This window comes from Marinitenerispora sediminis (assembly GCF_003336425.1).
In the GTDB taxonomy this organism is placed as follows: domain Bacteria; phylum Actinomycetota; class Actinomycetes; order Streptosporangiales; family Streptosporangiaceae; genus Marinitenerispora; species Marinitenerispora sediminis.
In genome coordinates, this window is record NZ_QEIO01000020.1 from 1 (window position 1) to 52065 (window position 52065).

Annotated in this window: 42 protein-coding genes and 1 pseudogene; 26 read left to right on the plus strand and 17 right to left on the minus strand. The window is 74.3% G+C overall.

Annotated features, from left to right (window positions below; translation table 11 throughout):
- Positions 1-214, plus strand: a 214-nt coding sequence (locus DEF28_RS27450) for a hypothetical protein (RefSeq protein ID WP_199493150.1), incomplete at its 5' end; no start/stop codon positions are given.
- A 122-nt stretch (positions 215-336) separates the two neighbouring features.
- Positions 337-3336, plus strand: coding sequence for a helix-turn-helix transcriptional regulator (locus tag DEF28_RS28955; protein WP_220269994.1), 3000 nt, complete (start codon positions 337-339; stop codon positions 3334-3336).
- 27 nt (positions 3337-3363) lie between these two features.
- On the opposite strand, the pseudogene DEF28_RS29165 reads toward DEF28_RS28955, so the two are convergent.
- The 4 genes and pseudogenes from DEF28_RS29165 to DEF28_RS06035 all read right to left on the minus strand — a co-directional run bounded on the left by DEF28_RS29165 (position 3364) and on the right by DEF28_RS06035 (position 8979).
- Positions 3364-4210: pseudogene (locus DEF28_RS29165) on the minus strand (IS982 family transposase).
- Between the two features lie 1046 nt (positions 4211-5256).
- Positions 5257-5559, minus strand: a complete 303-nt coding sequence (locus DEF28_RS06025; RefSeq protein WP_114398947.1) for a hypothetical protein — start codon at positions 5557-5559, stop codon at positions 5257-5259.
- Positions 5560-6695: 1136 nt separating this feature from the next.
- Positions 6696-7049 (minus strand): hypothetical protein, encoded by a 354-nt coding sequence (locus DEF28_RS06030; protein WP_114398948.1) that lies wholly within the window; start codon positions 7047-7049, stop codon positions 6696-6698.
- A 184-nt stretch (positions 7050-7233) separates the two neighbouring features.
- Complete coding sequence (locus DEF28_RS06035) at positions 7234-8979, minus strand: NAD+ synthase (protein WP_181874359.1); 1746 nt, start codon at positions 8977-8979, stop codon at positions 7234-7236.
- 200 nt (positions 8980-9179) lie between these two features.
- Here DEF28_RS06035 and glnA point away from each other — a divergent pair, with 200 nt between their 5' ends.
- Positions 9180-10541 carry a type I glutamate--ammonia ligase gene (glnA, locus tag DEF28_RS06040; RefSeq protein WP_181874360.1) on the plus strand — a complete coding sequence of 454 codons (1362 nt, stop codon included), beginning with the start codon at positions 9180-9182 and terminating at the stop codon, positions 10539-10541.
- Positions 10542-10622: 81 nt separating this feature from the next.
- Here the strand turns inward: glnA and DEF28_RS06045 are convergent, their stop codons facing one another.
- Entirely contained in the window at positions 10623-10919 is a 297-nt protein-coding gene (locus tag DEF28_RS06045) for a hypothetical protein (RefSeq protein ID WP_233515124.1), read from the minus strand.
- Positions 10920-11221: 302 nt separating this feature from the next.
- Between DEF28_RS06045 and DEF28_RS06050 the strand changes: the two genes are divergently transcribed.
- Positions 11222-11704 carry a hypothetical protein gene (locus DEF28_RS06050; RefSeq protein ID WP_147280168.1) on the plus strand — a complete coding sequence of 161 codons (483 nt, stop codon included), beginning with the start codon at positions 11222-11224 and terminating at the stop codon, positions 11702-11704.
- 205 nt (positions 11705-11909) lie between these two features.
- The gene (locus DEF28_RS06055; protein WP_114398952.1) at positions 11910-12401 is read left to right on the plus strand and encodes a hypothetical protein; all 492 of its coding nucleotides are present in this window, start codon (positions 11910-11912) and stop codon (positions 12399-12401) included.
- A gap of 85 nt (positions 12402-12486) precedes the next feature.
- Here the strand turns inward: DEF28_RS06055 and DEF28_RS06060 are convergent, their stop codons facing one another.
- Positions 12487-12864, minus strand: coding sequence for a hypothetical protein (locus DEF28_RS06060; RefSeq protein WP_114398953.1), 378 nt, complete (start codon positions 12862-12864; stop codon positions 12487-12489).
- Between the two features lie 159 nt (positions 12865-13023).
- Here DEF28_RS06060 and DEF28_RS06065 point away from each other — a divergent pair, with 159 nt between their 5' ends.
- A complete protein-coding gene (locus tag DEF28_RS06065) occupies positions 13024-13560 on the plus strand; it encodes a TetR/AcrR family transcriptional regulator (protein ID WP_114398954.1) in 537 nt (178 codons plus the stop codon).
- 89 nt (positions 13561-13649) lie between these two features.
- Here DEF28_RS06065 and DEF28_RS06070 read toward each other — a convergent pair whose 3' ends face one another.
- Positions 13650-15284 (minus strand): MFS transporter, encoded by a 1635-nt coding sequence (locus DEF28_RS06070; protein ID WP_114398955.1) that lies wholly within the window; start codon positions 15282-15284, stop codon positions 13650-13652.
- Between the two features lie 284 nt (positions 15285-15568).
- Between DEF28_RS06070 and panB the strand changes: the two genes are divergently transcribed.
- Both panB and DEF28_RS06080 read left to right on the plus strand, forming a co-directional pair.
- A complete protein-coding gene (gene panB, locus DEF28_RS06075; protein WP_114398956.1) occupies positions 15569-16411 on the plus strand; it encodes a 3-methyl-2-oxobutanoate hydroxymethyltransferase in 843 nt (280 codons plus the stop codon).
- A gap of 136 nt (positions 16412-16547) precedes the next feature.
- A complete protein-coding gene (locus DEF28_RS06080) occupies positions 16548-17585 on the plus strand; it encodes an LLM class F420-dependent oxidoreductase (RefSeq protein ID WP_114398957.1) in 1038 nt (345 codons plus the stop codon).
- 925 nt (positions 17586-18510) lie between these two features.
- Here the strand turns inward: DEF28_RS06080 and npdG are convergent.
- A complete protein-coding gene (gene npdG / locus DEF28_RS06090) occupies positions 18511-19197 on the minus strand; it encodes an NADPH-dependent F420 reductase (protein WP_114398959.1) in 687 nt (228 codons plus the stop codon).
- 194 nt (positions 19198-19391) lie between these two features.
- Here npdG and DEF28_RS06095 point away from each other — a divergent pair, with 194 nt between their 5' ends.
- On the plus strand, positions 19392-19985 hold the full coding sequence (locus DEF28_RS06095) for a hypothetical protein (protein ID WP_181874271.1): 594 nt from the start codon (positions 19392-19394) through the stop codon (positions 19983-19985).
- A gap of 41 nt (positions 19986-20026) precedes the next feature.
- Here the strand turns inward: DEF28_RS06095 and DEF28_RS06100 are convergent, their stop codons facing one another.
- Positions 20027-20224, minus strand: a complete 198-nt coding sequence (locus tag DEF28_RS06100; protein ID WP_114397415.1) for a hypothetical protein — start codon at positions 20222-20224, stop codon at positions 20027-20029.
- 142 nt (positions 20225-20366) lie between these two features.
- Between DEF28_RS06100 and map the strand changes: the two genes are divergently transcribed.
- The 6 genes from map to DEF28_RS06125 all read left to right on the plus strand — a co-directional run bounded on the left by map (position 20367) and on the right by DEF28_RS06125 (position 27176).
- Complete coding sequence (map, locus tag DEF28_RS06105; protein WP_114397416.1) at positions 20367-21218, plus strand: type I methionyl aminopeptidase; 852 nt, start codon at positions 20367-20369, stop codon at positions 21216-21218.
- A 112-nt stretch (positions 21219-21330) separates the two neighbouring features.
- On the plus strand, positions 21331-22164 hold the full coding sequence (locus tag DEF28_RS06110) for a M55 family metallopeptidase (protein ID WP_114397417.1): 834 nt from the start codon (positions 21331-21333) through the stop codon (positions 22162-22164).
- Positions 22157-23533 (plus strand): M20/M25/M40 family metallo-hydrolase, encoded by a 1377-nt coding sequence (locus DEF28_RS06115; RefSeq protein WP_114397418.1) that lies wholly within the window; start codon positions 22157-22159, stop codon positions 23531-23533. The genes DEF28_RS06110 and DEF28_RS06115 overlap by 8 nt, the downstream gene beginning before the upstream one ends.
- 100 nt (positions 23534-23633) lie before the next feature.
- Positions 23634-25694, plus strand: a complete 2061-nt coding sequence (locus tag DEF28_RS28345; RefSeq protein WP_233515125.1) for a S9 family peptidase — start codon at positions 23634-23636, stop codon at positions 25692-25694.
- Positions 25691-26641 (plus strand): S66 peptidase family protein, encoded by a 951-nt coding sequence (locus DEF28_RS06120; protein WP_233515126.1) that lies wholly within the window; start codon positions 25691-25693, stop codon positions 26639-26641. Before DEF28_RS28345 ends, DEF28_RS06120 begins: the two co-directional genes overlap by 4 nt.
- A 187-nt stretch (positions 26642-26828) precedes the next feature.
- Positions 26829-27176, plus strand: coding sequence for a peptidoglycan-binding protein (locus DEF28_RS06125; RefSeq protein WP_114397419.1), 348 nt, complete (start codon positions 26829-26831; stop codon positions 27174-27176).
- A 372-nt stretch (positions 27177-27548) separates the two neighbouring features.
- On the opposite strand, the gene DEF28_RS06130 is transcribed toward DEF28_RS06125, so the two are convergent.
- Positions 27549-29315 (minus strand): ABC transporter ATP-binding protein, encoded by a 1767-nt coding sequence (locus DEF28_RS06130; protein WP_114397420.1) that lies wholly within the window; start codon positions 29313-29315, stop codon positions 27549-27551.
- A 1051-nt stretch (positions 29316-30366) separates the two neighbouring features.
- Positions 30367-32148, minus strand: a complete 1782-nt coding sequence (locus tag DEF28_RS06140; protein ID WP_220270005.1) for an ABC transporter ATP-binding protein — start codon at positions 32146-32148, stop codon at positions 30367-30369.
- Between the two features lie 397 nt (positions 32149-32545).
- Here DEF28_RS06140 and DEF28_RS06145 point away from each other — a divergent pair, with 397 nt between their 5' ends.
- Positions 32546-33682 carry a methyltransferase domain-containing protein gene (locus tag DEF28_RS06145; RefSeq protein WP_114397422.1) on the plus strand — a complete coding sequence of 379 codons (1137 nt, stop codon included), beginning with the start codon at positions 32546-32548 and terminating at the stop codon, positions 33680-33682.
- Positions 33683-33703: 21 nt separating this feature from the next.
- Here the strand turns inward: DEF28_RS06145 and DEF28_RS06150 are convergent, their stop codons facing one another.
- The 5 genes from DEF28_RS06150 to DEF28_RS06170 all read right to left on the minus strand — a co-directional run bounded on the left by DEF28_RS06150 (position 33704) and on the right by DEF28_RS06170 (position 39724).
- On the minus strand, positions 33704-34771 hold the full coding sequence (locus DEF28_RS06150) for an oligopeptide/dipeptide ABC transporter ATP-binding protein (protein WP_114397423.1): 1068 nt from the start codon (positions 34769-34771) through the stop codon (positions 33704-33706).
- Complete coding sequence (locus DEF28_RS06155; RefSeq protein WP_114397424.1) at positions 34768-35820, minus strand: ABC transporter ATP-binding protein; 1053 nt, start codon at positions 35818-35820, stop codon at positions 34768-34770. Before DEF28_RS06155 ends, DEF28_RS06150 begins: the two co-directional genes overlap by 4 nt.
- On the minus strand, positions 35817-36785 hold the full coding sequence (locus tag DEF28_RS06160) for an ABC transporter permease (RefSeq protein ID WP_114397425.1): 969 nt from the start codon (positions 36783-36785) through the stop codon (positions 35817-35819). The genes DEF28_RS06155 and DEF28_RS06160 overlap by 4 nt, the downstream gene beginning before the upstream one ends.
- Positions 36782-37699, minus strand: a complete 918-nt coding sequence (locus tag DEF28_RS06165) for an ABC transporter permease (RefSeq protein ID WP_114397439.1) — start codon at positions 37697-37699, stop codon at positions 36782-36784. The genes DEF28_RS06160 and DEF28_RS06165 overlap by 4 nt, the downstream gene beginning before the upstream one ends.
- A gap of 195 nt (positions 37700-37894) precedes the next feature.
- Positions 37895-39724, minus strand: coding sequence for an ABC transporter substrate-binding protein (locus DEF28_RS06170; RefSeq protein ID WP_114397426.1), 1830 nt, complete (start codon positions 39722-39724; stop codon positions 37895-37897).
- Between the two features lie 239 nt (positions 39725-39963).
- Between DEF28_RS06170 and DEF28_RS06175 the strand changes: the two genes are divergently transcribed.
- Positions 39964-40677 carry a metal-dependent hydrolase gene (locus DEF28_RS06175; protein ID WP_114397427.1) on the plus strand — a complete coding sequence of 238 codons (714 nt, stop codon included), beginning with the start codon at positions 39964-39966 and terminating at the stop codon, positions 40675-40677.
- Positions 40678-40754: 77 nt separating this feature from the next.
- Here the strand turns inward: DEF28_RS06175 and DEF28_RS06180 are convergent, their stop codons facing one another.
- The gene (locus DEF28_RS06180; protein ID WP_114397428.1) at positions 40755-42278 is read right to left on the minus strand and encodes a PucR family transcriptional regulator; all 1524 of its coding nucleotides are present in this window, start codon (positions 42276-42278) and stop codon (positions 40755-40757) included.
- A gap of 93 nt (positions 42279-42371) precedes the next feature.
- On the opposite strand from DEF28_RS06180, the gene DEF28_RS06185 reads away from it, so the two are divergent.
- The 9 genes from DEF28_RS06185 (at position 42372) to DEF28_RS06225 (ending at position 51863) form a co-directional block, all read left to right on the plus strand.
- On the plus strand, positions 42372-43460 hold the full coding sequence (locus tag DEF28_RS06185; protein ID WP_114397429.1) for a DUF917 domain-containing protein: 1089 nt from the start codon (positions 42372-42374) through the stop codon (positions 43458-43460).
- A complete protein-coding gene (locus DEF28_RS06190) occupies positions 43457-45028 on the plus strand; it encodes a hydantoinase/oxoprolinase N-terminal domain-containing protein (protein WP_114397430.1) in 1572 nt (523 codons plus the stop codon). Before DEF28_RS06185 ends, DEF28_RS06190 begins: the two co-directional genes overlap by 4 nt.
- Positions 45029-45203: 175 nt before the next feature.
- Positions 45204-46811: an ABC transporter substrate-binding protein gene (locus DEF28_RS06195; protein ID WP_114397431.1), complete on the plus strand. Its 1608-nt coding sequence runs from the start codon at positions 45204-45206 to the stop codon at positions 46809-46811.
- A 103-nt stretch (positions 46812-46914) separates the two neighbouring features.
- A complete protein-coding gene (locus DEF28_RS06200) occupies positions 46915-47931 on the plus strand; it encodes an ABC transporter permease (RefSeq protein ID WP_114397432.1) in 1017 nt (338 codons plus the stop codon).
- A complete protein-coding gene (locus DEF28_RS06205) occupies positions 47928-48833 on the plus strand; it encodes an ABC transporter permease (RefSeq protein ID WP_233515127.1) in 906 nt (301 codons plus the stop codon). The genes DEF28_RS06200 and DEF28_RS06205 overlap by 4 nt, the downstream gene beginning before the upstream one ends.
- Before the next feature lie 97 nt (positions 48834-48930).
- On the plus strand, positions 48931-49722 hold the full coding sequence (locus DEF28_RS06210; RefSeq protein WP_114397433.1) for an ABC transporter ATP-binding protein: 792 nt from the start codon (positions 48931-48933) through the stop codon (positions 49720-49722).
- Positions 49715-50470 (plus strand): ABC transporter ATP-binding protein, encoded by a 756-nt coding sequence (locus tag DEF28_RS06215; protein ID WP_199493152.1) that lies wholly within the window; start codon positions 49715-49717, stop codon positions 50468-50470. The genes DEF28_RS06210 and DEF28_RS06215 overlap by 8 nt, the downstream gene beginning before the upstream one ends.
- 97 nt (positions 50471-50567) lie before the next feature.
- Positions 50568-51227, plus strand: a complete 660-nt coding sequence (locus DEF28_RS06220; RefSeq protein WP_114397435.1) for an O-methyltransferase — start codon at positions 50568-50570, stop codon at positions 51225-51227.
- Between the two features lie 339 nt (positions 51228-51566).
- Positions 51567-51863: a hypothetical protein gene (locus DEF28_RS06225; protein WP_114397436.1), complete on the plus strand. Its 297-nt coding sequence runs from the start codon at positions 51567-51569 to the stop codon at positions 51861-51863.
- Positions 51864-52065: the final 202 nt, after the last annotated feature.

Consider the following 52065-nt stretch of genomic DNA (forward strand, 5'->3'; position numbering starts at 1 on the left):
CGGCGCCGTGGCGCGCGAGCGGATCGCCGACCGTGAGCGCGAGATCCGGCGGCGGAGTGCCGCCCGGGCGCGCCGCGACGAGCGGGGGCGGGCCAGCGGCTCCGGCGGCGACGCCGGTGGTGGCACCCCGGCCGCCACCGCGGTGACTCCGGCCGCTCCGGCCGACGCGCCGCCGACGGACGGCCGGGAGCTCGCGGCGGCGGGGCGGCGCTGACCGCCCCCGCCCGCGGGGCGCACGGTATGCGGCCCGGGCCTGGTTGGTCCCACGGCGGCGCCCACCGGGCGGCCCGAAAAATTGATTCCGGCATACCGTCCCAGAACGGCATACTGGAGGTCATGAGTTCGCACGGCACCAGTCCGGTTCTCGTCGGGCGGGCGGCGGAACTGCGCACCCTGCTCGACCACGCGCACGCCGCGCGGACCGGCGGGGCGGGCACCATCCTCATCGGCGGCGACGCCGGAGTCGGCAAGTCCCGCCTGCTGCGCGAGTTCGCCGAGCAGGTGCCCGGCGGACCGGTCGTCGCGGGCGGGTGCCTGGAACTGGGCGTCGACGGCCTGCCGTTCGCCCCCTTCGTCACCGTGCTGCGCCACCTGCTGCACGAACTCGGCCAGGAGCGTTTCGCGAGCCTGGTGACCGGCGGCGGGAAGGAGCTCGCCCGCCTGCTGCCCGAGCTGGGCGAGCAGCCCGGCGAGCACCGCGAGGCACGCAACCGCCTCTTCGAGGAGGTGCTGCGGGTGCTGGCCGGCGCCGCCGAACCCGCCGGGCTCACCGTCGTCCTGGAGGACCTGCACTGGGCCGACGCCGCCACCCGCGACCTGCTGGTGTTCCTGGTGCGCAACCTCGACACCGCGCACGTGCAGATCGTCGCCAGCTACCGCTCCGACGACCTGCACCGGTCGCATCCGCTGCGCCGGCTGATCCCCGAGCTGGAACGGCTGCCCACGGTCGGCCACCTGACCCTGCGGCCGCTCTCCCCCGAGGAGGTCGCCCAGCAGGCCGCGGCGATCCGCCGGAGGGAGCTGGCGCCGGAGCAGGCGGCGGCGCTGTACGAGCGCACCGCCGGCAACCCGCTCTTCGTGGAGTCGTTCCTCGACTCCTGCGACCTCGGCGACATCCTGGACTCACCGGTCCCCAGCCAGCCGCGCGAACTGCTGCTGGCCGGCGTCGACCGGCTCCCCGAACGAGCGCGCAGCGTCGTCCGGATCGCGTCCGTGGGCGCGGTCAGCGGCGACCACGTCGGCCATGCGCTGCTCGCGCACGTCGCCGGGCTCGGTTTCGACGAGCTCGACGAGGCGCTCGGCGCGGCTGTCAACGCCAACGTCCTGCGGGTGGACGGCGAGGGCTACCGGTTCCGCCACTCGCTGCTGCGCGAGGCGGTGCACCAGGAGCTGCTGCCCGGCGCGCACGCCCGGCTGCACCTGCGGTTCGCCGAGGCGCTGGAGGTCCGGCCCGATCTGGTGCCGGCCGACCGCCTGGCCGCCGTGCAGGCGCACCACTTCCACGCCGCGCACGAGCTGCCGCGCGCGCTGAGCGCCGCCTGGTGGGCGGCGGTGCGGGCCGGCGAGGCGCTGGCCTTCGCCGAGCAGCTGCGCATGCTGGAGCGCGTCATCGAGCTGTGGGACCGGGTCCCGGAGCCGGGCGCGCTGGTGGACGCCGACCTCGTGGAGGTACTGCGGCACGCCGTGATGGCGGCGTTCGAGAGCGGGGAGTTCCGGCGCGGCCGGGAACTGGCCGATCTCGCGCTCTCCCTGCTTCCCGACACCGACGACGCCGGGACCCGCACCCGCCGTGCCGTCCTCCTGCGCAGCCGGGGCCGCATCCGCATCCAGCTCGGCGACGACGCCGCCATGGAGGACCTGCTCGCGGCGCTCGACCTGCACCCGCCGGAGCACCACGGCTACGGGTGGCTGCTGGCGATCATCGCGCGCGAGCTGATGCTGCGCGGCGGCACGCTGCCCACCGACCGGCTCGCCGCCGGCATGCTCGCCCTCGACAGCACGCACTGCAGGCTCACCGCGGCCGAGCTCGCCACGGAGGCCCTGGCGCGGTCCACCGAGCACGGTGACTTCTGCGCCGTGTCCGACGCCGTCATCACCCTGGGCACCGTGCAGGGCGAGACCGGTGACGTGGAGGCGGGCATCCGGAGCATGCGGCGCGGCATCGCGCTGGCCGTCGAGATCCACGAGCCCGAACTGGAGCTGCGCGGTATCGGCAACCTGTCCTCGCTGCTGCGCGACTTCGGCCGGCACCACGAGGCGCTGGAGCTGACCGGGCACGGCTTGGAGCGGGCGCGCGAACTCAGCATGCTGCGCTCCAAGGGGGCGTTCGTCGCGCTGAACCGCGCCGAGATCATGTTCGAGCTCGGGGATCTGCACGAGGCGGCGGTGCTCATCGACGCCGCGCTGAGCTGGTCGCCGGCGCCGCTGCACGCCTCGCTGCTGAAGGTGCTGCGCGGCCGGGTGGCGCTGGCCCGCGGGGACCAGGCCGCCGTCGCCGCGTCGCTCGCGGACCTGCGCACCGACCGGGTCCTCGTCACCGGCCGGGTGCAGTCAGTGATGTCGCTGGCCATGCTGACCATGGAGGCCGCACTGGCCGAGGGCGAGGCGCTGCGGGCGCTGGACATCGCACTGCGGACCTTCGAGCGCGTGGACGTGCGGGCCGGCGCCTGCTACCGCTGGGAGTTCAGCAGCCTGGCCGCGCGGGCACTGGCCGCGAGCCGCGACGCCGTGGCCGGGCTGCCCGAGCACGCCGAACAGGCGGCCGGACTGCGGCGCAGGCTGTTGGACGTCCACGAGACGATCACCGCCCACGGACCGGCCCGCGCGGCGCACCACGACATGGTGCTGGCGTGGATCGCGGTGTTCGACGGCGCGGCCCCCGAGGTGCTCCGGGACGCGTGGGAGCGGGCGGTGGCCTCCGGCTCGTCGACGGAGTACCGGCTGGCGCACGCCGAAGCGCTGCTGCAGGCCGCCGACGCGGCCGCCTGCTGCGGCGACCGCGTACTGGCCCGCGAGCGGCTCCGGTCGGCCGCCGACATCGCCAAGGAGTTCGGCGCCGCCCTGCTGGAGCTCCGCGTGACCGACCTCGCCCGGCGCCTGGGCCTGTCGCTGGACGCGTCGGCGTCGGCTCCCCCGTCCGCACCGGCCGGCCTGACCGCGCGGGAGACTGAGGTGCTGCGGCTGCTGGCCCGGGGTTACACCAACGCCCAGATCGCCACCGAGCTGTTCATTTCGGCGAAGACCGCGAGCGTGCACGTGTCGCGCATCCTCGCCAAACTCGACCTCCCCAACCGCGGCCAGGCCGCCGCCCGCGCCCGCGACCTGGGGCTGGGCTAGATCGTTGATGGGAGCTTGGTGTCCTGGTCAGTGGTCATAAGCGGTCAGTGACCGCTTGACCGGGGCGCCGATCAGCCAGTTGTGCAGATGGCGGCGTTGAGGGCGAGGACGCGCTGACACACTGCGCCCACTGCCCCTCGGTGGTGCGTGCGGCGTGGCGCTTTCAGGCCGAGCTGGTTCTTCAGGGTCCAGATGACCGCCTCGATGCGCTGGCGCAGCCATCCGGGGAACACACCGGTGTCGGGCTCATCAGCGCGGGCGGGACGGATGAGCACATGGCCCAGGCCCGCCATGGCCGCCTCGATCCCGGCCCCGGCGAAGCGTTTGTCGCCCACGACGGGGCAGGGCCCCGGTGCGATGGGCACCGCGGTGAGCAGGTGCACCGCCTGCTTGCGTTCGTCCCGCTCCCTGGGGTTGGCCAGGGAGAACGCGGTGACGGCTCCGTCTGCGGTGATGATGGGCAGGAGCTTGGCGCCCCGGTAGAAGGCGTGGTGGAAGGCGTCACGCCTCTAGCCAGCGATCTCGCCCAGGCCCGAGCGGTCCACCGTGGCGCGCGAAGCCCCGCAGGGCAGCGGGGTGCCGTCCATCAGCCGGTGTTTCTCCTGGTAGGTGGGGGTGGCGCGGGCCAGCCGCCGGGCCACCGCGAAGAGCACCGGGGCTAGGGCGCGCAGGTGCCGGTTGTACTTCGATTGGCCGGGCAGGCGCGGGAAGAGGTGCCCGGTCCGGGAGGGTGCCGCGTGCATCCAGTGGTGCTCAGAGTCGAGCGCAGCAGGAGCACTTGGGCTACCGCGACGCGGACGAGTTCGGCGTCGGGGACGGCGAACCACCGCCCGACCAGGTTCGGCCGGGAAGCGCTGGCCTGGGTGAACCGCATGCGCGACCGGGGACGGGCCAGCAGCCGCCGCTCGATCGCGGGCGTCTTGTGCGTGGCGCGGTCGCCGCGGACCAGGTGCACGGTCCGCGATGCCGCCGGCCTGCACCTGAATCCCTCCGACGATGCCCGCGGTGCCGGGCCACCAGACCCGCGACCGCGTTCGGGCTGGTACGGCCCCCGTGTTCGCGGTCCTGGACGCGGCGTCGGGGCAAGGCGGCCTCCTCCCGCCTCCGCAGGCACCGCGCCGCCGAGCTCCGGAAGTTCCTGGTCCGGGCCGACGGGGAAGCACCTCGTGGGCTTGACGTTCCGTCTCGTGCTGGACGGCTACGGAACGCGCGAGGCGCCGGCCATCAGGGACTGCCTGGATGCTGGCCCCCCGTTTCCCGCTGCGTTCCATCCCCACCCACTCCGGTCGGATGGACGTGGCGGAGCGGTTCCTTTCCCGATCACCCGCCGGATGGTCCGGCGGGGTACCTCTCTCTACGTCCGGCAAAGCACGTGAGCTTGCCCTGCGGTCATGGATCGACCACTGGAATGAGCATCCCCGGCCGTTCGCAGGGGCGAAGACCGCCGAAGAGATCCCCGAGACCGCCACCGCGTATCCGCGTCGAATCGACGGCCGGAGCACGAGGGCGTGCCAGGTGGCAGCGGATCCGGCCTGGCCGGGCCCCTGGCCGACAGCCGTCGCGGTCAGACCGGTGAGCCGGCCGACGCACGTGGCCGGTGGCAGCGCTCCTCACCGCCGGCCACGCCGGCGACTGGGCCGTGCCCGGGCAGGCCGCACCGACTGAACCACGCTCATCCCCGAGCTGCGCGGCCGGCGCATCGGCCGGGCCGCAGGGGCCGACTCGCCCGAGAGGGCCGGTCGGCCGGACGGGGTGGTAGCGCCCGGCGCGGGGCGGGGCGGCCGGTAGGCCGCGGCGGCCGAGCGGCCTGGCCGGCACCGGCGACGTGCGGCGGTGGTGTGCGGGCCGATGCGGGACCGCCTCCCGGGTTACCGGGAGCGGCGGACCCGCGTCGGTCCTCGATGCGGTTGTGGCGCGGGGTCAGTCGGTCTCCTGCCCGGTGGCGTAGCGACGGGCCTCGCGCCGCCCGGCGTAGCGTTCCCTGCGGTTGGCGGCCCTGACCATCGCCTGCCACTCCCGGATGTGGGAGCGCACGCGGCACCCCGAGCAGCAGGTGTGGCCGAACACCACCATGCCGGGGTACCAGCGGCAGCGGGTGCCGCTGTCCTCGCGCGTCGGATGCGGCGGCAGGTCGCAGGGGCCGAAGCGGTGGTCGTGGACCGGCCGGTGGCCGTGCTCCGCGAGGCGCACCCACAGCGGCTTCGTCTTGTCCGTGCGGGACATCTCGTTCCTTCCGGAACCCGCCGCCCGAGCTCCCGGACCTTCCGGGCGGGCGGCTAGGGCAACCGCCGCACGGCGCCACCTCCCTTCCGTCGTCCTCGCACCAGCCGCGCGCCATCCCGCCGGACCGGCACCGCCGCGTGCCGTGCTCCGGTGGACGCCCCACGGCGACCACGCCTTCCGCGGTCCCCGGATGGACGGCCACTCAGGGGCCCGGTCCACGGGAGCGGAAAGCCTTCCAGGCTATCGGCGGGCCCGGCCGTGGGCAAGGCGATCCCGGCAGAGGCCGGCTGCCGCGCCCCGAGGGGAAGGAGCTCCCGCCGGACACCGGGGCGGCGTCCTGGAACGGGACGGCGGCGCTCCCGCTCGTACCGACCACGGCGCTCCGGGCCTTCACGGACCCGGGCCCCGACCAGCTGTCGCGGTGCGGCGCCCGGCCGCCGCACCGCGACGGCCACCTCCCCGAGGTGGCGGCCGCCACCACCGTGAACGGGGGTTCTCCGTGCCGGGGCCCGGGGAACCGGGGCAGCGTGCACCGGGGGCACCGGGCGTCGCCTGCCCGGTGACCGCCGCGGCTCGCCGCGGGGCAGGCGCGAGTTCCGCCCGCTGCCGCGTGGCGGCGGACGTCAGCAGACGTTTGCCGCGGTGGTGCGCGATGTCCGGCAGCTGCTCGGAACCTGCGGTCCGCCGCGGCGAGACGAGGTTGCTGTCAGGCGCCAGGGCGAGGCACCAGGCCGAGGCACCAGCATGCCCGCGCCGGGAGCGCCGAGGGCCGGCTACCCGGTGATGGACAGCCCCTCGCCCCCGACCCGGGTCCCGGCGGCCGGGGTAGCCCTCGCGGCGCAGCAGCCGCGCGTACCGGGGAGCGGCGGGCGGCGGGGACGCCCCGCACACCGAGTCGCCGGCGACGGTCTCCCCGCAGCCGTCCGCCGAGGTCCCGGAGGGCTCGAAGCCGGCCGCCTGCTCGGGGCTGAGCAGGTCGCGGGTGGCGGCCGGAGAGGCCGGTCTCCACGGCCGGGAAGGACGAGCATCCCGCGACCGCGAACCCCAGGACCACGGCCGACCAGCGCCACCTCCGGGGCGGCCGTGCCACCGCCGCCACCTCCGCCACGGCGGGAGCCGGCGCCCGCCGGCGCCGCTCAGCGGAACTCGTGGACCACCTCGATGCGGCCGACGATGTGCGCGTTGAACAGGTCGAGCTCCTCAGCCGGGACCCACAGCTCCAGGATGGTCCGGCCGCCGGCCTGCCGTACCGGGTAGCGCTCCAGGAACGCCGACTCGACCTCGAAGCGGGTGACGAAGCCGGCGCCGTCGTGCCTGACGTTCCAGTCGCGCGCGATCCGCACCGCGTAGTCCTCGTTGAGCACCGGGTAGAAGATCGGCTGCTCGGGAAGCCGCGGCGGCCACGCCCGCCAGTCCAGCGCGCGGACCAGGTCCAGTTCCGCGGGGCCGGTCGGCCGCCACAGGGTCGTCGTCGCGTGCTGGCTGGTCATGGGATTCGCTCTCCGGTCCGGGCGGCCGCGGGCGGGGGAACCCTACCGGCGCGGCCCTCGGGCGGCCAAGCCGTTTCCTCCCCGGCCGCCGGACCGTGCCCGGTCGGGCCGCCGGGGAGGGGCCCGGACCGGGTCCCCGCCCGGACCGGGTCCCGGCCCGGGCGCCGCCGCCCGCGGCGTCCGGTCAGCTCCAGCGGCTGGTGATGGGCAGCCGCCGGTCGCGGCCGAAGTTGCGCTTACTGATCTTGGGGCCGGGCGGGTACTGGCGCCGCTTGTACTCGGCGCGGTCGACCAGCCGGATCACCCGGTCCACCAGCGCGGGGTCGTGGCCGGCCGCGATCAGCTCGGCGCGGCCCAGGTCGGTGCCGATGTAGTCGTCCAGCAGCGCGTCGAGCACCGGGTAGTCCGGCAGCGAGTCGGTGTCGAGCTGGCCGGGGCGCAGCTCGGCGCTCGGCGGCTTGGTGATGGAGTTCTCCGGGATGGGCGGGACCTCGCCGCGGCGCGCCGCCTCGGCGTTGCGCCAGGACGCCAGCTCCCAGACCAGCGTCTTCCAGGCGTCCTTGATCGGACCGAAGCCGCCCGCGGAGTCGCCGTACAGGGTGGAGTAGCCGGTGGCCAGCTCGCTCTTGTTGCCGGTGGTGAGCACCAGGTGCCCGTACTGGTTGGACAGCGTCATGAGCAGCTGCCCGCGCACGCGGGACTGCAGGTTCTCCGCCGCCAGGCCGTCGATGTCGACCGCCGCCTCGAAGGCGTCGATCATCGGGCCGACCGCCACCGTGCGCGCCGTGATGCCCTGGCGCTTGACCAGTTCCTCGGCGTCGGTGACGGAGTGCTCACTGGAGTAGCGGCTGGGCATCAGCACCACGTTGACCATCTCGGGGCCGAGGGCGTCGGTGGCGATGGTCGCGGTGAGCGCGGAGTCGATGCCGCCGGACAGGCCGAGGATGACCGAGCCGAAGCGGTTCTTGCGGACGTAGTCCCGGGTGCCGGTGACGATGGCGGCGTACACCTCGGCGAGGTCGTCCAGCCGGTCGGCGATGGTGGACGGGCGCGGGTCGTAGGGGTCGACCGGCCGCTCCGACAGCGTGTGCCGGCGGATCTCGATATCCGTGGTGGCGAGGGTGTCGTCCGGGCGCGGCTCGCTGGGAGCCGGCAGCTCCAGGTCGGTGACCAGCAGCGCCTCCTCGAACTGCGCGGCGCGCGCCAGCAGGGCGCCCTCGGCGTCGACCACGAGCGAGTCGCCGTCGAAGACGAGCTCGTCCTGGCCGCCCACCATGTTGACGTAGGCGAGCGCGGCGCCCGCCTCGCGGGCGCGGCGCCGGCAGAGCGCCAGCCGCTCGTCGTCCTTGTCGCGTTCGTAGGGGGAGCTGTTGAGCACGACCAGCAGCCCGGCGCCGGCGTCGCGCACGGCCGCCACGGGTCCGCCGTCCTGCCACAGGTCCTCGCAGATCGCGAAGGCGACGTCCACGCCGTGCACCCGCACGACGGGCAGCGTGTCGCCGGGCACGAAGTAGCGGAACTCGTCGAACACCCCGTAGTTGGGCAGGTGGTGCTTGGCCGAGACCACCCGGACCTCGCCGCGGTACAGCAGCGCGAGCGCGTTCTGCGGCATGCCGGTGGGCTGGCCGTAGCGCTGCGCGGCCCCCTCCCGGCGGTCGAGGAAGCCGACCACGGCGGGGAGCTCGCCCAGTCCCTCGTCCGCGAGCCGCGCCGCGAGCCGGCGCACGGCGCCGATGGAGGCCTCGACGAAGGACCGGCGCAGCGCGAGGTCCTCGACCGGGTAGCCGGTCAGCGCCATCTCGGGGAACGCGACGAGGTGCGCGCCGTCGTCGGCTGCCCGCCGCGCGTACGCGGCGATCAGGTCGGCGTTGCCGTCGAGGTCTCCGACCGTGCAGTTGATCTGAGCCAGAGCGATCCGCAGTTGTGCCACGCGATCGAGCCTAGCCATTCGTCCGGGTTCCGGCGCGTCCGGGGGCCGCTGACCTGGCGGTCCGCGCCCCGATCCGGCGCCGGGAACCCCGTTTACCTGGTGCGTTAACGTCGGGGAAACCCCGAGTGGGCATAGTTGGGGTATCACGTCTGGTAGGAACGCGTACGGACGTGCGTGATGATTCATGAGGAAGGTGGACCGTGAACCGACAGCAGGAATTCGTGCTCCGCACGTTGGAGGAGCGCGATATCCGGTTCGTGCGACTGTGGTTCACCGACGTGCTCGGGTACCTCAAGTCGGTGGCCGTCGCTCCGGCCGAGCTCGAAGCCGCCTTCGCCGAGGGCATCGGCTTCGACGGCTCGGCGATCGAGGGCTTCGCCCGCGTGCACGAGGCCGACATGCTCGCACAGCCGGACCCCTCGACCTTCCAGGTCCTTCCGTGGCGCAACGAACCGCACGGAACGGCGCGGATGTACTGCGACATCCTCATGCCGGACGGCACTCCGAGCTACGCCGATCCGCGCTACGTCCTCAAGCGCCAGCTCAGCAAGGCGTCCGACCTCGGGTTCACGTTCTACACGCACCCCGAGATCGAGTTCTACCTGCTGAAGAAGAAGCCGGAGTACGGCGAGTTCCCGGAGCCGAACGACTCGGGCGGCTACTTCGACCACACGCCGCACAACAGCGCCCACGACTTCCGGCGCAACGCCATCATGATGCTGGAGGCCATGGGCATCTCGGTGGAGTTCAGCCACCACGAGGGCGGCCCCGGCCAGCAGGAGATCGACCTGCGCTACGCCGACGCGCTGACCACCGCCGACAACATCATGACGTTCCGGCTGGTCATGAAGGAGGTGGCGCTGGAGCAGGGGGTGTACGCCACCTTCATGCCGAAGCCGTTCACGGAGTTCCCGGGCTCCGGCATGCACACCCACCTGTCGCTCTTCGAGGGCGACCGCAACGCCTTCCACGAGCCGGGCGCCGACTACCAGCTCTCCAAGGTGGGCCGGGGCTTCATCGCCGGACTGCTGCGCCACGCCACGGAGATCACCGCGGTCTGCAACCAGTGGACCAACTCCTACAAGCGGCTGTGGGACCAGGCGGCGGCCTCCGCCGGCGCCGGCGGCGAGGCGCCCGCCTACGTCTGCTGGGGGCACAACAACCGCTCGGCGCTGGTGCGGGTCCCGATGTACAAGCCGACGAAGAGCAACTCCAGCCGGATCGAGTTCCGCTCGCTGGACAGCGGCGCCAACCCCTACCTCGCCTACGCCCTGATCCTGGCCGCCGGGCTCAAGGGGATCGAGGAGGGGTACGAGCTGCCGCAGGGCGCCGAGGACGACGTCTGGGCGCTCACCGACGCCGAGCGCCGCGCGCTGGGCATCTCGCCGCTGCCGCAGAGCCTCGACGAGGCGATCCGGGCGATGGAGAACAGCGAGCTGGTGGCCGACACGCTCGGCGAGCACGTGTTCGACTTCTTCCTGCGGAACAAGAAGGCGGAGTGGCAGGAGTACCGCCGCCAGGTGACGCCGTACGAGCTGAACCGGTACCTGCCGACCCTGTGAGGGCGCCGGCTCCGTGAGCGTCCGGAGGCGCCCGGCCGCCGGGTGGCGGCCGGGCGCCTCCTGCGCGCGGGGCTCGGCCGGTCAGGCGCCCGCCGCCGGGTGCAGCCGCACGCCGTTCCAGCCGACGGGCGACCACCGGTCCGGGAGAGCGGCCTCCAGCGGGTAGAAGTCGCGCTCCGCCGGTGTCACGATCTCGTCGGCTGATGTGGTCCCCCACACGCACCAGCCGCGGTCCAGCACCCGGAAGACCGCGTGCCGCAGCTCCGCGGGCACGTCCTCGGGGACCGCCGCGTTCCAGTCCACGGTGATCCCCCGCCGTTCCGCTTCCTTCCGCGCGACGTGGCGGGTGAACGTCTCCCGGGTGTGGGTCTCGGGCACTGCATGCCTCCTGGTTTCCATCCTGGATAGCTCCGCGGACGGTGCGCGTCCGCTGATCACCGCTGCCAGTGGACACCCACTGGCGCTGACCGGGTGGACATGGGCGGTCGGAGACGGTGACGTCCATGACAGTCCGTACTCACGCAGCGTACTGCCGACATGGCAGCCCTGTCCGCAGCGCCCTCGGCGTCCCCGGGAGCGTCCGCCCCCGGCCGGCGGGCACACCACACGCCTCACGGGCGCGGCCACCGCGCGGGAGGCGGGGGCCGGCGCGCTCACTCCGGGGCCCTACAATCCCCCGCATGCCCTCCCCTGAGATCCCGGCCCCGCGGGCCGCGGTGCTGCGCTGGACCCGCGTGCTGCTGGCGGTGCAACTCGGCGTGGCCCTGGTGGCCCTCGCCGCCACCGCTCTGCCCCTCCTCGGCGCGGTCGGGCTCCAGGTGCCCTGGCAGCTCCCGCTGCTGCCGGGGGCCGCGGCCGCCGTCGCGGGCGGGCTACTCACCGTCGTGGGGCGGGCGACGCCGGCGGTGTGGTGGTCGGTGGTCGGGTTGTCGGGGCTCCTGGTGGCCGCCTACGCGGCCACGTCGGCGGGAGCGGCGACCGCGTCCTTCGGCTGGTTCGCCTACACCTCGGGCGACGACGTTCGGTGGCTGCGGTTCATGCTCGCCGCCCAGACCGCCGGCCGGGCGCTGACGCTGCTCGCCGTCGTCATCGGCGCGGTCAACGCTGTCCGGCTCTGCCTGCCGGGCGGCCGCGCGGCGTTCCGCGCGCTAGCCAGCGCCTGACCGCACCGTTACCCCAGCGGACCTCAGTCCACCAGGCCCGGCTGCCGTGCCCGGGCTGCCGGCTCTCCTTCCGCCCGGTCGGGGCCAAGTCCATGGTCCGGCGGGACCATGGGCCCTTTTCCCCGTGCCGGGTGCGGCGGTCCGATGGACTGTGGGGAGTCCGGGCGGCGGGGTCCGGGGCTCGGGAGTCCGGAAGGGGGACGCCATGGCTGACACCGCGACGCACCACCCGACCCGTGAGGAGGTGGCGAACTACACGGACCGTGTGGGCCAGGTCTTCGTCTCGGGCGACCTGCCCGAATCGTGGGGCCGGGTCGCCGGCTACCTGATGGTGTGCGATCCGGAGGCGCAGACGGCCGTCCAGATCTCCCAGGGCACCCGCCTCAGCACCGAGGAGGTCGGCGGCATCCTGTGCGCCTTCGCCGGAGCCCGGGCCATCCAGCAGAACGGGGAGCCGGGCGGGGCGGACACGACGTTCCAGATGCCGCCGCGTGCGCACTGGGAGGAGCTGTTCCGCACGCGTGCCCGGATGGTGGCCGAGCTGCGCGACCTGACCGGGGAGGAGCTGGACCTCGTCAACGACCGCGAGGGCCGGGGGCCCGGTCGGCGGCTGCGGGACGTGCACGACCTGTACTCCCGCGTGGCGGAGGGGCTCGGCAAGGCCCGCGAGGCCGGCTCCAGGGTGCCGCGGCAGTGAGGCGCGCCGGCCGGCGTGCGCCGTCGCAGTGCCGGGCGGCGCACGCCGCGCCGCGCTATGCCTCGCCGCGCTACGCCTCGCCGCGCTATGCCTCGCCGCGCGTTTCGCGGAGCAGGTCGAGGGTCCGCCGCCGCTCGGCGGGGCCGCCGGCCGGGATCACCACCCGCTCCGTCACCCCGGCGTCGGCGTAGCGGCGGAACTCCCGGGCTACGGCGGCGTCGTCCCCGGCCACGACGGTGTCGACGATCCCCGCCTTGCCCTGCGGGTCCAGGATCGACCGGTAGTTCGCCAGCTCGCTGCGCGGTGAGGGCGTGGGAGGCGAGTGCGAGGGGATGGCGGGGATAGGTCGCAATGCTGGAGGTTCCCAGTCCGACCCCCGCACGCGTGGCCCCAGCAGCGCCGCGAGGGTCAGCGCGTCCCACGCCGCCGTCTGGGAGAGGTAGACGGCGTCCATCCCGGCCATGGCCCCGCACGGGCCTCCCCCACGAGGGACTCTAGGTCGAGTCCGTCACTGTTGATGTACGCACCTGTCCGCACCGTCGCCTCAAAGCGGAATCGGATGTTCCGGTTCACTACGATAACGTGAAGCCAACATTCCGGTTCCTGACGGAGAAGAGGAAGCGTGCGAGCCGACGCGCGACGTAACCGCGAGCTCATCGTCACGACCGCCGCCGATCTGTTCGTCGAGCGCGGTCCCGAGGTGTCGATGGAGGAGATCGCGCGGGCGGCCGGGGTCGGCGTCGGCACGCTCTACCGCCACTTCCCCGACCGGCGGGCGCTGGTGGAGGCCATCTCGGTCGACGCGCTGCAGCGGCTCCTCGACTACGGCCGGGCGGTGTCGGAACAGGACGTCTCCGGCTGGGAGGCGCTGCGGCTGATCGTGCGCAGGTGCACGGAGCTGCCGCTCGCGCTCGCCACGTCGGTCACCGGCGGCTCCGCCCTGCCCGGCCGCGCCGAACTCCCCGGTCTCGTCCAGGCGGTGAACGCCGAGCTCGAATGGGCCGCCGCGCGGGCGCAGCGGGAGGGCACGCTGCGCCGGGACATCCCCGCTCGCGAGGTCATCGCCCTGATCAGCGTGGCCGTCTGCCGTCCGGGCGCGCGGATCGACGACCCGCTCGTCAGGGTGGTCTTCGACGGCCTGCGGGCCACGGGGGCCTAGATCGTTGATGGGGGTTCCTCAATGGTCGTAAGCCACGAGCGGCACCGGCGGCCGGGGGACCGCCGGGTCCCCGGGGTTCTCCGGGCCGCTCACTCGTCCCGGCGGGGCGGGGTCCCGGCGCCGGGTGCCGGGTGGCCGGCCTCGGCGTCCCCGCCCCCGCCTCCGCCCACCGCCGGGCGGTCCGCGCGGGCGCGGGGCTCGGGAGCCGACGCCCGGGCGCTGTGCCGCGGCAGCCAGATCAGCACGATCACCATGCCGGTGATCCCGACGGCGAACGAGCACAGCGCCGCCAGGTGCATCCCGGCCAGGAACGCCTCCTTGGCGGGCGCGACCAGGTGCTCTCCCGCCGCCCCCATGCGGCGGGCCACGGCCAGCGTCGCCTCGATCGACTCCCCCGCCGGCTGCCGAACCGCCGCCGGCAGGTCGTGCAGCAGCGGCCCGGTCCGCTCCCGGTAGACCGCCGAGACGACCGCCCCCAGCACCGCCACGCCCAGCGCCGTGGCGACCTGGCGCACCGTGTTCTGGACCGCGGAGGCCGCCCCTGCGCTCTCCCTGGGAACCGAGGACATGATGGACTCGGTCGCCGGCGGCATCACCAGCGCCATGCCGGCGCCCTGTGCGAAGAAGACCGCCTCGATCATCCACACCGGGGTGTCGGTCGAGGCCAGCGAGTAGCACCCGAGGGCCGCCGAGGCGAGGCCGATCCCGCTCGCGCACACCGCCTTGGGTCCGAACCGCGCGACCAGCAACGGGCTGACCGGCGCCACGAGGATCTGGGCCAGGGCGACCGGGATGACCAGCAGGCCCGCGTGCAGCGGGGTGAAGCCGCGCACGCTCTGCCAGTAGAAGTTCATGAAGAACAGCACGCCGGACAGCGCGAAGAACATCAGCATGATCGCCGCGACGGCCACCGCCAGGCGGGGGTTGCGGAACAGCCGGACGTCCAGCGCCGGGTGGTCGGTGCGCGCCTCGTGCACGACGAACGCCGCGAGCACCGCCGCTCCGGCGGCGAGGGCGCCGTAGACGTCGGGGTCGGCCAGGGACCCGCGCTCCCCCGCGGCGATGATGCCGTAGACCAGCAGCACCAGGCCGACGATGGAGAGCAGCACGCCGAGCGGGTCCAGCCGCCCGGGGCGCTCGTTGCGCGACTCCGGCACCAGGAACGCCATGAGCACCAGGCCGACCGCCACGATCGGCACGTTGATCAGGAAGACCGAGCCCCACCAGAAGTGCTCCAGCAGCAGGCCGCCCAGCGGCGGCCCGATGCCCAGCGCGAGCCCCACGGCGCCGGACCAGATGCCGATGGCGCGGGCGCGCTCGCCGGGGTCGAAGACGTTGGTGATGATGGAGAGGGTCTGCGGCATGATCGCCGCGCCGCCGAACCCCATGAGCGCGCGGGCGAGGATGAGCTGGTCGGGGCTGTGCGCGTAGGCCGACGCGAGCGAGCCCAGCCCGAAGATGGCCAGCCCCGTCATCAGCACCCGCTTGCGCCCGAGCCGGTCGCCGACGATCCCCCAGGTGAAGAGCAGGCCGGCGAACACCAGGGTGTAGGAGTTGATGGCCCACGCGAGCTCGCTCTGGCTGGCGCCCAGCCCCTCCTCGGGGTCGGAGATGACCCGCAGGGCGACGTTGAGGATGGTGTTGTCGAGCACCGCCACCAGGAGGCTGATGACGAGGACGCCCAGGATGACCCAGCGCCTCGGATGTCCCCCTGCGTGCTCCACGGCCCCTCCATGAGGACGTCATTCGACGGGCGCGCACCATTCCAGTACGGGCCGCCGCGTTTCACAAGCGGACCCGCCCGTCCTGCCCTTCTTCTCCCCAACCCGCCACGCGCCGGAATTCATCCGCCCGTGCCGGCGCGGAGCCGGACCGCGGCCGGGTACGCCGGGAAGCCGCGTGCGAAAATGTGAGCACCGGCCGGAAACCGCACACCCCGTGGTCCGGCACCGTTACCGACTACGTCCGGGGACGCCGTTCGGCGCTTCGAGACGACGGAGGGAACGCAATGAGCACGACAACGTCCGCCGCCCCCGCCCTGTACGGCGGAGCCTCGACCCGGCGGGTGACCGTCCGCGACATCGCACTGGCCAAGGAGCGCGGGGAGCGCTGGCCGATGCTGACGGCCTACGACGCCCTGACCGCCCGCGTCTTCGACGAGGCGGGCATCCCCGTCCTGCTGGTCGGCGACTCCGCCGCCATGGTGGTCTACGGCCACGACTCCACCATCCCGGTCACCGTGGACGACCTCGTCCCGCTGACCGCGGCGGTCGCGCGGGCCACCCGGCGCGCCCTCGTCGTCGCCGACCTGCCGTTCGGCTCCTACCAGGCGTCGCCCGCGCAGGCCCTGGACTCCGCCGCCCGGCTCATGAAGGAGGGCGGCGCACAGGCCGTCAAGCTGGAGGGCGGCCGGCGGGTCGCCCCGCAGGTGGAGGCCCTGGTGGCGGCCGGGGTCCCGGTCATGGGCCACCTCGGCCTCACCCCGCAGTCGGTGCACACGCTCGGCGGCTACCGGGTGCAGGGCCGCGGCGAGGCCGCGGCGGGGCTGCTCGCCGACGCCAAGGAACTGGAGCGGGCGGGCGCCTTCTCCGTGGTCCTGGAATGCGTGCCGGCCGAGCTCGCGACCCGCGTCACCGCCGAGCTCGGCATCCCGACCATCGGCATCGGGGCCGGGTCCGGGACCGACGCGCAGGTGCTGGTGTGGCAGGACATGGCCGGCCTGAGCCCCCGGGTGGCGAAGTTCGTGAAGACCTACGCCAACCTCGCCGACACGCTGGCGGACGCGGCGCGCAGCTACGCCGAGGAAGTGGTCTCGGGCGCCTTCCCGGACCCGGAGCACTCCTACAGCTGAGCCGCGCCCCCGCACAGACCGCCCCGGCGGCCCCGCCGCCGGGGCGGTCATTCGTGTGCCCGGCCCTCGAAACCGAACCCTACTCGGCGGTAGCATGAGCCGGTCCGGAGGCGACCGACAGGGAAGGCCACGTCAGATGCGCATCTCCATGCCGTTGGGTTACGCGGGGGACCTGAAGCGGTCGGTGGACCAGGTCGTGGAACTGGAGAAGGCGGGACTCGACACCGTCTGGGTCGCCGAGGCGTACGGGTTCGACAGCCCGACCCTCATGGGCTACCTCGCGGCGCGCACGGAGCGGGTGCTGATCGGCGCGAGCATCCTGCCCGTCTACACGCGCACCCCCACGCTCATCGCGCAGACCGCCGCCGGGCTGGACCACCTCTCCGGCGGCCGCGCGGTCATCGGGCTCGGCGCCAGCGGGCCGCAGGTCATCGAGGGCTGGCACGGGGTCCCCTACACCCGCCCGCTGGCGCGCACCCGCGAGGTCATCGAGATCTGCCGCAAGGTGTGGGCGCGGGAGGAGCCGCTGACCCACGACGGCGCGGTCTTCACGCTGCCGCTGCCGCCCGACCGGGGCACCGGGCTCGGCAAGCCCCTGAAGATCATCAACCACCCGGTCCGGCCGCGGATCCCGCTGTACGTGGCCGCGCTCGGCGAGAAGAACGTCGAGATGACCGCCGAGATCGCCGACGGCTGGCTGCCGATCCTCTTCATCCCGGAGAAGGCCGACCAGGTGTGGGGGGCGGCCCTGGCCGCGGGCCGCACCCGGCGCGACCCGGCGCTCGGCCCGCTCGCGGTGGCGGCCGGCGGCATGATCGCCATCGGCGAGGGCGAGGACACCAGGCGGCTGCTCGACCTCGCCCGCCCGCAGATCGCGCTGTACGTGGGCGGCATGGGGGCGCCGGGACGCAACTTCTACAACTCGCTGGCCCGCCGGTACGGCTACGGGGAGGCCGCCGAGCGGATCCAGGAGCTCTACCTGGCCGGACGCAAGGAGGAGGCGGCCGCTGCCGTGCCACGGGAGATGGTGGAGCTGACCAACCTCGTCGGCCCGGAGGGCTACGTCCGCGAGCGCGTCGAGGCGTTCCGCGAGGCGGGCGTCACCCACCTCAACCTCACCCCGGTCGCCGGCGACCCGGTGCGGCTGCTGGAGAAGGTGCGCGGCTGGCTGTAGGGCTCCGCCAGGCGGCGCCTTACAGCCCCGAACCGCGGGCGGCGTACGTCGGCGGGGCGCCGGAGGGGCCGCCGCGCTCCCGGATAGCCGCCGGCCGCCGGCACGTCGGGCGCCGACCGGGCGCGGGGGCGGGCCCCGCTCGCAGGGGGACCGGCCTTCGGCTGTCGCGCGACACCCGGCCCCGCCCTGCGGACCGGGCAGGGCGGCCGCCGCAGCGGGGAGGCGTTCTCCCGGCTGCGCCCGAGCGCACGGTGCGCGGCGCTGCCGGCCGGCCTGGCCGAGCACGGACGCGCGTGCCGGGACCGCCCGGTGAACGACCAGTCGTACGCGCCGCACGCGCTACCGGCCGGCTTCCCCGTACCCGGGTCCGCCCCGACCCAAGCGGGCCGCCCCTCGGCACGGAGGGCCGGACAGCTCCTCGCCGGCACGGTCGCCCCCGCCCCCGGAACCACGACTCCCGTCCGACCGGAGCCGACGGGGCGGGCCGGAGCGGCCAACGGAAGACCTGCTTATGCGGCGTCTCTCCGAGGTAAGCCGGAAACCCGGCGTGGGGCGGGTCTTCAGGCGGACGCGGCGCCTCCGGCGGCCGACGCCAAGGACGCCTCCGCGCCTACCGGGCCGGGCCGGCCGCTGCCCACCGCCAGGCGGGCGGCCGTCGGGCTACCACCGGCCGCACGGGAGCGTGCCCGCTGCGGGCGGGGCCGGCTCCGTGGTCCGGCAGGCCACCGCCGGCCTCGGCGGGCAGGCCCGGCACACGGCCGTACCCGTGCTGGCCGCCCTCGGCCGGCTGCGCGACCACCTCCTGACGCACCCGCGGGAGCCCGCGGCGGCCGCCAGCGGGGCCCGCGCGGCGCCGGCCGGGCCGGCGCGGCAGGTGCCGCGCGGCGCCGTCGCCTCCCCCGTCCGCGCCGGCCGGGGGAAGGGCTCACACGTCGGTGACGCGCAGGCCCGCGTGCGCCTTGTAGCGGCGGTTGATGGAGATGAGGTTCGCGGTGAACGCCTCGACCTGGTGGGCGTTGCGCAGCCGGCCCCCGTAGATGCCGCGGACGCCCGGGATGCGGGCGGCCAGGGCGCGGACGGTGTCCGTGGCCGCGCGGTCGTCACCGAGAACGAGGACGTCGAGGTCCACCTCGTCCACGGCGGGGTCGAGGAGCACGGCGGCGGACACGTGGTGGAACGCGGCCACCACCCGGCTGCCGGGCAGCACGGCCGCGGCCTGCTGTGCGGCGCTGCCCTCCTCGACCGGCAGCGCGAACGCGCCCTGCTTGTCGAACCCGAGCGGGTTGACGCAGTCCACCACGATCTTGTCGGCGAGGCGGTCGGCGAGGCCGGCGAGCAGGTCGCGGTGGCCGTCCCACGGTACGGCGACGATGACCACGTCGCCCTGCTCGGCGACGGCGGCGTTGTCGGCACCGCTCACCGGGAGGCCGTCGCCCAGCTCCGCGGCGGCGGTCCGGGCGCGCTCCGCGCTGCGCGAGCCGATGACCACCTCGTGCCCGGCCAGGGCGAACCGCCGGGCCAGGCCGCGTCCCTGGTCGCCGGTGCCGCCGAGGACCGCGATCCGCAGCCCGGACACGTCGGGAAGGTCGTGCGGTGACTTCTGGTCTGCCATGCCCCGATCATTCCAGGGGTGCGCGCCGTGCGCTGCCGACGGGGGGCCGTGTTCGGCCGGATCCGAGCACCGGCCCGCCGCCCGCCTCCCCCTGGCCTCCCCGGACGCGCCCCGAGGGGAGCAGTCCCGCAACGGCGGCGGTCTCTTCGGCGGCATGACTGCGCGCGGCCGGACGGATACGGCACCATGGGGGTGTGGAAGCCGAGCACGTAGCGACACTGCGCGAACTCCTCGCCGCCACTCCGTGGCTGGAGCGCACCGAGGAGTTCGCCCGCGCCCTGCGCGACACCCGTGAGGCCGGGGGGCTGCTGCTCGTGGGCACCCCCGAGGAGGAGCCCTGGCACCTCGCGGCCCATCTGGCCGACGAGAGCCGCTACGCGGGCCTGCCGCAGCTCTCTCCGACCCTGCTGCGCTGGAACCCCTCCCCCGACGCCCCCGCGCACCTGCGGATCGGCCTGGACCGGTTGGCGGAAGCCCGGCGCGGCGAGACGCTGTTCGTGGTCAGCCCGGAGCGGGAGGCGCCCATCCCGCTCCTGGAGCGGATCGACGACGCCCGACGCACCGGGGCGACGATCCTCGCGCTGGACCAGGGCGACCGCGAGCTCGCGGCGCTCGCGCACGACGCCATCAGCCTCGACCCGGTCGAGGCACCGGTGTCGTTCGAGGGGATGCAGCACCTGGTGAGCAGCGCGGCGGGCAAGCCCGCGGAGCGGCGGCAGCGCCACGGCCTGCGGGACCGCATCTCGCGGTTCCTCGACGTCGTGAGCGGGCCGCGCATCCTGGACTGACCGGCCCCTTCCCGGGGGTCCGGGGCCGGCCGGGCCCCGTGTCAGTCCCGCTCGTCCTCCTCGTCCCACTGCTCATTGCGCCGGGCGACGGTGGCCAGGGCGTCGCCGGCCGCCGCCTCGTCCGGGTACGGGCCGAGCCGGTACTTGTTGGGGCAACCGGGCCCGTACTCGGGGCGGTTGTGCCTCAGGCAGAACCACCACTGGTGGTCGCCGTCCGGCAGTTCGTCGCGGTCCCTCATCCGGTACCTCTCCTCCGCGCCGCGTCACACCGGCCGCCGTGCGCGACGGCCGGCTCCACGGAGCTCCTACCCGCCCGCGGCGGGCGCCCCACCTGCGTCGGCGTTCCCGGCATCCCGGACACAGCAACTACACTCTGTCCCCATGACTACTCCGCTGGTTCCCGGGCGCCTGTCGCCGCCCCGTCCGGTCCCGTCCCACATCGAGCGGCCGGAGTACGTCGGGCGCAAGCGGCCGGTCGAGGGCGTGCTCGGTGACGTCCAGACCCCCGAGACCATCGAGGCCATGCGCGTCGCCGGCCGTATCGCCGCGCAGGCGCTGGAGGAGGTCGGCAAGCACGTCGAGCCGGGCGTGACCACGGACGAGCTCGACCGGGTCGGCCACGAGTTCCTGTGCGACCACGGGGCCTACCCGAGCACGCTCGGCTACAAGGGCTTCCCCAAGTCGCTGTGCTCGTCGCTGAACGAGGTCATCTGCCACGGCATCCCGGACGACACCGTCATCTCCGACGGCGACATCGTCAACATCGACATCACCGCCTACATCCGGGGCGTGCACGGCGACACCAACGCCACGTTCCTCGCCGGCGACGTGGACGAGGAGTCGCGGCTGCTGGTCGAGCGCACCCGCGAGGCGACGATGCGCGGCATCCGGGCCTGCCGGCCGGGTCGGCAGATCAACGTCATCGGGCGGGTGATCGAGTCCTACGCCAAGCGGTTCGGCTACGGCGTGGTGCGCGACTTCACCGGCCACGGGGTGGGCCCGGAGTTCCACTCCGGCCTGGTGGTGCCGCACTACGACGACCCCCGCGCCGACACCGTCATGGTGCCGGGCATGACGTTCACCATCGAGCCCATGATCACGCTGGGCGGGATCGGCTACGACCTGTGGGACGACGGGTGGACGGCCGTCACCTCCGACCGCAGCCGCACGGCCCAGTTCGAGCACACCATCGTGATCACGGACGACGGCGCGGAGATCCTCACCCTCCCGTGATCCCCGGCGGAGGCCGCCTCCCGCGCACCTGTGGCCCCACCCGCCACCAGCGCCCACGGGCTTGAGTGGAACAGGTGCGCCGCACAGGCGGAAAGGCATAGGGTCGGGCCCCGTGAAGATCCTCATCTCTGCCGACATGGAGGGCGCGACCGGGGTGACCTGGCCGGCCGACGTGGAACCGGGGACCGAGCAGTGGCAGCGGTGCCGCGCGATGTTCACCTCCGATGTCAACGCCGCCGTCGCGGGCTTCCTCGCCGGCGGGGCCACCGAGGTGCTCGTCAACGAGGCCCACGCCACCATGCGCAACCTGCTCCTGGAGCGGCTCGACGACCGCGCCGTCATGCTGACCGGCCGCCACAAGGACCTCAGCATGGTGGAGGGCGTGCAGCGCGGCGACGTCGACGGGGTGGCGTTCCTCGGCTACCACGCCGGAGCCGGCGCCGAGGGCGTGCTCGCCCACACCTACCTGCCCAACTCCGTCACCGGAGTGTGGCTGGACGGCGAGCCCGCCAGCGAGGGGCGCCTCAACGCCCAGGTCGTCGCGGAGTTCGGTTCGCCGGTCGTCCTCGTCACCGGCGACGACCGCGCCTGCGTCGATGCCGCCGGCTACGCGCCGCAGGCCCGCACCGTCGCGGTCAAGGAGTACGTGTCGCGCTACGCCGCGGTCTGCCGGCCGCCCGCGCGCACCGCGGAGGACATCCGCGCGGCGGCCGAGTCCGCCATGGCGCTGGCCGGCCGGGGCGAGCCCGTCCGGCACGACCCGCTCACCGTCGAGGTGGAGGTGGACGCGGCGCACCTGGCCGGCGCCGCCGCCCTGGTCCCGGGCGTCCGGCGGGTCGCCGAGCGGCGGGTGCGCTATACGTCGCGGGACGCCTTCGCGATGATCCGCTGCTTCAAAGCCGTCATGACCCTCATCTCCAACGCGGTGGAGTCCAACTATGGCTGACCGTACGGTGCCCGGCGCCCCCGGCGGCGACTGGGCGGTCGTCGACGACGAGGTCGTCCGCTTCACGTCCGAACTGATCCGCATCGACACCACCAACCGCGGCGGCGGCGACGGCCGGGAGCGTCCCGCCGCCGAGTACGTCGCCGAGCGGCTCTCCGACGCCGGGCTGCGGCCGCGGATCCTGGAGTCCGCCCCCGGCCGCGCCAACGTGGTGGCGCGCGTCGCCGGGTCCGACCCCTCGGCGCCGGGCCTGCTCCTGCACGGCCACCTCGACGTGGTGCCGGCCGACCCCGCGCTCTGGAGCGTCCCGCCCTTCTCCGGCGAGGTGCGCGACGGCATGGTGTGGGGGCGCGGGGCGCTCGACATGAAGAACGCCGTGGCGATGACGCTCGCGCTGGTGCGGGCGTGGGCGCGCACCGGGCGGCGCCCCCGCCGCGACGTCGTGCTCGCGTTCACCGCGGACGAGGAGGACAGCGCCGCCTACGGGGCCGAGTGGCTGGTGCGCGAGCACGCCGACCTGTTCGAGGGGTGCACCGAGGGCGTCAGCGAGTCGGGCGGCTACACCCACCACGCGCGCTCCGTCACCGGGCGGCCGGTTCGGCTCTACCCGGTGGCCGCGGGCGAGCGCGGCACGGCGTGGCTGCGGCTCACCGCGCACGGTACCGCCGGGCACGGTTCGCGGAGCAATACCGACAACGCGGTCGGCGCGCTGGCGGAGGCGGTGGCCCGGATCCACGCGCACCGCTGGCCGGTCCGGCTGACCCCGGTGACCCGCGCGGCCATCACCGAGATCGGCGCGGCCATGGGGGTGAAGGTCGACCTGGACGCACCCGGCTTCGTCGTCGAGCGCGACCTCGACCCGCTGCTGGAGCGGCTGGACCCGACCGGCCAGTTGATCGCCGGGACCGTGCGCAACAGCGCGAACCCGACCATGCTGGCGGCCGGCTACAAGGTGAACGTGATCCCGGAGTCGGCGTCGGCCGGAGTCGACGGCCGGGTACTGCCGGGGGCGGCGGCCGAGTTCGAGCAGACCCTGGACCGGCTCACCGGGCCGGCGGTGGAGTGGGCGTACCAGCACCGCTCACAGCCGCTCGTCTCGCCCGTGGAGTCGCCGACCTTCGCCGCGATGCGCTCCGCCCTGCTCGCGCACGACCCCGAGGGCCACGTGGTACCGGTCTGCCTGAACGGCGGGACCGACGCCAAGCAGTTCGCGGCGCTCGGCATCACCGGCTACGGGTTCACGCCGCTGCGGCTGCCCCCGGACCTCGACTACGGCACGCTGTTCCACGGCGTCGACGAGCGCGTCCCGGTGGACGCGCTGCGGTTCGGCGCGCGCGTCCTGGACCGGTTCCTGACGTCCGCCGGCTGACCGGCGTCCCTCCTCCGTGCCGCCGGCGGGACCGGCGGCCGACCCATCCGCCCCCGCTCCCGTCGACGACCGGGAGACCAGGAACAGGAAGGACCCCGGAGTGAGCAAGAGAACCCTGCCCTACGGCGCCTGGCCGTCCCCCATCGACGCGGGCGCGGTGGCGCGCCACGACGGCATCCCCAACTGGCCGACGGCGCTCGGCGACGAGGTCTGGTGGACGGAGCCGCGCCCGCACGAGCAGGGCCGCGTGACGCTGTGCCGGTCCCGGCTGGACCTCCCCTCCGTTCGGGCCGAGACGGTGCTGCCCGCGCCGTGGAACGTGCGCAGCCGGGTGCACGAGTACGGCGGCCGGCCCTATGTCCTGGCACGCGGCGGCGCCGGCTCGGGGCCGGTCGTGGTCTTCAGTGAGTACTCCGACCAGCGGCTGTACCGCTTCGAGCCGGGCCCGGCGCCGGGTCCGGACGGGCGGGAACCGGCCGAGCCGCCGGCCGCCGCGCCGCTGACTCCCCAGCCGCCGGTCCGCTCCGCGATCCGCTACGTCGAGCCGATCATCCCGCCGGGCGGTACCGAGGTGTGGTGCGTGCGGGAGACCCACCTCGGCCCGGACCCGACGGACGTGCGGCGCGACATCGTGGCCGTGCCGCTGGACGGCTCGGCGGCCGAAGACCCGTCGGCGGTGCGGGTGATCGTGGCCGGCGGGCACTTCCTCGCCTGCCCGCGCGTGTCCCCCTCCGGCGACCGGCTGTCCTGGATCAGCTGGGACCACCCCGACATGCCGTGGGACGCCACCCGGCTGCACGTGTGCGAGGTGTCGGCCGACGGCCGGGCCGGGGAGGCCCGCACGGTGGCGGGCGGGCCGCACGAGGCGGTCGTCCAGGCGGAGTGGGGCGCCGACGACACGCTGTACTGCCTCACCGATCCCGACGGCTGGTGGAATCCGTACCAGGTCAGCCTGTCCCCCGAGGGTCGGGCCGAGCGCGGACCCGTGAACCTGGCGCGGCGCGAGGAGGAGTTCGGCGGGCCGCTGTGGCAGCTGGGGAGCTCCTGGCTGCGGCCGCTGCGCGACGGCCGGATCGCGGTGGTGCACGGCCGCGCGACCACCGCGCTGGGCCTGCTCTCCCCCGACTCCGGGACGATCACCGATGTCGCGACCCCGCACACCGAGTGGTTCGGCAAGTTGACGTCGGGCGGCGCCGCGGACGCCTGGGTGATCGGGGTCGCCGCGGCCGACGCGCTGCCCGCCGAGGTGGTGGCGGTCTCCACGGTCACCGGCGAGTGGCGGTCGCTGACCCGTCCGCGCTCCCAGGACCGGCCCGAGGATCCGTTCGCCGACTTCCTGCCGCGGCCGCAGGCGCGGGTGTTCACCGGCGAGGACGGCCGGGAGGTGCACGCGAACGTGTACCAGCCGCGGCATCCGCAGGCCGCCGGCCCGCAGGGCGAGCTGCCGCCGTTCGTGATCTTCGTGCACGGCGGGCCGACCAGCCGGTCGCCCATGGTGCACGACCTGGAGGTCAGTTACTTCACCAGCCGCGGCATCGGCGTGGCCGAGGTCAACTACGGCGGCTCCACCGGACACGGCCGCGCCTACCGGGAGCGACTGCGGGAGAGCTGGGGCGTCGTCGACGTCGAGGACTGCGTGTCGGTCGCCCGCGCGCTCGCCGACCAGGGGGTCGCCGACCCGCGCCGGCTGGCGATCCGGGGCGGCAGCGCGGGCGGATGGACCACGGCGGCGGCCCTCACCTTCACCGATGTCTTCCGGTGCGGGACGATCCAGTACCCGATCCTGGACCTGGCCGGCTGGCGGACCGGCGAGACGCACGACTTCGAGTCCCGGTACCTGGAGAGCCTGGTCGGCCCATGGCCGGCGGCGCGGGAGCGCTACGAGGAGCGGTCCCCGGTCAACCACGCCGAGCGGATCACCGCGCCGTTCGTGCTGCTGCAGGGGCTGGAGGACGAGATCTGCCCGCCGGTGCAGTCGGAGCGCTTCCTGGAGCGCATCGCCGGGCGCGGTGTCCCGCACGCCTACCTGACGTTCGAGGGCGAGCAGCACGGCTTCCGCAAGGAGGAGACGATCGTGGCGGCACTGCACGCGGAGCTGTCGCTGTACGCGCAGGTCTTCGGGTTCGAGGCCGACGTGCCGCACGTGGAGCTGCGGCCGTGACCGCGGGGGCGGGCCCGCGCCGCCGGGTGGTCCGGCCGCCGCGGCTGCGCCCGGGCGACCGCGTGGCGGTGGTCGCCCCGTGCAGCCCGCCGACCCCCGAGCGGCTGGCGGCGGCGTGCGAGGTGCTGCGCGGCTGGGGGCTGGAGGTGGTGCTGGGCCGGCACGTGCGGGACCGGCATCCGCGCTTCGGCTACCTGGCCGGGCTGGACGCGGACCGGGCCCGCGACCTCCAGGACGCGTGGCTGGACCCCGGCATCGCGGCGGTCCTGTGCGCCCGCGGCGGCGACGGCGCCCACCGGACCGTGGACCTGCTGGACTTCGCCGCGATGCGCCGTGCTCGGCCGAAGGCGCTGGTGGGCTACAGCGACGTGACCGCGCTGCACGAGGCGTTCACGACGGAGTTGAGCGTGGCCACCCTGCACGGCCCGGTCATCGCCAGCCGCGACTTCCTGGAGGACGCCCGTACTCCGGCGGAGCTGCGCGCCACCCTGTTCGAGCCGGAGTCGCGGTTGGAGCTGACCTCGCCGGGCGCCGCCACGCTGGTGCCCGGCCGGGCGCGCGGCACCACCATCGGCGGCAACCTCAGCCTGCTCAGCGACGGGCTGGTCACCCCGCACAGCCGCGGGTCCGCGGCGGGCGGCATCCTGCTGCTGGAGGACGTCGGGGAGGACGTCTCCCGCATCGACCGCATGCTCACCCAGCTGCTGCGCAGCGGCTGGCTGCGCGGGGTGGCGGGGATCGCGCTCGGCTCGTGGCAGGACTGCACGCCGGACCTGGACGTGATCCGCGACCTCCTGCTGGAGCGGCTCGCCCCGCTCGGCGTCCCGGTCGTGTGGGAGCTGGGGTTCGGCCACTGCCCGAGCCAGCTCACGGTCCCGCTGGGCGTGCCGGCGGTCCTGGACGCCGACCGCGCCGTCCTGACCCTGGACCGGCCGGCGCTGACCTGACCGGCCGATCGGACCGGGCGCCCCGGCCGGCCGGGGCGCCCCTCCGGCTGCCAGCCGTCCCGGGGAACCGCCGGGCTTGACCGGACTCCAAACCCGCGCGCCTGCCGGTCTCACCCTCGGCGCGCATACTCGGGAGTGTCGGAGGGGTCCCGGCGGCCTCCCGGGGAGCAGGGGAAGGGTGACGACGATGGCGAGCATCCACGCACCGCACCGGCCGAACGGTCCGCGGGGGTCCGCCGGCGGCTCCGCCCATCACGGGGTCCGCGACACGGCGCGGTTCCTCGGCGCACTGCTGGCGAGCGTCTTCGCGGCGGACGTGGTGGTCCCCGAGGCGAAACCGGGCGAGCTCCGCGCCCGGCTCGTCGAACTGGGCTACCTGGACACCACGTCGGTCCCCACCGAACTGCGCGCGGGCCTGCGCGCCTTCCAGCAGGCGCACGGCCTGCCCGCCGACGGGGTGGCCGACGCCCGCACGGTCACCGAACTGCTGCGCCCGGTCAGCGGACGGCGCGGGCCGCATGGCACCGAACGCTGAGGCGGAGGTCAGAGCGGGCGGGCCCATCATGGTGGCCCGGGGTCCGTGCGTACCCGCACGGCGGTACACCGTCACATCCCCCTCGGCGGTCTGACGGCCGGCCGCCCTCTCACTCTCCCGCCGTTCGCCCGTCCACAACCACGGCTGGTCGGCCGCGATCGTGTCAGCCCACGAAGAGGCACCTCACCGTCGGCCCCGGCGGTGGGCTCCGCCTCGCTGACCTCCGCGGGGAGGGGTGAGCTGGTCCTTCCTCCTGGCGGCCGCCCCGGCGCCGGCGTGCTCCGACCACCACGGCCGCCGCCTTCCTTCGACGACCCCCGCCATGGACTCCGAAAACCAGGAAGTACGACCGGCGGAACCGGGAAGTCCTGCTCACCGCTGTCCGGGCAGGTTCGCCGTGGACCACGCAGCCCACAGGTCGGCGTACCGGCCGCCCGCGGCCACCAGGGCGGCGTGCGGGCCGCTCTCCACGATCCGGCCCGCGTCGAGGACGACGACGGTGTCGGCGGTGGCCGCCTGGGTGAGGCGGTGCACCACGACCACCGCCGTACGTCCGGCCAGCACGCGGTCGGCGGCGGCCTCCAGTACGCGGGCGCCCGCGCTGCCGGCCTCGGCGGTGGCCTCGTCGAGCACGGCGACCTCGGGGTCGGCGAGCGCCAGGCGGGCCAGCGCGAGCTGCTGGGCCTGCGTGGCGGTCAGCCGGTGGCCGCCGTCGCCGACAGCCGTCGCCAGCCCCTGGGGCAGCGCCTGCGCCCACTCCAGGGCGCCGGCGAGGTCGAGGGCGGCACGCAGCTCCGCGTCGCCCGCCTCGGGGCGGGCGAGCCGCAGGTCGTCGGCGAGGGTACCGGCGAACACGTGCACCTCCTGCGTGACGAGCGCGACCCGCTCGCGCGTTCCGGCGGCCCCCAGGCTCTCCAGCGGCACGCCGCCGATGGCGACCGTCCCGGCGGTGGGCTGGTGCACGCCCGCGATCAGCTTGGCGAGCGTGGTCTTGCCGGCGCCGCTCGCCCCCACGAGGGCGACCCGAGTGCCCGCCGCGATCTCCAGGTCGATACCGCGCAGCACGTCGTGGCCCGGCGTGTAGGCGTGGCGCACGCCGGCCACGCGCACCGACGCCCCCGCTGGGACGGGCGCTTCGGCGGGGTCCCGCGGCGGCTCCAGGTCGGCGATGCCGACCAGCCGCGCGAGCCCGGCGCCGGCCTCCTGCACCTGGTCGAAGAGGAACAGCAGCACGTTGATCGGATCGAACAGCCGGATGAAGAACAGCGCCGCGGCCGCCACCGCCCCGATCGTCACGGCGTCGGCCCGGACCAGGAGGAACCCGGCGACCAGGATCGCCGCCAGGCCGGTGAACTCCGCGACGTTCAGCCGGGCGAAGAAGCGGTTGCGCAGGCCGACCACGCGCAGCGCGAAGTCCACGGCCGTCCGCGACCGCGCGGCGACCAGCCCGGTGTGCCGGTCGGACAGCCCGAAGGCCCGGACCGTGGCGGCGCCGCCGACGGAGTCGAGCAGCTGCTGCGCGCGCTCGCCCTCGGCGATGCGCTGCTCCGCGTAGAGCGGCCCGGAGGTCCGCAGGTAGCGGTGCAGCGCGAACGCCTGGATCGGCACCGCGCACAGCATGGCGGCCGCGAACCGCCAGTCCAGGGCCCCCAGCCCGATCAGGGTGAACCCCACGGTCAGACCGGCCCCGGCGAAGGCCGGCAGCGCCTCGCGCACGGCGGTGGCGATGACCGCGACGTCGCCGGCCACCCGCGCCACCACGTCGCCGCTCCCGGCCTGCTCCACCCGGCTCATGGGCAGCCGCAGCGCGCGGTCCATGACCCGCTCCCGCAGCCGGGCCAGTGCCGTCTCACCGAGCCGCGAGGTGAGAACAGTCCCCAGCGCGGACAGCGCCGCGTGCCCCGCGGCGACGGCCAGCAGCAGCACGGCGGGGAGCACCAGCGCCGACGCGGGACGGCCGTCGGCGATGACGTCCACGACGTACCCGAGCAGCAGCGGCCCGGCCATCTGCACGGTGGCGCCCGCGACGAGGACGGCCAGCGTCGCGGCGGCGAGCGCCCGGTGCGGCCGCAGCAGCCGCGCGAGCGCCCGCCGGGTCTGCGCGGCGGTGGCGGTGGGCAGGGGGACGCGGGAGGTCACGGCGACACCACCATCTGGGGTTCGGGACGGCCGGGCGGCTGCCGGAGCCGGGAGGGCCGCTGGCGCGGATGCCGGCCGATCGGGTGTTCGGTCCGCGCCGTCCGTACACGGCGGCAGGCGCGAGCGGCCCCGCGCGGTCGGCGGCGGGGGACGCGAGGCGTGCGCACACCGGTCCGGCGGGAGGACGCGCCGGAGGCCGGGCGGCCCCGGTCGGAGGCCGCGGGAGCACCCGCGTCGCCCGTCAGGGGCGCCGAGCAGCCCGCCTCTACTCCGGCCGCCCGGCCGGGGACGCGGCCGTCCCCGCGACGCCGGGCGCCCGGGGTCGGCCGTGGTGGCACTCCGGCCCGCCCGGCGCCGCCGCGCGGACGGCACCGACCGGCAGCGACGGGAGCGGGCCCGTGCCGCGCCGGGACCGGCCGCCCGGCCGCCGCGGGCCGGGGCACCGGAAGGTCGGGCCCACACCGCATGCGCACATCGGTGCGGTGGTCGCGAAGGCCGCGCACCGGACGGCACCTGCCGGCAGCGGCCCGGCGGTGCTCCCGCCCGTCGCCCCTGGAGGCGCGGCCGTTCCGACCCGGGTAGCCGGCTCCCACGGAATCCGTTGCCCCGCATGTCGGGCACCGCGGCGCCGGCAGCCCGCACCGATGCGGCGACAGGCCGCGCCGCGTGGCCGAGACCGCCGGGCGGCAATGGCGCGGGAGGGTCCGGAGCGCGCCGGACACACCGGCCCCGGGGGCTTCGGCCTCCCGGCCCGGCCCACCCCGGTACGGCGGTACCGCGGACACCTGCCGCCGTTTCCACGCACGATCGTCCGGCGGGGCCGCGAGGCGAATCCACGGGCCTGGGCACCCGGTGGAGCGAGGCCCATCAGCGGCTCCCCGGCCGAACCCGTGCCGCGCCGGGACCGGCCGGCCGGCCGCCGCGGGCCGGGGCACCGGCTCCCACGGCGCCCAGCCCCCGGCCGGGCCGAGAAAGTACCGGTGGGCGCCGAGGGTGCGGTGCCGAGCCGCCGCTGGACGGTCCGCCGGCGCTCCGGGATGGCGGCGGGACCTCATGACAGCACCGCCGCGCGGTAGTCGGCGTTGTCGCGCACCAGATCCGCGTGTCGTCCGGTTGCCGCGATCCCGCCGTCGAGGACCAGCACGACACGGTCGCAGACCGCCAGCAGCGCCGGGCCGGTCGTCAGCACGACGGTGGTGCGGCCGGTGCGCAGCGCGCGCAGGCCGGAGGCGACGCGAGCCTCGGTGACGGCGTCGATGGCACTGGTCGGATCGTGCAGGACGAGCACCGGCGGGTCGGCGGCCAAGGCCCGGGCGAGGGCGACGCGCTGGCGCTGGCCGCCGGAGAGCGAGCGTCCGCGTTCGGAGACGACCGTGTCCAGGCCGTCGGGGAGGCCCGCGGCGACCTCGTCGGCCGCGGCGGCGGCCAGCGCGTCGGGGACCCGGCCGTGGTCGCGGGCCGCCGCGGTGACGTTGGCCAGCACGCTGCCCTCGAACAGGTCGGCCTCGTGGTCGGAGACCAGGATCGCGGCGTGCGCCCGGTCCGGTGCGAGGCGGTCCAGCGGCACCCCGTCCAGCAGCACCGCGCCCGCCGCCGGGCAGACGCGGTGGCCGAGGCAGTCCAGCAGCGCGGTGGCGGCGGCCTGATCCGGCACCACGACTCCGGCGACCTCGCCGGGCGCGACCTCCAGCGTGAGGCCGCGCAGGGCGCCGTGGGCGAGGCCGTCCAGCCGCAGCGCGCCCGCGGTGTCCGCGGGTTCGGTCGTGCCCGCCCCGACCGCCGGTGGCGCCGACAGCACCTCGGCGACCCGGTCGGCCGACGCCCGCACCTGGGCGAACACCGCGCCGGCCCGGAACAGCCGCTGCATGGGCCCGATCAGGAACTGGGCCAGCCCGACCACCGCGATGAGTTCGCCGACCGTGATGTCGCCCGCCAGCGCGAGGCGGCCACCGACGTAGGCGACGAGCGCCAGGAAGGCTCCGGTGACCAGGGGGGCGCCGCTCTCGTACAGCCCTTCGGCGCGGGCGGCGAGCAGGGTGGCGCGCAGCGAGTCGCGGCTGGCCGCGCGGTAGCGATCGGCCGCGGCGCGTTCGGCGCCGATGCCCTTCAGCACCCGCAGCCCGCGGACGAGGTCGGTGGCCAGCCCGGCGGCGCGGGCGACCCGCGCCTGCTCTACCGCACTTCGCCGCTCCAGCGGGCGGCCGAGCGCGTGGGTCAGCCACAGCACGGGCGGCAGGCCGACGGCCACCAGCAGGCCGAGCGGGACCGACACCCGCAGCAGAGCCACGACCGTGACGGCGAGGGCGGTCACGGCGGCCGCGGTGATGGCGACGGCGGTGGTGAGCATGGCGGTCCGCTGCGCGTCGGACGTCGCGACGCTGAGCAGCGCGCCGGGCTGCCGGCCGCGCTCGGCTCCGCCGCGCGGGTGCAGCACCCGCCGGGCCAGCTCCACCCGGAGTTCGTGCTCGGCTCCCTGGGCCACGCCCTCGATGATCCGCGCCCCGATCCGGTAGCTCCAGGAGAACGCGACGAAGACGGCCGCGAGCAGCCCGAGCCCGAGCAGCCCGCGGCGCACGTCGCCGGTGGCCACGGCACCGTCGATGACCAGCCCGACGATCACCGGGACCATGGCCTCGCCGACCTGGTGCGCCATGATCAGCGGAAGGGCGGCGGCGAGCGCGCCCCATTTGCGCACCAGCACGTGCCGCAGCAGGGAACGGCGGGTCCAGGCGGTGAGGGGGGCGGGCGACGGCGGCAGGTCCGCGCCCTGCTCGGGGGCGGGCGACCCGGATGGACCGGATCCGGTCGGGCGCGGCGCCTCCGTCGTCGTCACGCTCAGGTCCTCCCACCCCACCGGAAATCTGGCGAAGTTAGCCTAACCTAACGCGAACCGGGCGCCCGCTTCGGGGGCGCCGCCCGTCCCGGGTATCAGGCGGGGGCCGACCTGACTCGGGGCGCCGCGACGTCACACTCGGTGAAGTGCCCGATATGCCGATCCGGCGGCGACGTCACGTCCGGGGTACCACGCAGATGCCGTTGACCGAGATCGGACAACCGCCTGACCAGGCACGTTACGGCGGCTACGCTCACCGCACCACGTCCACCCGCTCTGGAGGTCGCATGGGTCGCCACGAAGGCCAGCCCAAGCCCGGCCAGCCGTACGAGCCACCGCCGACCAACCCCGACCCCCAGTCGCCCGGCGGCGGGACGCGGGAGAAACCCCAACCCCCATGACCCTGCCCGCCACTCTCGTGGCCGCTCTCAGCCGGTCGGGGCAGCTGACCGACCAGCGCTGGCGGGAGGCGATGCTCGCGGTGCCCCGGGAGCACTTCATCCCGCCGGTGGCCGTCGCCGTGTCCGCCGACACCACGCGGCGGTACCCGATCGACCGGCACACCGCCCCGGACGTCTGGTGGCAGGCGGTCTACTCCGACACCGCGATCGTCACCCAGCTGGACGACGGCGACACCCCGCTGGCCGCCGGCGACGGCGACTCCACCAGTTCGGCGTCCGCTCCTGGCATGGTGGCGGCGTTCCTCGAACTGCTGGCGCCGCTCCCGGGGGACCACGTGCTGGAGATCGGCACCGGCACCGGGTGGACCGCCGCGCTGCTGGCCGCTGTCCTCGGGGCCGACCGGGTAACCAGTGTCGAGATCGACCCCCACGTCGCCGCGCGGGCCGCGGCGAACCTGCGCGCGGTCGGGTTCGCCCCCGGACTCGTCGTGGCCGACGGCGCAGCCGGATGGCCGGGCGGCGGACCCTACGACGGCGTGCACGTCACCTGCGGCGTCCGCGACATCCCGCACGCGTGGGTGGTGCAGACCCGGCCGGGCGGCACGATCGCGCTGCCCTGGCTGCCCGGCATCGGTTACGGGCACCGGCTCCGGCTCGCCGGCACCGGCGACGGCCGCGCGGTGGGCCGGCTCACCGGCGGCTGCTCCTACATGGTGCTGCGCGCCCAGCGTCCCGTCGCCCCCGACTTCGCCGCCGACGGCGGGTGGCGGGAGAGCTCCACCCTGCTGGACCCGCGCCGGGTCCTGGACGGCCCTCCCGGTGCGCACGCCGCCGTCGCCGGGCAGCTGCCGGGCGTGTTCGGCCACGGCGCCGGCGGAACGGACGGCCGCTACCAGGCGTGGTTGTGGAGCGCCGACTCCCAGGCCCGGGTCGCCTATGACCCCGGCTACCTGCGCCGCGGCGTCGAGCAGCGCGGCCCCCGCGACCTCTGGGACGAGGCGGAGCGGGCCTACCTCACCTGGGTCGGCTGGGGGCAGCCGGAACGCGAGCGGTTCGGGGTCACGATCGACGCGGCCGGGCAGCGGGTGTGGCTCGACGTGCCCAGCAACGTCCTGCCCGTCCAGGCTCAGTAGCGACGCGCGGCTGGCGGGCCGTCAGTCCTCCGTTGCGCCGCTGCGCGCCGCTGCCGCCGCGTAGTGGCACGCCACCTGGGCCGTGGTCGCGCTGGTGAGGACACCCGGGTCCTCGGTGCGGCAGCGGTCCGCCACTCCGGCCCGCTCGGCCTCACCGGAGGACAGCACCTGGCAGCGGGCGTGGAACCGGCAGCCGCCGGGGATGCGGGCCGGGTCGGGGGGTTCGCCGGTGAGGACGACCGGGGTACGGCCGGGGGCCTCCGGGAGGACCGACAGCAGGGCCTGGGTGTAGGGGTGGCGCGGCGCGGTCAGCACCTCCTCCACCGGGCCGACCTCGACCACCCGGCCCAGGTACATCACCGCGACCCGGTCGGCGATGTTCCAGGCGAGGCCGAGGTCGTGCGTCACCACCAGGGCCGACAGGCCCAGGTCCTCGCGCAGGCGCAGCAGCAGCGCCAGGATCTCGCCGCGCACCGACGCGTCCAGCGAGGCCACCGGCTCGTCGGCGACGATGACCTCCGGCTCCAGCACCAGAGCGCCCGCGATCACCACCCGCTGCCGCTGCCCGCCCGACAGCTCGTGGGGGTAGCGCAGGAAGAACCGCTCCGGCGGGCGCAGGCCGGCCCGGGCCAGCGCGGCGGCGACCCGCTCCCGTTCGTCCGGGGCGCTCCCGTGGTGGATGCGCAGGCCCTCCGCGACCGCGTCGTACACGGTGTGCCGGGGGTTCAGCGAGCCGCTCGGGTCCTGCAGCACCAGCTGCACCCGGCGGCGGAACGCCTTCAGTTCCTTCGCGCGGTAGCCGAGCGGCCGGCCCTCGAAGGCGACCCGTCCGGCGGTGGGCCGTTCCAGGCCGAGCAGGGTGCGGGCCAGCGTCGTCTTGCCGCAGCCGGACTCACCCACCAGGGCGACGATCTCGCCGGCGCGCACCTCCAGGTCGACCCCGTCGACCGCGCGCGCCGTACCGCGCCCGTCGCGGGCCCGGAACTCCACCCGGACACCGGCGGCGCCGAGCACCGCCGGACCGGTTCCGGGCACTCCGGCTACCGGCGGCGCCCCCGGCCGGTCCGGCTGCTCGGTCTCGGCTGTCATGGCGTCCGGCCTTCCTTCTCGGGGTGGGCGGCGACCTGCTCCGCCGGCGCGGCGCCGCCGGCCGGCACGCCCGCCCCCCTCGCCTGTTCGTCGCTGAGCACCCGCACGCAGGCGGCGGCCCGGTCGGGCCCGGCCGGCCACAGCACGGGGTCGGTCTCCGCGCAGCGGGGCTCGGCCACCGGGCACCGCGGTCCAAAGGCGCAGCCCGCCGGCATCGCGGCCGGGTCCGGCGGATCGCCCGGCAGGCCGCGCGGGCTGCGGCGCGAGGCGGGGTCGCCGATGGTCGGGAAGGCGGCGCCGAGCGCCGCACCGTAGGGGTGCCGGGCCGAGCGGAACACCTGGTCGGCCGGCCCCTCTTCGACCACCCGCCCCGCGTACATGACGGCGAGCCGGTCGCAGGTGTCGGCGAGCACCGACAGGTCGTGGCTGATCATCAGCATGCTGATGCCGTGCTCGCCGACCAGCTGGTCGATGAGCCGCAGGATCTGCGCCTGGATCATCACGTCCAGCGCGGTGGTGGGCTCGTCGGCGACGATGAGCCGCGGCCCGCACGCCAGCGCCATGGCGATCATGACCCGCTGGCGCTGGCCGCCGGACAGCTCGTGCGGGTAGGCGGCCGCGCGGCGGGCCGGCAGCCCGACCTGCTCCAGGAGCTCTCCGGCGCGGCGGGCCGCCGCGGCCGGGGTGGCGTTCTCGTGCAGCAGGATCGGTTCGGCGATCTGGTCGCCGATCCGGTGCACCGCGTTCAGCGAGTGCATGGCCCCCTGGAAGACGATCGAGGCACCGGCCCAGCGCACCGCGCGCAGCCGCCCCCAGCGCATCGTCAGGACGTCCTCGCCGTCCAGCAGGATCCGGCCGCCCATGCGCGCCGAGGCGGGCAGCAGCCGCAGCAGGGCCAGCGCCACCGTGGACTTCCCGCAGCCCGACTCCCCCGCGATCCCGACCTTGCTGCCGGGCGCGACCGCCAGGTCGACGCCGCGCACGGCCGGCAGCTCGCCGGCGGCCGTCCGGTAGCTGACGGTCAGGTCCTGGACCTCCAGGTAGTTCACCGGCGTTCCCTCAGTCGCGGGTTGAGCACGCCCTCCAGCGCCCGCCCGCACAGGGTGAAGGCGAGGGCGACGAGCGCGATGGCGAGCCCCGGCGGCAGCAGGTACCACCACACCCCGGAGCTGACCGCTCCGGCGTTGCGCGCGTCCTGCAGGATGCCGCCCCAGGAGATCGTGGTGGGGTCGCCGAGGCCGAGGAAGGCGAGCGTCGACTCGGCGATGATGGAGCTCGCCACCATCAGGGTGGTCTGCGCGAGCACCAGCGGCATCACGTTGGGCAGCACGTGCCGCCCCATGATGTGCCAGTGGCCGCCGCCCAGGGCCCGGGCCCGCTCGATGTAGGGCCGCGCCTCCACCGCCAGCGTCTGCGCCCGCACCAGCCGCGCCGTGGTCGGCCAGGCGGTGATGCCGATGGCGAGGATCACCGTGAAGACGCTGCGGTCCAGCACGGTGGCCAGCGCGATGGCGAGCACCAAGGTGGGCAGCACGAGGAACCAGTCGGTGACGCGCATCAGCACGGTGCCGGTCCATCCCCCGAAATGCCCGGCCACCACCCCGATGAGCGCGCCGAGCGCCACCGACACCAGGGTGGCCAGGAAGCCGACCGTCAGCGAGACCCGCGATCCCCAGACGACGAGGTCGAGGACGGACCGGCCGAAGTTGTCGGTGCCGAGCGGATACTCCGCGCTCGGCGGCTGGTAGGGGCTTCCGGGTGCGCGGGTGACCGACAGGTCGGCGGTGTCCACGAACAGCGGCGCGCTCAGGGCGACCAGGATGAACAGCAGCAGCCCGGCCAGCCCGGCCACGCCCGCGGGGTTGGCCGCGTAGGCGCGCCAGAACGCCGCCGCGGCCCGGCGGCGGCGCTGCCGGGCGAGCGCCCGCGGGCCCGGGCCGCCCGCACCGGGCGGCGGCTCGGACCCGGCGCCGGTCCCGCCCGCCGCGGCGGGCGGCGGCTCGACCGCACTCACGTGCGCACCCGCGGGTCCAGCAGCGGGTACACGAGGTCGGCGAGCAGGTTCATGAAGATCACCGAAGCCGAGAAGAAGATGAACAGGCCCTGCACCAGGGGAAGGTCGGGCACCCGCAGCGCCTCGTAGAAGAGCATCCCGAGACCGGGCCAGGAGAACACCGCCTCGACGAGGATCGCGCCGGCGACCACCCCGCCGAGGTTGAGGAAGATCAGGGTCACGGTGGGCAGCAGCGCGTTGGGAACCGCGTGCCGGCGCAGCACGAGGGCGTCGCGCAGCCCCTTGGCACGGGCGGTCACCAGGTAGTCGCCGCCCATCTCGTCCAGCAGCGACGAGCGCATGATCAGGAGGTACTGGGCGTAGACCACCGCGACCATCGTGGTGACCGGCAGCACCATGTGGTGCGCGACGTCGAGGACGCCCGGCAGGAAGCCGGTGACGCCGGGAGAGGCCATCCCGCCCGTGGGGAACAGGTGCGGCAGCACACCGCCGAGGCCGCCGGCGAACACCACGATGAGGATCAGGCCCAGCCAGAAGGTGGGGACCGACCACAGCGTGAGGGCGACGCCGGTGCTGAGCCGGTCGGTGACGGACCCGCGCCGCCACGCTGCCCGGGTGCCCAGCCACAGGCCGAGCATGGCGGCGATGACCGTTCCGGTGCCCACCAGCAGGACGGTGGGCCACAGCCGCTCGGCGATGAGCTCGGCCACCGGTGCCCGGTACTGGAACGACGTGCCCAGGTCGAACCGGAGCAGCCCGAGGCAGTAGTCGAGGAACTGCTGCGGCAGGGGCTTGTCCAGGCCGAACTGCCGGCGCAGCTCGGCCAGCTGCTCCACGGTGACCGCGCGGCCCTGGGTCATGGTGCGCACCGGATCGCCGGGCAGGATCCGGAACAGGAAGAACCCGGTGAGCATGACCGCGAGCAGCGACACCACCGAACCGAGCACCCGGCCGCCGATGTGCCGCAGCAGCGCACGGTAACGCGAACGCCTCCGTGGCTGGGAACGGCTGGACCCGCTCCGTGGCTGGGAACGGGCGACCGCCCCGCCCCGGGTGCTCCCCGGGGCGGCGGCCGGCGTCGGTGGCGGCGGTGAACCTGTCACGCGGTGCTACTCCCGGTCTTCGGCGGTCGCGGAACGGCGGCGCAGCACGAGGAAGCCGATACCTCCGCCGAGGACGAGGACGGCCGCCGCGATCCCGACGATCGCCGTCACGGGGACGCCTCCGCCGTCACCGCCCGCGGCCTCGACCGGGGTGGCCGACCACCAGCTCCAGTAGCCGTCCTGGTTCCAGATGTTGCCGCCGGGCTCCGGCTGGACCTGGATGTCGGCGATCTGGTCGGAGCGGTACGCCTCCAGCATGTCCGGGTAGGTGAGGACGTTCACGACCGCCTCGTCGTAGAGGATCTGCTGCATCTCCCGGACGATCTCGGCGCGGCGGGCCGGGTCGTACTCCTGGATCTGCTGGTCGTAGAGCTCGTCGTAGCGCTCGTCGCAGAAGAACGAGTCGCTGCGCATCGTGCCGGGCTGCTCGGGCAGCGCGTCGCAGGTGTGGATGCCGAGCACGAAATCGGGGTCGGGGTTGACGTTCCACGACGTGAAGATCAGGTCGTACTCGCCGTTGTTGAGGCGGTCGGTGATCTGGTTGGGGTCGACGTAGTTGCCCTCGACCTCGATCCCGATGTCGGCCAGCCACTCCTCCATGAACTGGCCGGTCTGCACGAACGCCGGGCGGTCGTTGTGCACGAACATCCGGAAGGTGAGCGGGTCGCCGTCGGGCGAGACGCGGACGCCGTCGTCGCCGCGCTCGTAGCCGGCCTCGTCCAGCATCTCGTTGGCGGCGTCGGGGTCGAAGTCGAGCCGGTCGCCGTCCTCGGGAGCCCAGTAGTAGTCCGAGTAGCGGGCCGGGATGTAGCCCTCGGCGGCCTCGGCGTAGCCGCCGTGCACGGTCTCGACCAGCGCGTCCTTGTCGATGGCGCGCATGATGGCCTGGCGCACCACCCGGTCCTGGAGCGCGGGGTGGCCGTCGCCGAACTCGTCGCCGTCGGCGGTGCGGGCGCCCGGGTTGATGGTGAAGCCGTTGAACCGCTTGCCGTCGGCGGCGTTCACGGTGACGGCGTCGTTGCCCTCCAGGGAGTCGGCCTGCGCGGGGGTGAGGTCGGGGACGAAGGAGACCTCGCCGCTGCGCAGCGCCTCGACCATGGCGTCCTGGTCGTTGTAGTAGGTGAAGACCAGCCGCTCGAACCCGGGCGCGCCGCGCCAGTAGTTCTCGTTGGCCTCCAGGGTGATGGACTGGTTGGGCCGGTGCTCGGTGAGCACGAACGGGCCGCTGCCGACGATGGGGAGGTCGTCGTTGTTGAACTCGGCGTAGTCGTCGACGTCCTCCCACACGTGCCGGGGCAGGATCGGCACGTCGAGCGCCAGCATGGTGGCCTGCGGCTCGCGGAGCTCGATCACGACGGTGTGCTCGTCGGGCGCGGTGACCTGCTCGAAGTTGGCGACGAAGTTGCCGTTGGCGGTGGCGGCGGCCTCGTCCTCCATCATGGTGGTGAAGGTCCACGCGACGTCGTCAGCGGTGAGCGGCTCGCCGTCGCTCCACTCCAGGCCGTCCCGGATGGTGTAGGTCCAGGTCAGCTGGTCGTCGGACGCCTCCCAGGACTCGGCCAGCGCGGGGATCGGCTCGTTGGTCTCGGCGTCGTAGTTGGTGAGGAAGTCGTAGATCAGCCGGTGGATGTTGGTGCTGATGGCCCGCTGGGCGAGGAACGGGCTCAGCGAGTCGACCGGCTGGGACGCCGCGACGGTCAGCGTGGAACCGCTCCCGCCCGCGGTGTCGGCGCCGGCGGCCGCGGGCGGCGCGGCGAGGACGAGAGCCGCGATGGCAGCCACGGCCGTCAGCCGGCGGGGCGTGCGTCGTCTGGAGGGGACCTGCCGAAGGAGCATGCTGGTAACCCGTCGTGCTCGGGGGAGGTGCCACCGGCCGCCGCCGGGAGGCGGCTGAGGTGGTGGTTGGTTGTCTACCAGCGCCGCGGAGACAGCGTCAATGATTTACGGTCCGTTGCGCCCGCGCCGTCACAGAACATTTACGATGTTGGGGGCCGCCGTCCGCGGGGCGTGTCGACCGCGCGTTCCGTGCTGTACGGAATTCGCCAGGAACAGCGCCAACCGCTACGGTTCCCGCCATGATGGGGCATTCGCACGCTCTCAGCGGCGTGGTCGGTTGGATGGCGGTCGTTCCACTCCTGCAGGGTGCGGAGGTCTTCGGCGTCAGCTTCGATCTCGGCTCGGGCGAGATCATCGCCGGCGCGCTCGTATGCGCGGGGGCCGCGCTGATCCCCGACCTCGACCACAAGAACGCCACCATCACCCAGACCTACGGCTTCGTCACCCAGGCGCTGGGCGGCCTGCTCAACTGGCTGTTCGGCGGCCACCGCAACGGCACGCACTCACTGCTGTTCGCCCTCCTCATGGGCGCCATCACCCAGGGGCTGGCGCTCTGGTCCGACCTGGCCGTGCAGATCTTCGTCTTCCTGCTGGTGGGCATCGCGATCAACGGCCTCGGGTTCGGCATGGACAAGAACCGCACGGCCGCCGGCATCATCAACGCGCTGGCCACGGCCGGCATCGTGCTCGCGCTGTACACCAGCGGGGTGGACTACACCTGGATGGGCCTCGCCGTGGCGTTCGGCTGCGTCCTGCACTTCGTCGGCGACTGCGCGACGAGCATGGGCTGCCCGCTGCTCTGGCCGTTCCTCAAGTACCGCTTCTCCAGCCCGATGGCGTTCGAGACGGACGGCAAGGTGGAGCGCAACGTCGTCACCCCGCTGCTGACCATCGCCATCATCCTGTTCTCCGTCTACCTCTTCCCGTGGCGGGACCTGCTGCCCGAGGCGTGACCGCGCCTACTCCGCCGCGGCCGGGCGCCCGGCCGCGGCGGAGTAGGCGGCACCCGCCCCACCGGCCCCGTGCCCTCCTACACGAGCTTCCACGCGCGGCAGGCGAGGTGCACGGCGAGCCGCTGGTCGGGGTCGGACAGGTCGACGTCCAGCAGCGACAGGATGCGCTTGAGGCGGTAGCTGACCGCGTTGCGGTGCAGGTTGAGGGCGGCCGCGGTGGCACTCAGCGACCCCTGGTGGTCGAGGTAGACCCGGAGCGTGCGCACCATCGTCGCCGCCTTGTCCCGGCCGAGGGCGTCGAGGGGGGCCAGCAGGTCGCGCACCGCCGTGCGCGCGGTGTGCGTGGTGTACCACTCCACCAGCATGCGGTGCAGGCCGAGGTCGTCGAACATGACCACCGCCGGCGCGGCCGAGCCGGAGTCCGGGTCGTCGCTGAGCAGCGCTGCCCGCGCCTCGGCCCACGAGGCCCGCAGCCCCTCCACCGACTCGTGCGCGCTGCCGATACCGCACCGCACCGGACGCTCGGGCATCCGCCGGGTCAGCTCCGAATGCACCGACTCGACCGAGCCGCGCAGCGCGCGCAGCTCCTGCTCGCCGGGGCGGCGCCGCCACGTGCGGACCAGCAGCGGCGCGCGGTCGATGTAGGCCAGGTGCCACCCCGAGCCACCGCCCTCGCCCTGGCCCTGGTTCGCGCCGGAGCGGCCGACGGTCTGCAGCGCGACCGGTCCGAGGATCTCCGCGACGCCGAGCCGCTGCACCTCGTCCAGCCCCCGCAGGTCGATCCGCATGTCGACCACCACGTGCCAGTCGTCCACCGCGAGCCCGAGGGCGCGGGCGCGCGGCACCAGCTCGGCCACGTGCTGCGGGTCCGCCACCAGCAGCTCGCTGAGGATGCGGGTGCGGGACCGGATCGGCAGCTCGGTGGCGCGCTGCCGTTCCATGGCGGCCCGGCCGGCCGCCTCGGCGGTCATCCAGGCCAGCAGCCGGGCGAGGTCGCCGTCGCTGCCGGCGCGGTCCGGCACCGCGACGTGGTCCACCTCGACGCCGTCCACCATGACCGGGACGCCGTACTCGCCGGTGGCCGCGTGGCGGCGCGGCTCGACCGGGATCCCGCTGATCCGGCTGACCTGCTCGCACAGCGCCGCGGTCCCGCCCTCCTCGCCGGCGCCCGCGCGCAGCGCCTCGGCCACGGCGGAGGCCCGGCGCAGCGCGACCTCGGCGCCCTCGTCGATCCCGCGTCCGATGTCGCGGACCAGGTGGGCGGCCTCGATCTTGGCCGGCACGCACCCGATGGCCACGTCGGAGCGGCGGGCGATGCGGATGGCGCTGCGCGGGACCTCCCCGGTCTCGCGGCCGTGCAGGAGCAGGGCCGTTATGCCGAGTTCGGCCACCCGTCGGCACCAGATGTCGAATTGGTAACCTTCCGCTTGGGCGCTGAGCCGCGGGGTCAGCAGCACGATTCCGTCCGGAACGCCCTTGTGCAGATCGGCGGGATCGTCCACCATGACGATGTCGGTCACCTCACGGTCCAGGCCGACCTCGGCGACGAGGGCCACGGTTTCCAGCCCCGGAGTGGTCAACAGCGCGCGCAGCTTCGCCATGGTCGTTGATTGTGCCCCATGCACAATAAGAATTGGAAACGTCGTGCGTGAGGGACCATGTTCCTGCCCAGACCAGCCGCCTAGGCTGCACCCGTGCTACTCGATGAGACGACGTTGCCCTACTACGCGCGGGGAGCGGCGATCCTGGGGGCGGGCGGAGGCGGGTCGACGAGATCCGGCCTGCTCGCCGCCCTCCAGGCCGTGCAGGAGCTCGGACCCGTCGAAGTCGTGTCCCTCGACGACGTCCCCGACGACGCGCTGATCCTTCCCACGGCGGGCCTGGGATCCCCCGACATCACGCTGGAGAAGATCGGCAATCCCCAACAGGGGGTGTGGCTGCGCGACGCCATGGAGCGCGAGCTGGGCCGGCCGGCCTACGCCTGGATGGCCGCGGAGGTCGGCGGCAACAACGCGCTGAAGCCCGTGGTGTGGGCCGCCCACACCGGGCTGCCGCTGGTGGACGCCGACGGCATGGGACGCGCCTACCCCGAGGTGCAGATGATCTCGATGCACCTGCACGGCGTGCCCGCCACCCCCACCGTGCTCGTGGACGAGCGCGGGCACCACGTGGTCTTCCGCGACATGGACGCCCAGTGGCTGGAGCGCACCGCCCGCGCCCTGTCCGTCGCCTTCGGCGGCTTCTCGGTGACCGTCGACCACAGCCTGGACGGCGCCACGGCGCGCACGGCCACCGTGCGCGGCAGCGTGAGCCGGGCGGTGCGCATCGGTGAGATCCTGTCCGACACCTCCCTCGGCGACACCGTCGACCGCCTGGCTCCGCTGGGCGGCCACGTGCTGGTCACCGGCAAGATCGCCGAGGTCAACCGGCGCACGGTCGGCGGCTTCGCCCGCGGCAACGTGCTGGTCGACGGCGTGGCCGGCGACCGCGACCGGCTGGTCCGGGTGGAGATCCAGAACGAGAACCTCGCCGTGCTGGAGGAGGGCGAGGTCCTCGCGAGCGTGCCCGACGTCATCACCGCGCTGGACTCCCAGACCGGTGAGGTGATCTTCACCGAGGAGCTGCGCTACGGCCAGCGGGTGACCCTCGTGGCGCTGCCCGCCCCGGACATGTGGCGCACCGAGGCCGGGCTCGCGCTGGTGGGACCGCGCGCATTCGACTACGACTTCGACTACATCCCCGTGGAGGAGCTCGTGGCCCGACGAAAGGAGTCCGTCTCGTGACCTCCGCCGACCTGCGCATCGGCATCGACGTCGGCGGTACCAACACCGACGCCGTGGTGCTCGACGGCTCCAAGGAGCCCGTCGCCCGCACGAAGGTGCCGACCACCCTCGACATCACCGGCGGCATCAACCACGCGCTGCGGGAGGTGCTGTCCGCTCCCGCCGTGCGCGCCGAGCGGATCGGCCACGTCATGGTCGGGACGACGCACGCCACGAACGCCGTGCTGCAGCGGCGCGGCCTGCGCCGGGTCGCGGCGATCCGGATCGGGGCTCCGTCGTCCACCTGCATTCGTCCGATGTTCGGCTGGCCGGACGACCTCCATCGGGTGATCTCGGCCGGGGGTCGCATCGTGGCCGGCGGCATGGAGCTGGACGGCGGCGAGATCGTCCCGTTCGACGCCGACGCGGTCGCGCGCTTCTGCGGCGAGGTGGCCGGGACGGCCGAGGCCGTCGCCGTGACGAGCGTGTTCGCACCGGTCTCCCCCGCCCACGAGCAGCTGGCCGCCGAGGTGATCCAGCGGGAACTCGGCGACATCCCCATCTCGCTCTCCCACGAGGTCGGTTCGCTCGGCCTGCTGGAGCGTGAGAACGCCACCATCCTGAACGCCGCCCTCGGCCGGGTGGCCGCGAACATCATCGAGGCGATCGAGGAGGCGCTGGACGCCCACGACCTCGGCCACGCGGTGCCGTTCTTCGCGCAGAACGACGGCACGCTGATGAGCCTGGCCTTCACGGAGCGCACGCCGGTGCTCACCATCGGCAGCGGCCCCGCCAACAGCCTGCGCGGGGCGGCCTTCCTGAGCGGTCAGGAGAACGCCCTGGTGGCCGACGTCGGCGGTACCTCCACCGACATCGGCGCGCTGATGACGTCGTTCCCCCGCGAGTCGGCGTTCGGCGTCGAGGTGGGCGGGGTGCGCACCAACTTCCGCATGCCCGACCTGGTCAGCATCGCGATCGGCGGCGGCACCGTGGTCCGGGAGGGGGACCGCGGTGCCGCGCTGGTCGGCCCCGACAGCGTCGGCTACCAGCTGGACCGCGACGCGCTCGTGTTCGGCGGCGACGTGGCCACGCTCTCCGACGCCGCCGTGGCAGCGGGACGGGCCGAGATGGGCGGCGCCCCGCCGCCCGCGCACGCCGGCGACCTGCTCGGCGCGGCGCTCGCCGAGGCCGACCGGCAGATGGCCGACGCCATCGACCGCATCAAGGTCACGCGCGGTGACCTTCCGCTCATCGCGGTGGGCGGCGGCAGCGTCCTCATCCCGGACCGTGTGCCGGGAGTCACTGAGGTTATCCGTCCCGCGCACTACGATGTAGCGAACGCGATCGGTGCGGCTATCGGAACGGTAAGCGGCCAGATCGACCGCATCTACGCTGTTGGGTACGGCGAGCGCAGCCGCGCGAAGGCCGTCGAGACCGCCCGCCAGGCGGCGATCGACAACGCCGTGAGCGCCGGCGCGGACGCCGGTGCCGTGAAGATCGTCGAAATCGACGAGATCCCGCTGGCTTACCTACGGGAGCCGGCGGTGCGGCTCCGCGTCAAGGCGGCCGGACCCCTCAGCAAGGTGTAACGGATCGTCACCGCCCCGTTGTCTGCTCGTGACCCGGTGCCTCTTCGCTCTGTAGCGGACGCCGGGCCATGACCGTCGCGGCCGCCGCGGTGCCCCGCCGCCCAGGCGGCCGCGGCCCGGTGCGCACCGGCACCGTTGCCTTCCCCATAACAACCACCCCCAACCAAGGCAGACGATGACAACCAACGACCGACCCCTGAAACCTGGTCCGCTCCGCAGGACCGGGGCCGTCGCGGCGATCGCGACGTCCCTCGCGCTCGTCGCCAGCGGCTGCGCGTCCGGCGGCTACGGCGCTGCCGGAGCCGACTCCGGGACGTTCACCTACCTCACCAACACCGAGCTCGTGACCGAGTGGGACCCCGCCGCCTCCTACTCCAACGAACTCGCCGCCTTCCCCAACATGTACGAGACGCTGACCCGCTACAACGCGGAGCAGCAGGAGGTCGAGCCGCTGCTGGCGACCGAGTGGGAGTCCTCCTCGGACGGCCGTACCTGGACGTTCACCCTGCGTGAGGGGGTGACCTTCCACACCGGCAAGGCGCTGACCTCCGAGGCGGTCAAGGCCGCCATCGAGCGGACCATCGAGGAGGGCGCCGGCGCCGCCTACCTGTGGGGCCCGGTCTCCTCCATCGAGACGCCGGACGAGCAGACGGTCACCTTCAAGCTGAGCCGGCCCGCACCGCTGGACCTCATCTCAAGCGCCTCCTACGCGGCCTACATCTACGACATCCCGGCCAGCGCCGACGACTTCACCGGCGCGTCCTTCGGCACCGGGCCCTACACGGTCGAGAGCTGGGAGGCCGGCAGCGAGAACGAGCTCACGCTGACCCGCTACGAGGAGTACTGGGGCGGCTGGGAGGGCGACCACTACGAGAACGTGCTGTACCGGGTCGTCCCGCAGGCGTCCACCGCCGCGCAGCTGATGACCTCCGGTGAGGCCCACTACGCCCGCCAGCTGCCGACCAACCTGCTGGAGCCCATGCGCGGCGAGGACGGCCTGGAGATCACCTCGGGCACGTCCTGGCAGAACCTCTTCGGGATGATGAACACCGAGAAGGCCCCGCTGGACGACGAGCGGGTGCGGCAGGCCGTCGCGCACGCGGTCAACTACGACGAGCTGATCGACGCCTCCGAGGGCGCGCTCACCGACGCCGACGGGGTCATCCCGGAGGGCCTGCTCGGCCACTCCAGCGACCTCAACCTGCGGCTGTACGACCCCGACCGCGCCGAGGAGCTGCTCACCGAGGCCGGGTACGGGCCGGACAGCGGGGAGATCCTGCAGCTCGACCTCACCTACACCGAGGGCAACGAGACCACGGCGACCGTCGCCACCCTGATGCAGTCGCAGCTCGCCGCGGTCAACATCGAGCTCAACATCGAGGCGCTGCCGTGGGACTCCGGCGTGTGGCCGCGGGGACAGGAGGAGAACCCCGAAGACCGCCAGGACATCCTGCTCACCTACTGGTGGCCGGACAACCCGGAGCCCATCTCCTGGTTCCAGAGCGTGTTCCGCACCGAGGAAGAGATCAACATGAATCTCTCCTACTACTCCAACCCCGACCTGGACGAGATGATCGACGAGGTCGGCGCGGTCACCGCCGTGGACCCGGACGAGGCGCAGTCGATGTACGAGGAGATGCAGTCGGTGGTCATCGCCGACGCGCCGGTGCTGCTGCTCGGTGACGTCATGTACCAGCGGGCCATCAGCAGCTCCTTCGAGGGCTTCGTGGAGAACCCCGCCTACCCGAACGTGGTGTTCGTCTACGACCTCCAGCCGGCCTGACCGGCCGCGGTCCCCACGTTCCCCCGGCGGCCCGGGGTCCGGCGCGCACGGCGCGTCGGCCCCCGGGCCGCCCCGGCCACGTCCACGAAGAAGGTAACCACCCGTGATTGCGTATACGGCCCGAAGGCTCGGGCTGTCGGCGCTCGTCGCGCTCGGGGTCGTCGTGCTGACGTTCGTCATCGCCCGGCTGGTGCCCGGCGACCCCGCCGCCGGCTGGGCCGGGCCGCGCGCCAGCCCCGAGGAGCGGGCGCGGGTGCGCGAGGAGCTCGGGCTGGACCGGCCGACCCACGAGCAGATCATCGACTACGTCGGCGGCGTGCTGCGCGGCGACTGGGGCATCTCGGTGCGGACGCACCGGCCGGTGCTGGACGACCTGCTCTCGCTGCTGCCCAACACGCTGCAACTGGTGCTCGCCGGCCTGCTCATCGGCCTGCTGGTGGGCGTGCCGGCCGGGCTGCTCGCGGCCCGCTGGCACAACCGGCTGCCCGACGTGCTGGTCCGGAGCGCCGCGATCGTGGGCGCCTCCATGCCGGTGTTCTGGCTCGCCCTGCTGCTCCAGACGTTCTTCGCCGGGCAGCTGCGGCTGCTCCCGGTGGCCGGCAGCTGGGACGCCGACATGCTCGCGCAGTACCCGCTGGCCAAGGTCACCGGCCTGCCGCTCGTGGACGCCCTCGTCACCGGCAACTGGCCGATGCTCGCCAGCGTCTTCGACCACCTGCTGCTGCCGGCGCTCGTCGTGTCCGCCTACCCGGTGGCGGTGATCGCCCGGCTGGTGCGGGCGAGCGTGCTGGACACGCTCGGCGAGACGCACATCCAGATGGTGCGCTCCCTCGGATTCGCCGAGCGCGCCGTCCTCGGCCGCTTCGCCGTACGGCTGTCCTGGAACCCGGTGCTGCAGCTCTGCGCGCTGATCTTCGGCTACTCGCTGGTCAACAGCTTCCTCGTCGAGGCGGTGTTCAACTACCCCGGGCTCGGGCGCTACGCCGCGAACTCCGCCACCGTCCTCGACGTCCCGGCGATCGTCGGGGTCACGCTGCTCGTGGCCCTGCTCTACATCGCCGCCAACCTCATCGTCGACCTCGTGCACGCCGCCCTCGACCCACGAATCCGGCTCCGGTGACCGCTTCCCCTGATTCCCCAGCCTCCCCGTCCGCCGCCCCGGCGCGGCCGTCCGCGGCCCGCCGGACGCTGGCCGAACTCCGGCGCTCCCCCGCGATCGCGGTGGCCGCCGGCCTGCTGCTGCTCATCGCCCTGGTGGCGCTGCTGGCCCCCTGGCTGGCGCCCCACCCGGAACACGCCAGTGGGGCCACCGACACCGGCCAAGCGCTGCGGCCGCCCTCGGCGGCGCACTGGTTCGGCACCGACGAACTGGGCCGCGACGTGTTCTCCCGCGTGCTCTACGGCGCCCGCTTCGGGCCGACGATCGCGCTGGTCGTGGTGGTCGTCTCCCTGCTAGTCGGCACGGTGGTCGGCCTGGTCGCCGGCTACTTCGGCGGCTGGATCGACGAGATCCTGATGCGCGTCACCGACGTCTTCCTGGCCGTGCCGGCGCTGCTGCTGGCGCTCGCCCTGGCGGCCGTCCTGCCGCGCGGACTGGTCGGGGTGACCATCGCCCTCGCCGTCACCTGGTGGCCGTGGTACGCGCGTCTGGTGCGCAGCGAGGCCGCCTCCGTGGCGGGGCGCCGGCACATCGAGGCGTGCCGCGCGCTCGGCCTGCCGCACTGGCGCATCCTGCTCCGGCACGTGCTGCCCGGGTCGGTCACGCCACTGCTGGTCCAGGCCTCCACCGACATCGGCGGGGTGATCCTGGTCGCGTCCGGGCTGTCGTTCCTCGGCCTCGGCGCGCAGTCCCCCACGCCTGACTGGGGGCTCATGGTGCAGCAGTCGCAGAACCGCTTCATGACCGAGTGGTGGATCGGCACCTTCCCCGGTCTGGCGATCATGCTGGTGGCGGCGCTGTGCTACGTGCTCGGCGACGCGCTGCGCGACCGGCTGGACCCCCGGCGCACCCCGCGGCTGTGAGGCCGACGGCGGCGAGGGGCACACCCCGGCCGCGGCGCGGCCGGCGGGACGCACCGCCGCCGACCCTTCGGACAAGGACCATCGAGGAGGCTGTGACATGAGCACGGCGGAGCCGCTGCTCGCCATCCGCGACCTGCGGGTGTCGTTCGGCGAGCGCACCCAGGTGGAGCTCGCCGAGCTCACGCTCGGGGCCGGTGAGATCCTCGGCCTCGCCGGGGAGAGCGGCGCGGGAAAGTCGCTCACCGGCCTGGCGGTACTCGGGCTGGCGCGGCGCGCCGGTGCCACCGTGACCGGAAGTATCCGGCTGGCCGGCGAGGAGCTGGTCGGTGCTCCGGAGCGGCGGTTGCGGCTGCTGCGCGGCAGCACCATGGCCCTCATCCCGCAGAGCCCGGCCGGGGCGTTCAACCCGGTGCTCCCGGTGGGCACAACGGTGCTGCGCGCGCTGCGGCTGCACCGCGGGGCCGGCGCGACGGCGCGCGAGCGCGCCGAGTCGGCCATGCGCCGGGTGTGGCTCGATCCGGAGCACCTCGCGCGCTATCCGCACCAGCTCTCGGGCGGCCAGCTGCAGCGGGTCGCCATCGCCCTCGGCCTCGCCCTGGGGGCGCAGCTGCTCATCGCGGACGAGCCCACCAGCGCCCTCGACGTGACGGTGCAGGCCGAGATCTGCAAGCTGCTCGCCGAACTCCGCGACAAGGAGGAGATGAGCGTGCTGTTCGTCAGCCACGACCTCGCCGTGCTGGCCGGCCTGTGCGACCGGATCGCCGTCATGCGGGCCGGACGCGTCATCGAGGCGCGACCGGCCGGCGAGCTGGTGGCCGATCCGCGGGAGGACTACACCAGGGAACTGCTCGCCGCGGTGCCGCGGCTGGGAGGTGCCACCCATGCTTGAGGCCACCGACCTGAGCGTCCGGTTCGGCTCGACGGTCGCCGTCGACGGGGTCAGCCTGACACTGCCGGACGGGCCGTCCGGGCTCGGTCTGATCGGCGAGAGCGGATCGGGCAAGTCCACGGTCGGGCGGGCGCTGCTGCGCCTGGTCCGCCCGACCGGCGGCAGCGTCCGGTTCGACGGCGAGGACGTGCTCGCCATGCGGCAGCTGCGCCCCTACCGGCAGGCCGTGCAGGTGGTGCTGCAGGACACCGAGGGCGCGCTCAGTCCGCGCATGCGGATCGGCGCGGCGATCGCGGAGGTGCTGCGCACGCACCGCCTGGTGCCGCGCGCGGCCGAGCGGGACCGCGTGGTGGAGCTGCTCACCGACGTGGGGCTGGCGGCGGAGCACGCCGAGCGCTACCCGCACCAGCTCTCCGGTGGCCAGCGGCAGCGGGTCGCGATCGCCCGCGCACTCGCGGTGCGGCCGCGCGTGCTCATCCTGGACGAGCCGACGAGCGCGCTGGACGTGACCGTCCAGGCGCGGGTGCTCGACCTGTTCGAGCGGCTGCGCGAGGAGCACCGGCTCGCCTACCTGCTGATCTCGCACGACCTCGCGGTGGTGGAGCGGTTGTGCGAGCGCACCGCCGTGATGTACCGCGGCCGGATCGTCGAGGAGGGGCCGACGGAGCAGGTGCTGCACGACCCGCGGAACGACTACACGCGGACGCTGCGCGACGCCGTCCCGCGGCTGCCGGAGGCAGCGGGCTGAGCCTGCCGCGCGCGGTCCGACGCGGGCCGCGCGCGGCGCTCCGCCACGGCCCGTGCCGCGAGGGTCTGTCCCGCGGGCGCCCGGATACGCTGGCCCCGTGACACGGAGCAGCGAGCACCTCAGCCCCGAACTCCACGACTACGTCGTCGCGCACAGTGCGCCGGTGGACGGCGTCCTCCGCGACCTCGTCGCCGAGACCGAGCGCCGCTTCCCCGCCCAGGTGGGCCTGCAGATCGGCCCCGAGCAGGGCGGGTTCATGACGCTGTTCACCCGGCTGATCGGCGCGCGCGACGCCGTGGAGGTCGGTACGTTCACCGGATACTCCTCCATCTGCGTGGCCCGCGGCCTCCCCGAGGACGGCACCCTGCTCGCCTGCGATGTCAGCGAGGAGTGGACGTCCGTGGCCCGCCGCTACTGGGACCGCGCCGGCGTCGCGGGGAAGGTGACCCTGCGCCTCGGCCCGGCGATCGACACCCTGCGTGCCCTCCCCGCGGAGCCGCTCTTCGACCTGGCGTTCATCGACGCCGACAAGGAGGGCTACATCGCCTACTGGGAGGAACTGGTCCCCCGTATCCGGCCGGGCGGCGCGCTGCTGGTGGACAACACGCTGTCCCACGGCAGGGTCGTCGACCCGTCCGTCACGCTGCCGTCAGTGGAGGGCATCCGCGCGTTCAACGCCCACGCCCGGGACGACGACCGGGTGGAGCAGGTCCTGCTGCCGATCGGGGACGGCCTGACGGTGGCCCGCCGGAGGTGACGGCGGGGCGGTTCCTTGACCGCCGCGCAGTCCGACTCGCCATGTTCGCCAATGGCGCGTCATGAGTTCATGGACATCGGCCTCTCCGCCTCCCATGCACGCGATCGTTTCTCCGAGAGAGTCGACCGCGCGGTCCAGGCGGAGAGATCGCTTCACCAGTTCGGTAAACCAGCGCTGCGCCATTTCCATTGCCGATAACATCACGGTGAGTTCCTACGCCACGACGGTCGGTAGCGAGATTCGGCCCCACCGAGGTTCCGCTGCCGCGTTCGGCTCAGGAGGAGCCCCGCCAGCCGCCTCCGCACCTACGGCGGCAACGGCCTACACCCGGAGGTCCGCGTGTCCGAGATGTACCTCGTCAGTGTGCCGTTCGACGCGACGACGGAGATCTTCCCGAAACTCGAATGGCTCCGGGAGCAGGTCCCGGACAAGGCCGACGAGATTCGCCGCTTGGCCGTCCTGCTCAGCGAGTTCGGCGGCCGGGAGCAGCCGCTCCCGCTCTCACTGACCCAGGCGCAGCTCCTGGCGGCACCGGGCCTGTGGGGGATCCGCCGCCACGACTACGAGAACTTCCTCGCCCAGTGGAAGGCGCAGCTCATCGACCACGGGCGGGTGGACATCGGCGTGGTGCTCTAGGTTCTGTTTCTTGGAAGGTCCGCGGAGTGAGCCGGTGCTCTGGTACCGCGTGTCGACGTGGTCCGGCGCCATGAACCCACCGACGTCGAGGGGGCCTGCCCGCCCCCGCTCATGCCCGCCCATCCCCGCAAAGGCCAGCGGTGGGCCGACCACCGCGGAACCGTCAACGCCATCCTGTTCCGCGCCCGCACCAGGACGGGGA

What these genes read in the sequence shown, in the direction of transcription:
- DEF28_RS28955 (WP_220269994.1), top strand. Translation starts at nt 337, where the DNA reads ATGAGTTCGCACGGCACCAGTCCGGTTCTCGTCGGGCGGGCGGCGGAA.
- DEF28_RS06025 (WP_114398947.1), bottom strand. Translation starts at nt 5,559, where the DNA reads ATGTCCCGCACGGACAAGACGAAGCCGCTGTGGGTGCGCCTCGCGGAG.
- DEF28_RS06030 (WP_114398948.1), bottom strand. Translation starts at nt 7,049, where the DNA reads ATGACCAGCCAGCACGCGACGACGACCCTGTGGCGGCCGACCGGCCCC.
- DEF28_RS06050 (WP_147280168.1), top strand. Translation starts at nt 11,222, where the DNA reads ATGCCCTCCCCTGAGATCCCGGCCCCGCGGGCCGCGGTGCTGCGCTGG.
- DEF28_RS06055 (WP_114398952.1), top strand. Translation starts at nt 11,910, where the DNA reads ATGGCTGACACCGCGACGCACCACCCGACCCGTGAGGAGGTGGCGAAC.
- DEF28_RS06060 (WP_114398953.1), bottom strand. Translation starts at nt 12,864, where the DNA reads ATGGCCGGGATGGACGCCGTCTACCTCTCCCAGACGGCGGCGTGGGAC.
- panB (WP_114398956.1), top strand. Translation starts at nt 15,569, where the DNA reads ATGAGCACGACAACGTCCGCCGCCCCCGCCCTGTACGGCGGAGCCTCG.
- DEF28_RS06080 (WP_114398957.1), top strand. Translation starts at nt 16,548, where the DNA reads ATGCGCATCTCCATGCCGTTGGGTTACGCGGGGGACCTGAAGCGGTCG.
- npdG (WP_114398959.1), bottom strand. Translation starts at nt 19,197, where the DNA reads ATGGCAGACCAGAAGTCACCGCACGACCTTCCCGACGTGTCCGGGCTG.
- DEF28_RS06100 (WP_114397415.1), bottom strand. Translation starts at nt 20,224, where the DNA reads ATGAGGGACCGCGACGAACTGCCGGACGGCGACCACCAGTGGTGGTTC.
- map (WP_114397416.1), top strand. Translation starts at nt 20,367, where the DNA reads ATGACTACTCCGCTGGTTCCCGGGCGCCTGTCGCCGCCCCGTCCGGTC.
- DEF28_RS06115 (WP_114397418.1), top strand. Translation starts at nt 22,157, where the DNA reads ATGGCTGACCGTACGGTGCCCGGCGCCCCCGGCGGCGACTGGGCGGTC.
- DEF28_RS06125 (WP_114397419.1), top strand. Translation starts at nt 26,829, where the DNA reads ATGGCGAGCATCCACGCACCGCACCGGCCGAACGGTCCGCGGGGGTCC.
- DEF28_RS06145 (WP_114397422.1), top strand. Translation starts at nt 32,546, where the DNA reads ATGACCCTGCCCGCCACTCTCGTGGCCGCTCTCAGCCGGTCGGGGCAG.
- DEF28_RS06150 (WP_114397423.1), bottom strand. Translation starts at nt 34,771, where the DNA reads ATGACAGCCGAGACCGAGCAGCCGGACCGGCCGGGGGCGCCGCCGGTA.
- DEF28_RS06165 (WP_114397439.1), bottom strand. Translation starts at nt 37,699, where the DNA reads ATGCTCACCGGGTTCTTCCTGTTCCGGATCCTGCCCGGCGATCCGGTG.
- DEF28_RS06170 (WP_114397426.1), bottom strand. Translation starts at nt 39,724, where the DNA reads ATGCTCCTTCGGCAGGTCCCCTCCAGACGACGCACGCCCCGCCGGCTG.
- DEF28_RS06175 (WP_114397427.1), top strand. Translation starts at nt 39,964, where the DNA reads ATGATGGGGCATTCGCACGCTCTCAGCGGCGTGGTCGGTTGGATGGCG.
- DEF28_RS06180 (WP_114397428.1), bottom strand. Translation starts at nt 42,278, where the DNA reads ATGGCGAAGCTGCGCGCGCTGTTGACCACTCCGGGGCTGGAAACCGTG.
- DEF28_RS06195 (WP_114397431.1), top strand. Translation starts at nt 45,204, where the DNA reads ATGACAACCAACGACCGACCCCTGAAACCTGGTCCGCTCCGCAGGACC.
- DEF28_RS06210 (WP_114397433.1), top strand. Translation starts at nt 48,931, where the DNA reads ATGAGCACGGCGGAGCCGCTGCTCGCCATCCGCGACCTGCGGGTGTCG.
- DEF28_RS06215 (WP_199493152.1), top strand. Translation starts at nt 49,715, where the DNA reads ATGCTTGAGGCCACCGACCTGAGCGTCCGGTTCGGCTCGACGGTCGCC.